Consider the following 54,559-nt stretch of genomic DNA (forward strand, 5'->3'; position numbering starts at 1 on the left):
GCGCGGGGTCGAGCAGACCTCGGTCATCCGGCCGGGGCGGATCTGGCGGAAGGACATCGAGGGTGCGACGCGCATCATCGAAAGCAACTTCCGCAACCTTTCGCTCGACCGCATTCTCTTGCCGATGAAGGTCAGCAGCATGGCGCGGCGCGAGAAGCCCGACGCGCTGTTCGCCTGGATGCCGCGCGCCAGCCGTCTGATGCCCAACTACAAGGGCTGCATCAAGATCTCGCGTCTCGGCGACTATCCGCTACGGCTCGACTACTTCCGCAACACCGATTGCCTCGTCTGCAACACGCCGGGCATCGCCGAGCATGTGCGCAAGATCGGCTGGAAGCGCGACGTTGAGGTGATTTCCAACTTCACCGGAACCGAGCGGGTCGCTCCGATCAGCCGCGCAACGCTCGACACGCCTGAAAACGTGCCTGTCGTCATGTCGATGGGGCGCTTCGTACCACGCAAGGGCTTCCACACCCTGATCCAGGCGATCGCCAAGGTGCCGGACGCCTATCTCTGGCTGGTGGGCGACGGCGAAGAGCGGGCAAACCTGGAAAAGCTCGCCGCCGACCTCGGCGTGTCGAAGCGCGTGCGCTTTGCCGGTTGGCAGAAGGACACGCGGCCTTTCCTTGCCGCTTCGGATATCTTCGTCATGGCATCGAGCCATGAGCCGCTCGGCAACGTTATCCTCGAATCCTGGGCGCAAGGCACGCCTGTCGTGTCCAGCCGGTCGGAAGGACCGCAATGGTTCATGCGCGACGGCGAAAACGGCTTGATGGTCGATATCGGTGACGCTGACGGCTTTGCCCAGGCGATCGACCGCATCGCAGGCGATCCCTCGCTGGGCGAACGTCTTGCCGAACGCGGCCATGAGACGCTGATGAACCAGTTCTCGAAGCAGGCGATTACCGACGCCTATCTGAAGCTCTTCGCTTCGAAGCGCTAAGAGAGTTTAGTGCGAGGCTGCCACGCGGTGGCAGCCTGTCAGGGACGCATCAGGCGTTCATAGACGGCGTTGATCGCGCGGGCCTCGCCCTCGATCGCAAAAGATGCGCGGGTTAGGCCTAGACCGTTGGCGCCAGCCAAGGCCCGGCGGTGATCATCGTCCATGAAGCCGGCAGTCGCCTCGACCATCCCCTGCAGATCGTTGGCGGCGATCACCGTTCCGGTTTCCTGCTCGCCGACCACGACCAGTTCCGAAAATGCGCCGACATCGGTTGCGATGACAGGAACGCCCGTTGCCATCGCTTCGAGCGGCGTCAGCCCGAAACCTTCCCAGCGCTGCGGCGCAACGAAAAGGTCGAGCCCACGATACCAGTCCGGAATGTTGGTATGTTCACCAACGAAACGGATGCGGTCGGTAAGCCCGGCCTTTGCGACCCGCTCTTTCAACTCGTTCTCGAATGCGACATGCGGGCCGGTCGCGCGTCCGGCGACGATGGCGCTCCAGCCGGGCCGGCAGGGCAAAAGCGCAATCATGCTGTCGACGAAGAGATCGGTGCCCTTCTGCTTACGCACCCGCCCGAAGCAGCCGACATATTTTTGCGCTGGATCCAGCCCGAGCGCGGCCTTGGCCGCACTTGTGTCGGTCGGTGGCTGGAAGCGCTTGGTGTCGATGCCGTGAAGGATGACCGTGTTCGGCACCTGCAGATAGGCGGAGGTCTTACCGCTCGTCGCGATCACGGCGTCCATGCGCGAAATCAGGAACTTGCTCCAGCCGGTGTGGCGGCGCTGCGAAGCGGAGGTGAAAACGATCTTCAGCTTCATGCCAAGCAGGTCGCGCAGCACGATCGCCGGCAGCATCTCGACATTGCGGCGCGCATGCCAGACCCGGCAGGGCCGGCCGTCCGGTGCACTCCACAGACGCAGAAGGTCGCGGAAGCGGATCGAGGGCAGGGTGTCAGGCAGGCCCGGACCAAGCACGGCGATCTTTTCGCCGAGCGCGCGCTGGATCGGAATCAACTGGATGATGGTAGACGTCACGCCCGAGAGACGGCGCTTGAAATTGGGAGCGATGACCTCGACGTTCCGGATATCGGCCACGAAAGCGCACTCCTTGCGCGAGCTATGATCGTCTTTGGGAGAAAGAGAAAAGGGGCGAAGGAAGACTTCGCCCCTGTTTGGGGCTGATCAGCCCCAGTTGACGGCGAGAATCTCGTAGGCCTTGGAGCCGCCGGGGGCGTTCACTTCGATGGAATCGCCGACTTCCTTGCCGATCAGCGCGCGGGCGATCGGCGACGAGATCGAGATGCGGCCGGCCTTCACGTCGGCTTCCTGGTCGCCAACGATCTGGTAGGTCTTTTCCTCTTCGGTGTCTTCGTCGACGAGCTTCACCTTGGCGCCGAACTTGATCTTGGAGCCGGACATCTTCGAGAGATCAATGACTTCCGCGCGGGCGATCAGGTCTTCGAGCTCGGTAATGCGGCCTTCGTTGTGGCTCTGCGCTTCCTTGGCAGCGTGGTACTCGGCATTTTCCGACAGGTCGCCATGTGCACGGGCTTCGGCAATCGCCTCGATGATTCGCGGTCGTTCTTCCTGCTGGCGCCAGCGCAGCTCCTCCTGCAGGTTGACGAATCCGCCCTGGGTCATCGGCACTTTTTCGACCATTTCAATGTCCTTCATCAAGCACGAGGCGCCGCCCTTAGGGCGGCGCCAACGCAAAAGAAAACGGTCTCCGGCGCGCAAACGCCGGAACCGTCCGAAACTTCGAACCTTCGTTATAGCAGAAACGGAAGAGCGAAAGCCAGATATTTCGCCGTCGTCCACCGAACGCCGAAATGCGCTTGCAACTTGCGGAGGAAGCGCGGGGCTGGCAAGCTCCGGAGAAAGCGCTTTACCTCAACCGTGGTTGAGGTCGTAACACGGTGTTCCTGAAAGATGACGAGGGAACTTTAGGCATGCTTCTGGCGAAGGACGATACCAAGGCAAGCGAAAGCGACACTGTGCCTGACGAGGACGGCCGCTGGAGCGAGTTGTTGCGGCCTGATTATCTGGCAACGACAGTGGCCCTCTGCCTCGGGGTCGCGCTCTTCGCCTTCAACGAGTTTTTCGTCGCGACGGCATTGCCGACGGCCGTCGAAGAAATCGGTGGCGCCACCATACTCTCCTGGGCCGTCACGCTTTATCTCGTCTTTGCCATTCTCGGCGGGGCGTGCGCCGCCACGCTCAAGGCACGGTTCGGCGCACGCACCACGCTGATTACGGCCGCGCTGATCTTTGTCGTCGGCACGATCATCGCGACCGCTGCCGGTAGTATGCCGCAGGTTCTTGCCGGTCGCGTGTTCCAGGGATTCGGCGAAGGAATCATCGCGGCGATCTGTTACGCGCTGATCCCTGAGCTCTTCCCGCCGCGCTTGGTCCCGAAGGTTTTCGGGGCCGAGGCGATCGTCTGGGCCACGGCCGCCTTCGGCGGCCCGCTCGTATCCGGATTCCTGACGGAGTACTGGTCGTGGCGGGCTGCCTTCGCCGTCAACATTCCCGCAACCGTCATCTTCGTCGCCCTTGTCCTGATCATTGTGCCGCCACGGAACGCGCCATCGATCGAGAAGGCTGGTCCTATCCCGCTTCTGCGCTTGGCCGTCGTCGGTACTGGTATCTTGCTGATATCGCTATCAAACACAGCGAACAGCTTTCCCTTGATGGCGGCAGCGCTCGCAACGGCGCTGACGATCCTGTGGGCGGCCGTCGCGACCGACCGGCGCGCAGAGCATTCTATCTTGCCCGCAGGGGCCTTTGCACTCACGAAGCCCCTTGGCACCGGACTATGGGTCGTGCTCCTTATGCCGCTCGCTCAGGCATCCGGATCCGTTTACCTCATCTACGGCCTGCAACATGTCTGGAACTTCAGCCCCACAGCCGCAGGCTTCTCCGCAGCGCTGATGGCGATCTCCTGGAGCACGGCCGCTATTCTCGTCGCAAGCCTTCGCTCGCATGACCTGCGCGTTAAGCTCATCCCGGTGGGGCCGGCACTCCTCAGCCTTGGGCTTGCAGGCCTGATGATCGCCTTCGCGATCGACGAGTTCCGGCTTGTCTTCCCGAGCCAGATCGCAGTCGGGACCGGCTTCGGCCTATCCTGGGGAACGCTCAGCCAGTTGATGATGGACGTCTCGCCGCGTGGCGAGCGGGACAAGACCTCGGCATTTCTGCCGACATTGCAATCGGCCGGCTATGCGATCGGCGCCGCGATCTGTGGACTGACTGCAAACCTTCGCGGCTTCGATGAAAATGCCGACATCGCGACCATGCATGGCGCTCTGTTCACCGTCTTCGTCGTCGCCTGCGTGATCTCGACGGCGTCGCTCTATCTTGGCCTCAGAACCGTGCGGCTCGCAGCCAAGAGCCCGCAGCGCGGTCGAGGCGGAAGCACGGTCGAGGTGTTTGCGGCGGACTAGATCACTCAGGCGGCAGCGCGGAGCGACGCGCCGACATGGCGGCGGGCGAGCAGCGCCCGCTGTTCGATGCCCCGGCCGATGGAAGGCACGATCGTTGCCAGCAGCTTGCGGTTGCTGGAGAGGACCTGGACCTTCAGCGAACCATAGTCGGCATCGCGGCCGATCTTGTCTGCGATGCGCTGGCCGTAATAGAGGGCCGATCCCTCGTCGAAATGGCTGATACCGTCTTCGTCGACGAAGTGCTCGTCGCCCCACAGCAAATCAAAGAAATAGAGTTGCACGATCTTGCCCCATATCGCGCCCGCCGGCGAAGCCGCCGATCTCTCTGTGCGCAGGGTCATAGAAACATGTGCTGGGGGAATGCAGGCTGAACCGGTCGTTCATGCGGCGTTCAGCGGCGAGCGGGCTGTTGAAGCGCAACAGTGCTCGGGCATGGCGGCGGCGCGCGAAGGTTTCGCGCGCCGCTCTCGTTCTTAGGCCTTGAAGTAGCTCTGCAGCGGGCGCACTTCGAGGCTGCCGGCCTTCAGAGCCTTGATGGCATGGGCAGCTGCTTCCGCACCCGACATGGTCGTGTAGTAGGGCACCTTCTGCATCAGCGTTGCGCGACGCAGCGACTTGGAGTCCGAGATCGCCTTGTTGCTGTCGGTGGTGTTGAAGACGAGCTGGACGTGACGGTTGCGGATCGCGTCCTCAACATGCGGACGGCCTTCCTGGACCTTGTTGATCTTGGTGGCGGCAATGCCATGTTCACCGAGGAAGCGGGCCGTACCGCCCGTCGCCATCACCTTGAAGCCGATATCGACGAGGATGCGGATCGCCGGCAGCACGCGGGTCTTGTCCTCGTCGCGCACCGAAACGAAGACCGTTCCATCGCGCGGCAGGTCGACGCCGGCGCCGAGCTGCGACTTGGCGAAGGCCAGCGCATAGTCGGTGTCGAGGCCGATGACTTCGCCGGTCGAGCGCATCTCCGGGCCGAGCAGGGTGTCGACGCCGGGGAAGCGCGCAAACGGGAAGACCGCTTCCTTGACTGCGATGTGCTTGAGGTTGCGCGGATCCGGCTTCTCGCCATAGGCGGCGATCGCGACATCGAGTGCCTCGCCGGTCATGACGCGGGCGGCGATCTTGGCGATCGGCGCGCCGATGGTCTTGGCGACGAAGGGCACGGTGCGCGAGGCGCGCGGGTTCACTTCAAGCACGTAGATGGTGCCGTCCTTGATCGCGAACTGCACATTCATCAGGCCGCCGACATTGAGCGCCTTGGCAAGGGCTGCCGTCTGGCGCTCGAGTTCGTCGACCATGTCCTTGTCGAGCGTGTGAACCGGCAGCGAGCAGGCGCTGTCGCCGGAGTGGATGCCGGCTTCCTCGATGTGCTCCATGATGCCCGAGACGAACACGTCCTTGCCGTCGCAAAGGCAGTCGACGTCGACTTCCGTTGCGTTCGTCAGGTAGCTGTCAAACAGCAGCGGGTTCTTGCCGAGCAGGGTATTGATCTGACCGGTCTTGTCGTTCGGGTAGCGCTGCTTGATGTCCTCGGGAACGAGGCCCGGAACCGTGTCGAGCAGGTAGCTCTGCAGCATGCTTTCCGAATGGATGATCTGCATGGCGCGGCCGCCGAGAACGTATGACGGGCGCACGACCAGCGGGAAGCCGATCTCGGCAGCGACGAGGCGAGCCTGCTCGACCGAGTAGGCGATGCCGTTGTTCGGCTGGTTGAGGTCGAGCTTCATCAGGAGCTTCTGGAAGCGGTCGCGGTCTTCGGCAAGGTCGATCGCGTCAGGCGCGGTGCCAAGGATCGGGATGCCGTTCTTTTCGAGTGCTTCGGCGAGCTTCAGCGGCGTCTGGCCACCGAACTGGACGATGACGCCGACGAGTTCGCCCTTTTCCTGCTCGGCGCGCATGATCTCGATCACGTCTTCGGCCGTCAGCGGCTCGAAGTAGAGGCGATCGGAGGTGTCGTAGTCGGTCGAAACCGTCTCCGGGTTGCAGTTGATCATGATCGCTTCATAGCCGGCATCCTTTAGCGCGAAGGCGGCGTGGCAGCAGCAATAGTCGAACTCGATGCCCTGGCCGATGCGGTTGGGACCGCCGCCGAGGATGACGACCTTCTTGCGGTCGGAAACCTCGGCTTCCGAGCGAGCGGCACCGACGAAGGGGGTCTCGTAGGTGGAGTACATGTAGGCGGTCGGCGAGGCGAATTCGGCAGCGCAGGTGTCGATGCGCTTGTAGACCGGGCGGACGTTAAGCGCATTGCGCAGTTCCGCCACTTCCTTCGGGCGCTTGCCACCGAGCGTTGCCAGGCGGGCATCGGAGAAGCCCATGGCCTTCAGCATGCGCAGGTTTTCGGCATCGACAGGCAGGCCATGCTCGCGGATGCGCGCTTCCATGTCGACGATCGCCTTGAACTGGGCGATGAACCACGGATCGATCTTGCTCGCCTCGTGGACTTCCTCTTCGCTCATGCCGAAACGCAGCGCCTGGGCAACCATGCGCAGGCGGTCCGGGGTCGGCGTGCCGATCGCGGCACGAATGGCGTTACGGCCATCGCCGTTCTCGTCCATGTCGGGGATTTCGATTTCGTCGAGGCCGGTAAGGCCGGTCTCGAGGCCACGCAGCGCCTTCTGCAGCGATTCGGCAAAGGTGCGGCCGATCGCCATGACTTCGCCGACCGACTTCATCGCGGTGGTCAGAACCGGCGATGCGCCCGGGAACTTCTCAAAGGCAAAGCGCGGGATCTTGGTGACGACGTAGTCGATCGACGGTTCGAACGAGGCCGGGGTCGCGCCGCCGGTGATGTCGTTGTCCAGTTCGTCGAGCGTGTAGCCGATCGCGAGCTTCGCGGCGATCTTGGCGATCGGGAAGCCGGTCGCCTTGGAGGCGAGCGCCGAGGAGCGCGAAACGCGCGGGTTCATCTCGATGACGACGAGACGGCCGTCCTTCGGGTTGACGGCGAACTGGACGTTCGAGCCGCCGGTCTCAACGCCGATCTCGCGCAGAACCGCGATCGAGGCGTTGCGCATGATCTGGTATTCTTTGTCGGTCAGCGTCAGCGCCGGGGCAACGGTGATCGAATCACCGGTGTGCACGCCCATCGGGTCGATGTTTTCGATCGAGCAGATGATGATGCAGTTGTCCGCGGTGTCGCGGACCACTTCCATCTCGTATTCCTTCCAGCCGAGCACCGATTCTTCGATCAGCACTTCGGTGGTCGGCGACGCATCGAGGCCGCTGCCGACGATGTCGAAGAATTCCGTGCGGTTATAGGCAATGCCGCCGCCGGTTCCGCCGAGCGTAAACGACGGACGGATGATCGCGGGCAGGCCGACATCATCGAGCGCCTGCGCGGCAATCGCCATCGCATGGTTCATGTAGCGCTGCTTGCGGTCGCCTTCGCCAAGGTTCCACTGGTTCTCGAGGTCATCAAGCGCCTTGTCGAGTTCGGCGCCGGAAAGCCGGCTCTTCAGTTCGGCGCGCTCGGCCTCGTGCGTCTTGCGGTCATGGTCCTTGATGTCGGTGGCATTCGCCAGCCGCGACTTCGGCGTTTCCAGGCCGATCTTCGCCATGGCTTCGCGGAAGAGGGCGCGGTCTTCGGCCTTGTCGATGGCATCCGGCTTGGCGCCGATCATCTCGACATTGTAGCGGTCGAGAACGCCCATGCGGCGCAGCGACAGCGCCGTGTTGAGCGCGGTCTGGCCACCCATGGTCGGCAGCAGCGCGTCCGGGCGCTCCTTGGCGATGATCTTGGCGACGACTTCAGGGGTGATCGGCTCGACATAGGTTGCGTCGGCAAGGCCCGGATCGGTCATGATCGTTGCCGGGTTGGAGTTGACGAGGATGACGCGGTAGCCTTCCTCCTTCAGCGCCTTACAGGCCTGGGTGCCGGAATAGTCGAATTCGCAAGCCTGACCGATGACGATCGGCCCCGCGCCGATGATAAGAATGGACTTGATATCTTGGCGCTTCGGCATGGTCGATCATCCGTTTCTAGCTGCGCGAAAACCGGCCGAGGTGGGAGGTCACCGGCCGGGCACGCATTGATGGGTCTTTTCAGGCTAGAAGCGGCTTATAGGCAAATGTTTCTGCAAGCGAAACCCCGAAAATTCCGGAATCGACAGGAACCAGCCATATTTGCGCACCTCTGGCCATGCAGCGCGCTCTGCGCGCGGCGAAACAGTGCTGCGAATGTCAGGCGCGGCCGGGGATGACGAGAACCTTGACCTCTCCGGCGGCCGGCGGATGCGCAACGACGTCGGCCGCTTCGCCGAGTGTTACCCGCCGCGAAATCAACTTGTCGATCTCGATGGCGCCCGAGGCGACAAGGTCTGCCGCACGGCGGTGGACGAAGGGGTTGATGAAGGATCCGAGAACCCGCAGTTCGCGAAAGAGAATGTCGAACGGTTCGATTTCCACGGTGTCGCCCTTCGGCATGACGCCGAGAATCACGACGGTTCCACCGGCCCTGGCAAGCCGTGTCGACTGCCTGACGGTTTCGGCAACGCCGGCGCACTCGATGACGACATCGACCCCGCCGGGGACGAGCCCGGTGTCGCCGGCGATCTGTTCGACGATATTGGCAGAGGAAGGATCGACCGTCGCCGTCGCGCCGACCCCTTCGGCAAGGCGGCGCTTGGTCGCCTGCCTTGTCGACAGGATAACCGTTGTCGCGCCCGCGAGACGGACGAGCTGCACCACCAACAGGCCGATCACGCCGCCACCGAGAACGACGACCGAGGAACCGGCGCGTATGCCCGCCATATCCACGCCATGCAGGCAGCAGGCGAGCGGCTCGCAGAAGGCGCCATGCACGGGATCGAGGCTCAGTGGTATTTCATGTGCTTGCTTGCGCGGCATCACCACGTATTCGGCAAAACCACCGTCGCGATGAATGCCGATCGCCCGGAGATTGCGGCAGAGATTGATGCGCCCGGCACTGCATTGCGGACAGGTGCCACAGGCGATGTTGGGATCGCCGGTGATTCTCGCGCCGATTGCGACATCGGAAACGCTGCTGCCTACCGCCTCGACGATGCCTGAAAATTCGTGGCCGAGCGTGACTGGCGGGCTGGAGGGGAATTCGCCGTGCAGCAGATGCCTGTCCGTACCGCAGATGCCGCAGGCCTCGACGCGTACCAGCAGATCGTCAGGGCCGGGCGAGGGCTTTGGCACTTCTGCGACCCGCAACCGACCGATGCCTTCGAGCCGCAATGCCTTCATGACCGTGCCTCCTCGCCTTTGCAAGATTGCGAATAGGACCGGCAAAGCGGGTTTGCGTCAAGGCGGTCGCGGTTGCTCAAAGCGGGCGGCTGATGAGTCCAGCTGCCCGCTTGCCGTCAGCGCTTTCGCGATCTGCCCGTCGCGGCAGAAAGATTGGTGAGATCGCGAACTTACGGGTCGCGATTGCGTTTTACAACGACGTTAGGGCCGTCTTATAAAAGAGCAAACCGACAACGCCTTTCAGAGGCCGGGAGGACAGATCATGGAATGGAAGGGCCGCCGCCAATCCGATAATATCGAAGACCAGCGCGGCGCGAGCCACGGCGGCGGAAATCCGTTCGGGCGCGGTGGCGGCTTTCGCATGCCGACCGGCGGCGGTGGCATGCGGCGCGCCGGCGGCGGCATGAGCTTCGGCACGATCATCTTCCTCGTCGTGCTCTACTTCATCCTCAAGGCCATGGGCATCGACATGCTGCAGGTGCTGGAAGGCGGCGGTGGCCAGGTGCAGATGCCGGGCTTCGAGCAGAGCGACGGCTCGCCAGCGCCGCAGGGCACGGCTCAGGAAGAGGAAATGAAGCAGTTCATGGCGACGGTGCTTGCCGAGACCGAAGACACCTGGAACGGCATCTTCCAGGCGAACGGCCAGCAGTATGAGGAGCCGAAGATGGTGCTCTTCCGTGGTCAGGTGCGTTCTGCCTGCGGCTTTGCCTCGGCCGCCTCCGGGCCGTTCTATTGCCCCGGCGACCGCAAGGTCTATCTCGACATGAGCTTCTTCGATGAACTCGCGCAGAAGTTCGATGCGGCCGGTGATTTCGCCCAGGCCTATGTGGTCGCGCATGAAGTCGGCCACCATGTTCAGAACCTGATCGGCGTTCTGCCGAAGTTCAACCAGATGCGCCAGTCGATGAGCGAGACCGAAGCCAACCAGATGTCGGTGCGGGTCGAGCTGCAGGCGGATTGCTTCGCCGGCGTCTGGGGCAAGTACACCCAGCAGAAGGGCCTGCTCGAACAGGGCGACCTTGAAGAGGCACTGAATGCCGCCACGCAGATCGGCGACGACACGCTGCAAAAGCGCATGCAGGGCTATGTCGTTCCCGAAAGCTTCAACCACGGCACGTCCGAACAGCGTATGCGCTGGTTCAAGCGCGGCTTCGACAGCGGCAAGATGACGGCCTGCGATACGTTCTCGGGCGCAGTCTGATTTCTTTCTACCGGAATCAGCGAAAGGGCCGGCTCGACAGCCGGCCCTTTCGTTTGTGGCTTAGCGCTCGCTGTCCATGTGGGCGAGCTGGGCCTCCGGATAGCGCCCCCCGGCTGCCGCATTCTTCGGGACCGCCTGTTCGATCACCGCCAGATCGTCTGCACTGAGATGGACGTCGCGCGAAGCAAGCGCCTCCGCCAGTCGATCGCGCCGCCGCGCGCCGACGAGCGGTATGATGTCCTTGCCCTTGGCCGCGACCCAGGCGATCGCGATCTGCGCGACTGATACGCCCTTGCCGTCGGCGATCTGTCTCAAAGCATCGACGAGGGCGAGGTTCCGGTCGATATTGCCTTCCTGAAACCGCGGGCTCATGGCGCGGAAGTCGCCCTTGGCGGCAGCACCTTTCTGCCAGTGGCCGCTGATCAGCCCGCGTGAAAGCACGCCGTAGGCGGTGATGCCGATGGCGAGTTCGCGGCAGGTCGGCAGGATCTCCTCCTCGATGCCGCGCGAAATCAGCGAATACTCGATCTGCAGATCGACGATCGGATGCACGGCCGCCGCACGCCGGATGGTCTCGGACCCAACTTCCGAGAGGCCGATGTGCCTGACGTAACCGGCCTTCACCAGATCGGCGATTGCGCCAATGGTGTCCTCGATCGGCACATCCGGGTCGAGGCGGGCAGGGCGGTAGACGTCGATATGGTCGACGCCGAGCCGCTGCAGTGTGTAGGCGAGAAAGTTGCGAACAGCCTTGGGGCGGCAATCGTAGCCGGACCAGTTGCCGGCGGCATCGCGCAACGCGCCGAACTTCACGCTCAGCAGCGCCTTGTCGCGCTTGCCACCTTTCAGCGCCTCGCCGATCAGCATCTCGTTGTGACCCATGCCGTAGAAATCGCCGGTGTCGAGCAGCGTGATGCCGGCCTCCAGCGCGGCGTGGATCGTGGCGATGCTTTCGGCTCGGTCCGCGGGGCCGTACATGCCGGACATGCCCATGCAGCCGAGGCCCAGCGCCGAAACCGAGGGACCGGTCTTTCCGAGTGAAACGTAATCCATCTTCGTTCTCCTTCGACAAGGCCGAAAAACAGCCGGCCGCTTGTCCTGTGTCCTGTTTACTTCGTTCCGCGCCGTGCGATAATTCGATCTCAACCGAACGACTTGTACGAAATTCCGCACAATGAACGATTTGCCGCTTGCCGACCTCGATGCCTTCACTGCTGTTGCCGCAGCCCGCAGCTTCCGCGCGGCTGCGAAGAAGCGTGGGGTTTCCGCGTCGGCGCTGAGCGAGGCGCTCCGGCGCCTTGAAGCGAAGCTGCAGGTGCGCTTGCTCAACCGCACGACCCGCAGCGTGACCCTGACGGAGGCGGGCACGCGGTTGCTCGACCGGTTGACGCCGGCGCTCGGCGAGATCGCCGGCGCGCTCGATCAGGTCAACGAGATGCGTGACAGTCCGGCGGGAACGCTGAAACTGAACGTTCCGACCATCGTCGCCCGCGAAATACTACCACCGATCATCGGCCGATTCTTGCGCGAGCACCCTGCAATTTCGCTGGAGGTGACGGCGGAGGACGGGTTCGTCGATGTCCTCGCCGCAGGGTTCGACGCCGGCGTCCGCTACGAGGAACGCGTCGAGCGTGACATGATCGCCATCCCGATCGGGCCGAGCCGCCAGCGTTACGTTACGGGCGCGGCACCGGACTATCTCGCCAGGCGCGGTGTGCCAGCCCATCCGCACGACCTGCTTGAACACGCCTGCATTCGCCACCGCTTCGCCAGCGGCTTCTCGCTTCCCTGGGAATTCGGCGAGGGCGAGGCGGCGCTGACGATCGCGCCGCCGGCCGTCGTCACCGCCAATACGATCGATCTCGAACTCGGGGCGGCCATCGATGGTCTTGGCGTGATCCGGACCTTCGAGGAGTTCATCGCGCCTGCGGTTGCCGCAGGGCGCCTGGTGCCGATCCTTGAGGCGTGGACGACGAGCTTCTCCGGCCCGCTTCTCTATTATGCAAGCCGCAAGCACATGCCGGCGCCGTTGCGCGCCTTCGTCGACTTTCTGAAGCGCGAACAGCGGCGGGACCATCGCTGAGGCGCAGGCTGTACGCTGCCTGACTTATCAACCATTGCGATAGTCCCATCAGATAATTTGAGACGTTCACGGATTGTTTCGTGCGAAATGATCCGTTACACCTAAATTGGTAGCGTTGTTCACGTTCTGTCTCTTTTCCCGGGGCAGGCCGCCGGGGAGGGATCGCATGCGCGACGAGAAATTTGTGCGACGCGGCCTGTTCCTCGTCTTCCTCATCCTGTTTCTCGATATCATCGGCATCGCGATCATCGTGCCAGTGCTGCCGGCCTATCTCGAAGAATTGACGGGCGCCAATGTCAGCGAGGCGGCGATCGACGGCGGATGGCTGCTGCTCGTCTATGCGGCCATGCAGTTTCTCTTCGCGCCGCTGATCGGCAATCTCAGCGACCGCTTCGGCCGCCGCCCGGTGCTGCTCGCATCGGTCTTCACCTTCGCGCTCGACAATCTCATCTGCGCGCTCGCCACCAGCTACTGGATGCTGTTCATCGGCCGCGTGCTCGCGGGCATCAGCGGCGCGAGCTTCGGCACGGCGTCGGCCTACATTGCCGATATCAGCCATGACGGGAACCGCGCCAAGAATTTCGGGCTGATCGGCATCGCCTTCGGCACCGGTTTCGCGCTCGGGCCGGTACTTGGCGGTCTGCTCGGCGAACTCGGTCCGCGGATCCCGTTCTACGGCGCGGCGGCGCTCTCCTTCGTCAACTTCATCCTTGGCATATTCCTGCTGCCGGAGACGCTCGACAGCGCCAACCGCCGCTGGTTCGAGTGGAAGCGTGCAAACCCGCTCGGCGCTCTCAAGCAGATGCGCAATTATCCCGGCATCGGCTGGGTAGGGCTGGTGTTCTTCCTCTTCTGGCTCGCCCACTCCGTTTATCCGGCCGTCTGGTCCTTCGTTTCCAGCTACCGCTACGGCTGGAGCGAGGGGCAGATCGGATTTTCGCTCGGGATCTTCGGCATCGGCGGCGCCTTCGTCATGGCCGTCATCCTGCCGCGCGTCGTGCCGCGGCTTGGCGAGTGGCGCACGGCCATGCTCGGCCTGACCTTCACCACGCTCGGAGCCATCGGCTATGCCGGCGCCTGGCAGGGGTGGATGATCTATGCGGTGATCATCGCCACCGCACTCGAAAGCCTTGCCGATCCGCCGCTGCGCAGCATCGCCGCGGCCCACGTGCCACCGTCGGCGCAAGGGGAGCTTCAGGGCGCGCTGACCAGCATCGGCAGCATCACCACGATCATCGGCCCGCTGATCTTCACCCAGGCCTTCGGCTATTTCACCAGCCCTGCCGCGCCCGTCGCCTTTGCCGGCGCGCCCTATGCACTCGCCAGTTGCTTCCTCGTCGGCGCGCTTGTCGTGTTCTTCCTGAAGATACCGAGAAGCAGGGCGGTTGGACCGCAAGGCGCGGAGAACGTCGAGCCGGCCGACGCCGCTGCGCCGGAAGAGCCAGAGGCGATGGAGCGGCCGCGACTGCACGGAAATTGATCAATTTCCGTGATCTATCGATGAAAGTTTGAGCAACCTCGCCCTTGCGGCTGGCTCTTTGCCCGACGGTATTCTATTTCCGGATTCCTCCCCCCGATCTTCGGTTGCGGCCCGGGGCCGTATTGACTGCCAGGAATCTGCCATGCTGACCGCGAATGCGAGCCCGATATCGTTGACGACCGACAATTCCTGGCGGACGCACTATCGCGCGAGCTTCTATCTGGGCGTGCCGTTCATCGGTGCGCAGCTGGCGCAGCTCGCCATCAACACGACGGACGTCCTGATGGTCGGCAAGCTCGGCGCCACCGAGCTCGCGGCCATCATCCTGGCGACCCAGATGTATTTCACCGTCTATGTTTTCGGTAACGGATTTGCCAATGCGGTGGTGCCGATGGCGGCACAGGCCGTCGGTCGCGGCGACAAGGTTTCGGTGCGCCGCTCGGTGCGCATGGGCATGTGGGTGGTGATGCTCTACGGCCTTTTGACCGCGCCCATCCTCTGGATGGCCGAGCCGATCCTGCTGTTTGCCGGGCAGCAGCCCAAGGTCGCAGCGCTTGCGGGAGAATATGTCCGCATCGCGCAATGGGCAATCTTCCCCGGCCTCATCTTCATGGTGCTGAGGGCGTTCCTGAGTGGCCTGGAGAGGGCAGGGATCATTCTCTACGTCACGCTGGCGACGCTCGTGCTCAATGCCGCGCTCTGCTACGTGCTGATCTTCGGCCACTTCGGCTTCCCGCAACTCGGCATCTTCGGTGCGGCGGTTGCGGCGCTTGGCGTCGCCGTGCTCGGCGCGGCGCTGACGATCGGCTATATCAAGAGCAAGCCGGAGCTCAACCAGTACGAACTCTTCGTCCGCTTCTGGCGGCCCGACTGGGTTGCTTTCCGTGAAGTCGTTTTTCTCGGAATTCCGATTTCGCTGACGATTCTTGCCGAGGTCAGTCTCTTCACCGTCGCCTCGCTGCTGATGGGCACGATCGGTACGGTCGAACTTGCGGCGCACGGCATCGCGCTGCAATTCGCCTCGATCGCCTTCATGATCCCGTTGGGGCTGGCGCAGGCGGCCACGGTGCGCGTGGGTCTTTCCTATGGCCGCGGTGACCTCCTGGGCGTCAGGCGCGCGGCGATCGCTTCGCTGGTGCTCGGCGCTGGCTTTGCCATGGTCGGCAGCGCCATCTTCGCATTCTTCCCGAGCCAGCTGGCCGCCCTTTATCTCGACACGGCCCGCCCTGATGCGGCAGCCGTGCTTGCCTTCGCAGCGCCGCTCATCGTGATCGCCGGCGCATTCCAGCTCGTCGACGGCATGCAGGCGATTGCCGCCGGCATGTTGCGCGGGCTGAAGGATACCAAGGTGCCGATGCTGTTGGCCTTGATTTCCTATTGGCCGATCGGCTTCGTCTGCGCCTGGGCCTTCGCTTTCCTGTTCAATTTCGGCGGGATCGGCGTCTGGTTCGGATTCGTGCTCGGCCTTGCCGCAGCTGCGGTGCTGCTGAACTGGCGCTTTTTCCGGATGCTGGGCACGTTGGAGGCCAAGGCCGCCGCCAGGCAGGTGGCAGAGTAACAAGGCGAACGCGGGGCTGCTGAACGCAAAGAAAAAGCCGGACGGGCAGGGGATGCCGTCCGGCTTACAATGGCGGTCGCCTCAGGGGAAGGGAACGACGGCCGCTTACTACCACGCTTCGTTTACGAAGCTTTGGAACCGCTAGACGTTGAAGCCATCGAGCCGTTCCGAACCCTGGCGATCGCGCTGGAGGTCGCGTATCGTCCGGGCAAAGTCGATCAAGAATACGAGACTGGTGACCGCTGCCGCGATCATGAACAGGGTGGCCATAGTGCCCTCCATCAACGGAAGATCTTCTGGGTCGCGTAGCGCTCGCGCCGGTCACGGGACTCGTTGCGCAGTCCATGTATCGTCGCAAAGATCATCGCGAAAAACATCGCCATCGAAAACAGAGCAAGTCCCATAGCCGTAATCCTTTCGCATCCTAAACGGCGGTACGTTCAAAAAAGTTCCGTTGTTACTGGCGCTACACTTAACGTCTTTGGTGTGAAGCACCGTTGAACATGGCATTCATCTAGCATTCATTCCTTCTGGCCCGATGTTTCCCAGGGAACAGGGCCAAGCGCCGTACAACTCTTGCGATCCGTCGCCGTCCGTGACAAAAGGCTTCACCAAACGGAAACAGGTGCGATGACCACGGCATTTTATCCCGGCTCCTTCGATCCGATGACGAACGGGCATCTCGACGTGCTCGTGCAGGCGCTGAACGTGGCGGCGAAAGTCATCGTCGCAATCGGTATCCATCCGGGCAAGGCGCCGCTGTTTTCCTTCGACGAACGCGCCGAACTCATCCGCCGCTCGCTCCAGGAATTTCTGCCGGACAGGGCAGGCGACATCGACGTCGTCTCCTTCGACAATCTGGTCGTCGATGCGGCGCGGGAGCGCGGCGCGAAGCTTTTGGTGCGCGGCCTTCGCGACGGCACCGACCTCGACTACGAGATGCAGATGGCCGGGATGAACCGGCAGATGGCGCCGGATATCCAGACCTTGTTCTTGCCCGCAGGCACGGCATCACGGCCCATTACGGCCACATTGGTCCGCCAGATCGCGGCCATGGGCGGCGACGTCAGTGCCTTCGTGCCCAAGTCCGTTTACGAAGCACTGCAGGCCAAACGCCGCCCCTGACGGGCGGCCCCAATTCACCACGCAGGGAGAAATCATGAAAATCCTCCACCTCGCTTTCGCCGGCGCCATCGCGCTTGCTTCCTTTACGGGAACGGCGTTTGCACAATCGGCAGACAACTTCCTGACGATCACGCTCAAGGACGGCCCGGTCGTCGTCGAGCTGCGCCCCGACATCGCACCGAAGCATGTCGAGCAGATCAAGGCGCTGGCCGCCGCCGGTGAATACGACAATGTCGCGTTCCACCGCGTGATCAAGGGCTTCATGGCCCAGACCGGCGACGTGCAGTATGGCGACATGGAAAACGGCTACCAGCCGCAGGCTGCCGGTACCGGCGGTTCGTCGCGCCCGGATATTCCGGCCGAGTTCTCGGACGTTCCGTTCGAGCGCGGCACGGTCGGCATGGCCCGCTCGCAGGACCCGAACAGCGCCAATTCGCAGTTCTTCATCATGTTCGCCCCGGGCGACTTCCTCAACGGCCAGTACACGGTCGTCGGCAAGGTCGTCTCCGGCATGGAGAACGTCGACAAGATCAAGCTCGGCGACGACGCCAACAACGGCTCCGTCACCGATCCCGACCGCATGATCAGCGTCAAGGTCGGCAAGTAAAATCAACAGAAGGAGAAAACCCATGGCCGAGATCAAGGATCCGGAAAACACGATCATCCTGGAGACCACCAAGGGCCAGGTCATCATCGAGCTTCTGCCTGATGTCGCTCCGGGGCACGTCGCCCGCATCAAGGAACTGGCCCGCGAAGGCGCCTACGACGGCGTGGTGTTCCACCGCGTGATCGAGGACTTCATGGCTCAGACCGGCGACGTCCAGTACGGCAAGACCGGCGGCGAGCATTTCAACCCGGCTCGCGCCGGCATGGGCGGCTCCTCCAAGCCGGACCTGAAGGCCGAATTCTCGAACGTCAGCCACGTTCGCGGCACGTGCTCCATGGCCCGCAGCCAGATGCCGAACTCGGCCAACTCGCAGTTCTTTATCTGCTTCACCGATGCACCATGGCTCAACAAGCAGTACTCCGTTTGGGGCCAGGTCATCGAAGGCATGGAGACGATCGACAAGATCAAGCGCGGCGAGCCGGTGCGTGATCCCGATTCGATCGTGACGATGCGGGTTGCCGCAGACGCCTGATTTGCGCTAATGCACGAACCCGCCCCGGTCGCCAACTGCGCCGGGGCGGGTTTTTCTTTGTCTGAAGATAGCGATGCGCGTAGACCTATTCGACTTCGACCTCCCGGAAACCTCGATTGCGCTTCGGCCCGCAAGCCCGCGCGACAGCGCCCGCATGCTCGTGGTGCGTCCCGATAGCGCCGACGTTCTGGCGGACAAGGGCGTGCTCGACCTGCCGTCGTTCCTGAGGGAAGGCGACGCGCTCGTCTTCAACGACACCAAGGTGATCCCGGCCCAGCTCGAAGGCATCCGCCGGCGCGGCGAAGAGATCGCGACGCAGGTCTCGCTGACGCTGCATATGCGGGTCGCACCCGATCGCTGGAAGGCTTTCGCCCGCCCGGCCCGGCGCCTCAAGGTCGGCGACCGCATTGCCTTCGGCCACGGTGGCTCGAGCTGCTTTCTCGGAACGCTCGACGCGACCGTCGAGGAGAAGGGCGATGCCGGCGAAGTGACGCTGCGCTTCGATCTCTCCGGTCCCTCGCTCGACGAAGCGATCATGGCGGTCGGCCACATTCCCTTGCCGCCCTACATCGCCTCCAAGCGCGCCGAGGATGCCCAGGACCGCGCCGACTACCAGACCATGTATGCCCGCGAGGAGGGCGCCGTTGCGGCGCCGACCGCCGGTCTGCATTTCACCGACCGCCTGTTCGCTAAGCTCGACGAGGCCGGCATCGAACGGCATTTCGTGACGCTGCATGTGGGCGCGGGCACGTTCCTGCCGGTCAAGGCGGATGATACCGACAACCACGTGATGCACCAGGAGATCGGCCACGTCGATGCGCGCACGGCCGAAAAGCTCAATGCCGTCAAGGCGAGGGGCGGGCGCATTGTCTGTGTCGGCACGACCTCGCTGCGGCTGATCGAAAGCGCCACCTCGGAAGACGGCACTGTCCAGTCCTGGTCCGGTCCGACGGGGATCTTCATCACGCCCGGCTACCGCTTCCGCGCGGTTGACATGTTGATGACCAATTTCCACCTGCCGAAATCGACGCTGTTCATGCTGGTTTCGGCCTTCAGTGGTCTGGACACGATGCGCGCGGCCTACACGCATGCGATCGAAACCGGCTACCGCTTCTATTCCTATGGCGACGCCAGCCTGCTTTTCCGGAAAGACTAGATGACCGAGACCTTCCAGTTCAAGCTTCTCAAGACCGACGGCAAGGCCCGTCGCGGCGAAGTGTCCATGCCGCGCGGCACGATCCGCACCCCGGCCTTCATGCCTGTTGGTACCGTCGGTACGGTCAAGGCGATGTATCTCGACCAGGTTAAGGATCTCGGCGCCGACATCATTCTCGGCAACACCTACCATCTGATGCTGCGTCCAGGCGCGGAGCGCGTCGCGCGGCTTGGCGGTCTGCATGGGCTGATCCGCTGGCAGGGCCCGATCCTGACCGATAGCGGCGGCTTCCAGGTCATGTCGCTTGCCGGCCTTCGCAAGCTCGACGAGCAGGGCGTCACCTTCAAGAGTCACGTCGATGGCGCGCTCTTCCACATGTCGCCGGAGCGCTCGATCGAGATCCAGGGCTTGCTCGACAGCGATATCCAGATGCAGCTCGACGAATGCGTGGCGCTGCCCGCCGAGCCAAAGGAAATCGAGCGCGCGATGGAAATGTCGCTGCGCTGGGCCGAGCGCTGCAAGGTTGCCTTCGGCGACCAGCCGGGCAAGGCGATGTTCGGCATCGTGCAGGGCGGCGATATCCCGAAGCTGCGCGAGCGTTCGGCCGAAGCCCTGAAGGGCCTCGACCTCAAGGGCTATGCGGTTGGCGGGCTCGCCGTCGGCGAACCGCAGGAGGTGATGCTGCGCATGCTCGACATTACCTGCCCGATCATGCCGGTGGACAAGCCCCGCTACCTGATGGGCGTCGGTACGCCTGACGACATCCTGCGCTCGGTCGGTGAGGGCATCGACATGTTCGACTGCGTGATGCCGACCCGCTCGGGACGTCATGGTCTCGCTTTCACGCGCCACGGCCGCATCAACCTGCGCAACGCGCGCCACGCCGAAGACATGCGTCCGCTCGACGAGCAGTCCTCGTGCCCGGCAACGCGCGACTATTCGCGTGCCTATCTGCACCATCTCATCCGTTCGAATGAATCGCTCGGCGGCATGCTGCTCAGCTGGAACAATCTGGCCTACTATCAGGAACTGATGGCCGGCATCCGCCTGGCGATCGACGAAGGCCGCTTCGCCGACTTCATGGCCGAAACCCAGGAAACCTGGCGGCGAGGGGACCTTCCCCCCGTCTGATGGCCGCCTGCGGACGGTGCCTCAGATCGCTGGTCCCGACGCCGACTGCAAAATCATCACGCCGTTGATCTTGTAGCTGCCATCCGGCTGCTTCACGAGTTCGTAGACGGCTGTCCAATCCTTGCCGTCGGGTGCCGAGATCAGAACTTCCTGCAGCACCTGGTCGCCAATCACCTTCGATCGGCCGAACGCGAAGTTGCCAGGCCGATAGACGGGCTGGTAGCCGCGCTTCACCATCTCGAAGAAGCTTGCCTTGTCGGGAAATTTGCCGCGGACCGCGGGTGAGGTGAAGGAGTAGGCGGTTTCCGCATCATCCTGCAGAAAGGCTGCGATCTGTTCCCTTATGATTGTCCGCGCCGTATCGACGGGTTCGTCCGCGCGAGCCGCGGTCACGGCTGCCAGTTGCGCCATCATGCTGAGGGTGATTGCAAAGCTCCTGAACATCGCCGATCTCCATAGCTGCAATGGAAGACCTTAGGACAGTCACGGCTTTTGGAAACAGGAGCGCTGGTTGCCGCTTCGAATAACGCATCCGATTGGTTTGCATAAAGCATTTTAAATCAGCATTTTATTGCTACATATGAAAGTCTTGTATCAGGCATCATAAGTTAGTGATGTCTGCAAAATGGCTTGCATAGTGCCGGCGGCGGCGAGGCGCCCGTTGCCAATGTGCAAACGAGCGGAGCGCCAACCGCCGGTGAAGTCGACCTAGCTGAAGGTCGCCGCCAGCCATTCCTGCCATTTCGGCTCGCTGTCTTTCGCACGCGCCTTGGCATCGTCTCCATAGTGATAGAGCGCGATGCTGGCGTTTGTGCCATCACCGGTCGAATAGGTCCCGATGAGCGCGACGCCAGCGCCGGGTTCCTTCAGGCGCAGCAGCAGATAGCGTTGCTTGGTGTCCTGCTGCACCCGTTCGACGATGCCGGCAAGGCGTTCGGGCTTTGGTGGCGTGCTGCGCTCTTCGCCGACATTGGCGCCGAGAAGCCCCAGTGCTTCGGTCAGGCGTGCCCAGACCGTGGCCTCCGGTTTCCCGCTGGAAGCCATTGCGAAGCTGCTGAACGCCGTCTCGCCGGCGAAATGCGCGAGATAGATCTTCAGGATCTCGAAGAACGCCGGCCATCCGCCCTCGAAGCCTTCCAGCTGGTCGTCCCAGTCGTCGCTCGATGTGAACAACGAATGCACCATGCGCAGCACGCAGCGATCGCCGGAGCGCGCCGTGACGGTGATTTCGGTTGCGACCGGCGGCGCGCCTTCGCTCCACTCGCGCTCCACATAGGCAAAGCGGGCAGGTGGCTCCCAATGCGTCACCTCGCCGGTCGAGGCGCCGTTCGGACCGAAGTCGAAGGCGATCCTGCCTCCGACGCGCTCATCGATTTCCGTCTTGGTGAACCAGGCATTGTTGCCGCTGCCGGTTGCGATCGCCTGCCAGACCTTTTCGGGTGAGCCGGGCACGATCAGTTCCATTTCAACCCAGCGCTTTCCGCTGCCATCCTTCTTGATAGGCATGGGATATCCTTTCAGGAGTTGGTGTCGTCGGGGCCGCCGTTGGCTGCGCCGTCGTCGCTTGGCGCAGGGTAGGAGGCGATGATGAGCCGGTGCGGCCGGGCTCCCGGCGCGCTTTCATCGTGGTAGCGCGCAGCAAGCGTGCTCACCGCCTGGGCGAGATCGGCGGTAAAGGCGGCGCGCTCCGCGGGCGAGCGAAAATTGATGACGGTGTCGATCGACAGCGTCGCCAGCCGTTTGTCCTGCGCCCGGGCACTGCGCAGCAGCCCGCCGACCTCGCGGACCATGCGGGCCGCCAAAGCGACCAGATAGCTCGCAGACAGGCGATCGTTGCTGCGCCCGGGATCGGCGGCAATCGGCCCCAGCGCCGCCGGCGAAACCACATAGGATGTAGCGGTTGCGACCATCAGGCGCTCGGTGAGCCCGCCCCAGCGGCGTTCCTCAGCCGGCTCGATCAGCTTGTGTTCCTCCAGCGCACGCAGGTGGTAGTTGACCTTCTGGCGCGTCAGACCCACGCGGCCCGCCAGTGCTGCTGCCGAGGCGGGAGCCGAGAGCTCCGCCAGCAATCGGGCCTTGATCGGCTCCAGGGCAAGCGCGGCAGCGGTCGGTGCATCTATGACGTCGAGATCGAGCATGCTGTCATGATCGCCTTGACAATTTTTTTTGTCAAGGCGATCAAGACAGCTAATGCGGGTAGGTGGTGCGCTGAGTGCCCGCGTAACATGCACGATTTCAGCTATGCAGAGCCTTCCAACCATTCAGGCTCACTTCAATGGAGCCAGTCATGCGGACGACACTTCGCCCGGCAACCAAAGCCGATCACGATCGCCTCGAAGAGGTGCAACGCCTTGCTTCGCTGGCAACCGGCGATCACCACAAGGAACTTCTCGACAATCCTGATGTCTTCGGGGTCGCCGAGGAACACCTCCCGAATTCGCTGGTTGCCGAAGCGAACGGTGAGGTCATCGGCTTCTGTACTGTGCTGCCCATATCCAGCGAATCTGCAGAGTTGGACGCTATTTTTGTCGATCCGAGTGCATGGCGACGCGGCATCGGCAAGCTCCTGCTGGCGGAAGCGGAGCAGCGCGCGTCCAGTGCGGGCGCGCTCAAGATGTGGGTGACATCCGGCGTCTATGCGACTTCCTTCTATCGGTCCTCGGGGTTCCAATCCGCCGGGATGGAGATAACCGACTTTGGTCCGGCGGAACGCTTGGTCAAGGAACTGAAACGAGCTGAGCCGGGGTAGGTTGCCCGGTTGAGCGTCTCCACGCGATGCACCGCCACTATTGCCGACCGCTTGGCAGCTCGTCGTTTTTCCCTGAATGTCGCCACCCAAGGTGGTGGGAGACAAACGTATCGATGGGAGCGTGCCGATGAATGCCGGAACGATCGAGGTTTACCGTCCACGTGATGTTTCCATCCTGGGCGATTGGGACATCGGCGGTCTCAAGCTCAAAGCCTATGGCCTTGTAGCCGTTGGCAGGCACATCGATGATGCGATGGTGGTGCTCGCTCAGTCATTCGTCCGACAGGACGTGATTCCGCGCGTGGCGGCTGAGGGCGACAGCAATGGCCTCGGCTTTGTCATCATCCATCCCGGCAGCCTCGGTATCTCCATCTCTGCGCACTGGTGGATACAGGGCTCGGTCCTGTGTCAGCACAATTATCGCAAGCTCTATTCGGCTTCTGAGCCAATGGATGCGGCACGGAGACCGGTCATTGCCTGTGTTTGGGAATTGGCGCTGATCAACGCCGAGCAGGAAGCTTGGCGAAAGACGATGATGAAAGACAAACCCGACCCATCGGCCTACATGGAAGAGCGTGCCGCTTTCGAGGCGGCCTGAGAGACAGGGACGTGACGCAAGTGATGAGGGCGCGCTTTGGGCAAACGCTGGGAGCAAATCTCACTTGGAAATGGAATCCGCCCAGCTACATACAAAGATCGCATAAGATAGATTATGGAACTAACGTATGTGCCGGAAAGCATGGATGGCGGCGGAACATTGCCTTGGCGAGCTTGACCCAGCCTTTCGAGCCTGCTTAGCGTTCCCGAACCGAACACCTCATTTTCAGGGCCAGATGCGATGAGCGAATTGCGCGTTCTTTCAGATGCTTTCATTCCGGAACTGCCAAACCGCTACAAAGGCAAAGTTCGCGAAAATTACGACCTGCCCGATGGCAACCGCATCATTATCGCGACTGACCGCCTCAGCGCCTTCGACGTCATCCTGACGTCGATCCCGAACAAGGGTCACGTGCTGACCCAGACGGCGCGCTACTGGTTTGAGGAAACGGCCGACATCTGCCCGAACCATGTGGTCAGCTATCCGGACCCGAACGTCGTTATCGGCAAGCGGCTCGACATTCTGCCGGTCGAGGTCGTCGTGCGCGGCTATCTCGCCGGAACCACCAGCACCTCGATCCTGACCAAGTACCGCAACGGCGAGCGCGAGATGTACGGCATCACCTTGCCGGACGGCATGCGCGACAACGAGAAACTGCCCCAGGCGATCATCACGCCCACCAGCAAGGCGTTCGACGGCGGCCACGACGAGCCGCTTTCGGCCGAAGCGATCCTCGAGCAAGGACTGCTGACGAAGGAACAGCTCGATACAGTCTGGCAATATGCGCTGGCTCTATTCGCTCGCGGCCAGCAGCGCGCCGCCGAGCGCGGCCTGATCCTCGTCGACACCAAGTACGAGTTTGGAACCGACGAAAACGGCACGATCATTCTCGCCGACGAGATCCATACACCCGACAGCAGCCGCTACTGGATCGCCGACAGCTACCAGCAGAGCTTCGAACACGGCGAACGACCCAGGAGTTTCGACAAGGATTTCGTGCGCGCCTGGGTCACTGCGCGCTGCGACCCCTACAAGGATGCGATCCCGGAAATTCCTGTCGATCTGATCGAGCAGACCTCGGCGGTCTACATCGAAGCCTTCGAGAAGATCACCGGCCAGCGCTTCGTTCCGGATCTTTCGGGCGCGACGGTGCTGGAGCGAATCCGCGCCAACTTGACGCCGTATTTTTCGAAATAAATCAGTATATTATATATTTATTTTAATCTGATTTAGGCGTTGAGCGTAGGATCATCGACATCGAATTCGAGCCGCATCAGGTCGTATGCTGGCTCGATATGATCAGGCGTTTCGCCTTGCACCGTGTCGTAATCGAGCGGCACGTGCATGTGCGTCAGCACCGCCCGCTTCGGCTTCAGGCGTTCGATCCAGCCGAGCGATTGCACCAGCGACAGGTGGCTCGGGTGGAACTTGTACTGCAGCGTGTCGATCACCAGCAGATCAAGGCCGCCGAGCTTGGCGACGGTTTCTGCGGGAAAATCGCTGACGTCGCTGCAATAGGCAAAATCGCCGATGCGGAATCCCAGAGAGTGAATATTGCCGTGAAACTGCATCAACGGCCGGAATGCGATCGGCCCGCCGGCGCCTGATATCACCACCGGCGGCAGGTCATCAGGAATGATGTGCGGCTGGACGATTGGCGGATAGCCGCTGCCTGGCGGCGATTCCAGGCAATAGCCAAAGCCCTCACGAATGCGGCCCATCGTATAGGCGTCGGCCCAGATCGGCACCCGCCTCCGGTTTTCGATGACGTAACCGCGCAGGTCGTCGATCCCATGCAGATGGTCGGCATGGGCATGGGTATAAATCACCGCATCGATGTGGCGCACATTCGTTGCGACCATCTGCGCGCGAAAATCCGGTCCGGTGTCGATGACGACGCTCGTCCTGCCGCCGTCGGGCGCGATCTGCTCGACGAGCAAGGCCGCGCGCATGCGCCGGTTTTTCGGGTTTTCAGGATCGCAGGCGCCCCAGTCACCGGTGATACGCGGCACGCCTGGTGACGAGCCGCAGCCGAGAATGGTGAAGGCGCGCCGGAACGCCACGTCAGAGCCTCGGCATCTTGGAGAAGACGCGGAAAGCATTCTCCGTGGTGATCCTTGCAATCTCCTCAGTGGTCACGCCAATCGTCTCGGCAAGCACGGCTGCCGTATGGGCGACGTAAGCCGGCTCGTTACGCTTGCCGCGGAACGGTTTCGGCGCGAGATACGGCGCGTCGGTCTCGACGATCATCCGGTCATGCGGCACGGTCTTGGCGATCTCGCGCAGTTCCTCGGATTTCGGGAAGGTCAGAATGCCCGAGAACGACACGTAGCCGCCGAGTTCCACGCCGATACGGGCAAGCTCCGGACCGGAAGAGAAGCAGTGCAGAAGGAAAGGGAAGGCCCCCTTCCCGGTTTCGTCGGTCAGGATCGCCGCCATGTCGTCATCGGCCGAGCGGCTGTGAATGACGAGCGGCAGCCCGGTCTCACGGGCGGCCGCTATGTGACGCCGCAGGCCTTTGATCTGGGCCTCACGCGGTGCGTTGTCATAAAAATAGTCGAGACCCGCCTCGCCGATCGCCACCACCTTCGGATGGGCCGAAAGCCTGACGAGATCCTCGGTTGTGATATCCAGCTCCTCGTCCGCATTGTGCGGATGGGTGCCGACGGAACAGAAGACGTTCGGATAGGCTTCAGCAATCGCGAGGATCGTCTCGAACCGCTTCACGCGGGTCGAGATCGTGATCATCTGCTCGACACCGGCCTCGTGCGCCCGCGCGACGATGGCATCACGCTCCGCTTCGAAGTCGGGGAAGTCCAGATGGCAATGGGTATCGATCAGCATGCTCAAAATGCCTTACTGCGCTTCCGGTGCCACGTAGCGCGGGAAGACCGGCTTCGGCGCCTCGAGCGGCGTGCCCGAGACGAGGCGTCCCGCCTCGCCGAGTGCCGCGAAGTCGCGCTTGTCGGCAGGGGCGGCCACCAGATCGAGCAGCTTTGCCGAGGATTCCGGCATGAACGGCTGCAGCAGGATGGCGATCTGGCGCACGACTTCGGCCGTCACGTAAAGCACGGTGCCCATGCGGGCCGGGTCGGTCTTCTTCAGCGCCCAAGGCTCCTGGCCGGCGAAATAGCGGTCCGTCTCGGAAACGACGGCAATGATCGCCGCCAGAGCCCGGTGGATCATCTGCTTGCCCATTTCGTCGCGCGTGATGTCGTGCAGCGCGTCGGCGGCGGCCAGCATCGCCTTGTCCTCGTCGGTCAGGGGACCGCAGACCGGAACCTGCCCGTCGCAGTTCTTGACGATCATAGACAGCGAACGGCTCGCCAGGTTGCCGATGCCGTTGGCGAGGTCGGAGTTGATGCGGGTCGCGATCCCCTCCTCGCTGTAGCTGCCGTCCTGGCCGAAGGAGACTTCGCGCAGGAAGAAGTAGCGGATCTGGTCGAGACCGAAATGCTCGACGAGGTTGAAAGGATCGACGACGTTGCCGAGCGACTTCGACATCTTCTCGCCCTTGTTGAGCAGGAAGCCATGAGCGAAGACGCGCTTGGGCAGCGGCAGGCCTGCCGACATCAGGAACGCCGGCCAATAGACCGCGTGGAAGCGGATGATGTCCTTGCCGATGACGTGGATGTTCGCCGGCCAGAACTTGGCGCGCGGACCCTCCGGATCGTCGAGATAACCGGTGGCGGTGATGTAGTTCGTCAGCGCGTCGACCCAGACATACATGACGTGCGCCGGATCGTTCGGCACCTTGATGCCCCAGTCGAAGGTGGTGCGCGAAACCGAGAGATCCTTGAGGCCCGATTTCACGAAGGAAATCACTTCGTTGCGGCGCTCTGCCGGACCGATGAAGTCCGGGTTCTCTTCGTAATGCTTCAGCAGCTTGTCTTGGTATTCCGACAGCTTGAAGAAGTAGCTCTGCTCTTCGACCCACTCGACCGGCGTTCCCTGCGGCCCGTAGCGCACGCCGTCGGCGCGCAGCTCGGTCTCGTTCTCCTGGTAGTAGGCTTCGTCGCGCACCGAATACCAGCCAGCGTAAGAGTCCTTATAGAGGTCGCCCGCCTCGCCCATGCGGATCCAGATGTCCTGCGACGCCTTGTGGTGGCGCTCCTCGGTCGTGCGGATGAAATCGTCGTTGGACGCGTTCAGGGCAACCGCCATCTTCTGGAACTCCGCCGAGTTACGGTCGGCAAGCTCCTGCGGCGTCACGCCTTCCTTGCGCGCCGTCTGCTGCATCTTCTGCCCGTGCTCGTCCGTGCCGGTCAGGAAGAAAACCTCACGTCCGTCGAGGCGCTGGTAGCGCGCCATGGCATCCGTCGCGATCAGTTCATAGGCATGGCCGATATGCGGCTTGCCGTTCGGGTAGGAAATCGCTGTCGTGATGTAGAAGGGGGACGTGTCTCTCATAGGCGGATTCGATCTATCTCGGATTAAGCTACGCACGCTCTTAGCGCATACGCTGCTAGGAAGAAACATGCGATCAATCAAAAGCCCCGCCGGAACAACCGCTGACACCGCCCTCCTCCTTGCGCGCTTCGCGTGCAGGGCTTAGAACAAAACGGAAACAACTTAGGAGGGGATGAGTCGTGCTGGATCAACTTGGCAGCCAATTTGAAGCCGCGTCGGCCGGCTATGCCGCCGCGCACGGGATCGAGCGTGATCCCGACTGGTTCATCTTGAAGATGCAGGAGGAAATGGGTGAACTGACCCAGGCGTGGAACAAGCTCAGCGGCCGCGGCCGGTCCCAGGGGAAATCGCCGGACGATCTCCGGACACAGATGGCCGACGAGACCGCCGACCTTCTCGGGCATGTGCTGCTCTTCGCGCAGCATCACAAGCTCGACCTTCACGCGGCAATCGCACGCAAATGGCGTTTTCAGCCGGCGCTATAGCGCCGCTTTCATATCGTCGAGCAAAGACAGGATGGTCTGCTTCCGGTCGAGATTGTAAGCATCGCTGACGGTCAGCCGCTCGGTCACGGTGGCTGACAGCCGGGCGAAGCGCTCGGCGCGCATGATATCGCCGGAAACGGCCGCCTCGCGCGCCTCGCGCATGATCCGGTCGCTGGCAAGGGCCTGGAAGAAATCGAAGATCGTTTCGCTGTCCTTGCCGGCGAGGGCATCGGCGAGCTTGTGCATGTCTTTCCGGACAGCCGGTCCCTGCCCCGCAAGGATGCCCTCGAAGGTCGCGGCGATTTCAAGGCCGCCATAATTGATCAGCTTCAGCGCCTCGGCGACGCTGCCGCTGGCGGCAGCGATGATCCGCCCGGCATTCTCGCCCTCAAGATCGAAGCCGAGATGCGCCAATGCCTGGCCGAGCGGTGCTGCGTCGAGCGGCTTCAACCGCAGCGGCAGGCAGCGCGAGCGGATCGTCGGAAGCAGTTTCCCGGGTGCATGCGTCAGCACCAGGAACAGCGAGCGGCGCGGCGGTTCCTCAAGGATCTTCAGAATGGCGTTGGCCGCATTGCGATTGAGATCGTCGGCCGGATCGATGATGACGATGCGCCAATTGCCCGTGCCGGAGGTCTGGCTGAAGAACTTGCCGGCGCGCCGAACCTCGTCGACGGTGATTGCCCCCTTCGCCCTGCCCGTCTTTTCATCGATCGGGCGGGCCAGGTGCAGGAGATTGTGCGAGGCGCCGGAGGCGAGCTGCCTGCCGATCGCCGAGCTCGGGTCCGGGTCGGCGAGCGCTTCGGGCGCATCGGCTGGCTCGGGGTGTTTCAGGATGTGGTAGGCAAAGCGGAAGGCAAGCGTCGCCTTGCCGATCCCTTCCGGCCCTTCGATCAGGATCGCGTGGTGCCCCTTGCCGGAGCGGTAGCTCTGCGTCAGGAAGGCTTCCGCCTGCTCATGGCCGAACAGGCGATTGTTCTCCGCGGGTGCAATGGCACCATCAAGGACGCCGGCTCTTTCGCTCATGACACGACTTCCTCAGCGGACGTATCCGTGCCGTCGCCGTGCGGCAGAAGCGCTTCGACAAGCGAAAGCACCTCGGCGGCGATTGCCTCGACCGGTTGCGTCGCGTCCACCACCCGGCACCGTTCGGAATCGCGGCTGGCAATGTCGAGAAAGGCGTCGCGCCGCTTCTCGTGGGTCTCCAGCTGTTCCTTTTCGAAGCGATCTGGGTTGTCGTCGCCGGCGCGGCGTTGCGCCCGTTCGAGGCCGACACTGGCGGGCAGGTCGAAGATCACCGTGCGGTCCGGCACGACACCGTTGATTGCCACGCGCTCGAGGCTCTCGACGAAGCTTTGTTCGAGATTGCCGGTAATTCCCTGATAGACACGCGAGGAATCCATGAAGCGGTCGCAAAGCACGATCGTGCCCTTGTCGAGCGACGGCCGGATGACCTCTTCGACATGGTCGCTGCGGGCTGCGGCAAAGAGAATCGCCTCCATCCTGACCCCGAAGGATTCCGCAGCCCCCGAAAGCAGCACGTGACGCACAGCCTCGGCGCCGGGAGAGCCCCCGGGCTCGCGCGTCGTCAGCACCTCGTAGCCGCGGGCGCGCAAGGAATCAGCCAGTAGGCGGACCTGCGTCGACTTGCCGGCACCTTCCCCACCTTCGAATGTAACGAACAGACCTTTTTTCAGCGACACCATGCTTTCCCGTATCGGCATGCGATTTGGCCCTGTTTAGCCGATTGGTTCTCCGGGCGAAACCGTCAGGTGACGATTTGGCAGATGCATTGCTGCGCCGGCATTGCGCCCATGGTCTAAAGCCAGAAGAAAAGCAGCTCCTGCAGGGCGTCGACCGCGCGGCTCGTCAGGGTTCCCTGCCCCACCGCGCCGGCCGTCTTGACCGGGACTTCGCGCAACAGCTTCTCGCCGTTCCACAGTTTGACGACGCCGACTTCCGTGCCGGCCGACACCGGCGCTCGCAGGGGCCACTTGTAGACGATGCGCGCCGTCAGCCGCTCGGGATTGTTGACCGGCAGCAGAACGTCCACCGGACCGCCGGCCACCAGCGTGACGTGGGATGCATCGCCGCCATAGACGGCCGCCTCGCCGATCGCCTCTCCATCGGCGAAGATGCGCTTCTTCTCGAAGGCGGTGATCGCCCAGTCGAGAACCTTGCGGCTCTCTTCGATGCGCTCCTTGTCGGTTTCAAGGCCGCCCATCGCAAGGTAGACACGGCGGTCGCCGCGCTGCAGCGATGCGGCGAGCGAAAAGCCGAACCCCTCGGCAAAGCCCGTCGCCAGGCCATCCACACCGATGTTGGCCGAAATCAGCGGGTTCTTGTTGCGTTGGAGGATCTTGTTCCATTCGAATTCCGGCTGCGCATAGAGCCGGTAGAGATCGGGATGCGCCTCGTGCAGATGGCGGACGAGCGACACCAGTTCGCTCATCGTGATCTTGTTGCCGGGATCGGGCAGCCCGGTCGCGTTGCGGAAGGTCGCAACCGGCATGCCGAGTTCGCGTGCGCGCGCCGTCATGCGTTCGGCGAACGCGCCTTCGCTGCCGGTCATGCCCTCGGCGAGAATGATGCAGGCATCGTTGGCAAGCTGAACGGCTACGCCCTGCAGCAGATCGGCGACCCGGATGCGCGATTTCAGCGCGGCAAACATCGTGGAAGTGCCGGCTGGTGCGCCGCCGGTCCGCCAGGCATGCTCCGATACGTCGTAGAGGGTCTCGGGCGAGATCTCGCCCTTGCCAAGCGCCTCGGCGACGACTTCCATGGTCATCAGCTTTGCAAGCGAAGCGGGCGGGATTGGGTCGTTTTCGGCACGCGAGAAAAGCACCGTGCCGGTTTCGGCATCGACCAGCAGGATCTGTTTTGCCTTGGTGTCGAAGGCGGGGGCCGGCGTTTGCGCGAATGCGGCGCCGGCAAACAACGCAAGGCCCAGGAATGCGGCCGAAAGCATCTTCATGCGCATGGGAAACTCCGGTTTCCCCTTGGGCATAGCAGCGTGGTCATTTTGGCACAACGCCGAGAACTGTTAACGGGCCGAACCGTTGGTTTTCTGGCGCTTGGCGTAGTCGACGATGACTTGCGGCGTCAGCTGCTTCTTGTCGACCATGACCGCTTCGAAGGGCGATTCGGCGTCGCTGACGCGAACTTCGTAATAGGCCGCCGCATAGGCCATGTTGCCGTTGGGCATCGGAATGTACTCCGGCCGCTCCCGCGGGATCGGGCCGATTTCCGGCAGCATGACGAATTCGTTGAACGACGCCGGCTGCTGGGCAAACTGCGGCACAGGTGCGGCCATCGCCGTCACCGGCTCGCTGACGTCGAGCGACGCCTTGGCCGGAACGCTGATCGTGCCGAGGCTTTGCTTGCGGAACGGCTCGTTCGACGCAACCATTACGCCGGTTGCGATCTGGCCTTCCGGCATGATGCTCGGGCCGCGCTGGCCCTTCTCGACATAGGACGCCATCAGGTAAGGCATGTCGTTGCCTTCGAGCGGCGCGCGGCCGACATATTGCACCTTCACCTGCGCGCTGCCCTTGCGCTTGATGTCGAGCAGGTCTGCCGTCTTCGAGGAAACGTCGATGATGCGGCCGTATTCGTAGGGGCCGCGATCGTTGACGCGCACGATGACCGAGGTGCCGTTTTCCATGTTGGTGACGCGGGCGTAGCTCGGCAGCGGAAAGGTCGGATGGGCGGCCGAAAGATGCGCCTTGTCGTAGACTTCGCCATTGGCGGTCAGGCGCCCGTGGAAGGCCGAGCCGTACCAGGATGCCATGCCCGTCTTGTTATAGCCGAAGTCTTCCTTGGGCTGGTACCACTTGCCCTTGACCTGGTAGGCCTTGCCAACCTGAAAGCGTCCGCCGCCCTTCGGGATGTTGTTGCCGGTGGCAACGCGGGGGCTCGCCTTCACGCCATAGACGGATTCAGGAAAGTACTCCTTGCTCCGCGCAGTCTTCTTGACGTTCGACGTGGAGCCGCAGGCGGTGAGCGCTACGCACAGCGCCGGAATAGCCGCAAGGCGCAATCCCTTGACCAGAAGTGCCGCATTTTTACTGGAGGTCATCTGTCCCACAACATCGATCGATAAAGCCGTACTCGAAACCTTCCGCTTACCCCCAGCGGAAATCTCGGCGTCCCGAAACGGAACAGGTGTGTATTCATGACATCATCAAGGCGAAAATGCGAACTCATCCACAGGCTGGCGCCGCATTTCGCTTGTTATGGTTTATGGCCGGTTAACGCGATCCCTGCCCGCGCCGGCTCTTCGAAGCGCTCGAGAAAATCTTTCAGCGATGCATGTTAATTCTTGCAAAGCGCCAAGGCTTCGCGCAATAACGCCGTGCCCAGCGCGCCGTCGAGCGTTGCTTCAGGCAAGGACAGGTGGCCGAGTGGTTTAAGGCTCTGGTCTTGAAATGTAGAATGTGAGCGCCCCTAAGCGCTTTAATTCAAAGGCAAAACCCGGTTTCGACTAGTGGATTTTGCGCCCATTTTGCGCCCAAACCTTTTAAGCGGGCGCAAAGTGCTGGATGGGTGGCCGAGTGGTTTAAGGCAACGGTCTTGAAAACCGTCGTGCGGGGAACCGTACCGTGGGTTCGAATCCCACCCCATCCGCCATGATTTGCCCACTTATCCGCGTGTGGTAACTTGTTACCGCTATGCGCAAAGAACCCTGCCTCACCGAACAATTCGCTTCGATGCTTGAAGCATTGCGAGTCGACCACGGCATGACGCCTTCCCAGATTGCACGGGAAACCGGCGTGAGCCGTCAAACCCTCTGGCGATTGGAGAACGGCGAAAGCCGCCGGCCGAGCTATGAGACCGGGATGGCGATTGAGCGGGCCTATCGAGCGAGGCGGAAATGAAGTGGTTTCGACGGCCAAAGCCGCTCATCACCAAAGACGATGAGAAGCCCGCCCCGGTGCCGCGATATGAGCGGGCGGCGCGGCCTGATGACCGCCTTGCCTCGCGCGACTATCTCGATGACAAGCTTTGGTATCAGCTTTTCCGGCGAGACCTACAGTGAGCCCCGCGGGCACCGTTGAACGGCTCATGCGCGCTGGGTTGGCGGTGGCGACCATCGAACGGAAATGTGGCTTTGGCCGTGGCAAGCTCGCCGGCCTCGTCGGCGGCATCACCAACACGAATTTGACGGTCGAGGAACGCCACCGGCTTTAAAGCTTCGCGGCCAGCCATCTTCCCTCGGCCGCGATGGCCTCGCCGCACCACGAGCGATGCCCGCCGAGGTATGGGCGATGAAAGCCATTATCCACCGATTCAGGCCGAAACCGAATGGGTCGCCACCGGAACTCGAAACCATCGGGGCCGAGCCGCCACGCGGGCCAAAGCCGCTCGGCGGGGGCGATGCCAAGGAACTTGTCGGCGCGCAGGAAAGGCCACGGCGGAAATGAGCGCCGTAGTGACCGCGCTTTTCTTCATGCCTACTGCCGCTTTTCCACTGATGCAATTAGAGAACGGATTACCCCCCGCTTGCTTTTCGATTGTTCGCGCAGAACTGTTCCTGAATAGCCATGCTGACAAGTCCGGCGGCACTTTGGTGACGCGTTCCGGGATTTCTCTCCAAGTAAGCGACCACGATGTCTGCGACCTGCCCTTTCGTTACTCGCTCCGGCATTTGGCAGTCCACGCGATTATAAAGAAACCAGTTGATTTCCAGCATGTCACTGATTGCCACGACATAGCCCAGACAACGGCCAGCATCGAAGAAATTCTCTGTTCTGAGTGACCGGCAAGCGCTCAGGACATCGTTGCCAGTTTCGAATCCGGCAAGTGCAGGTGCCGGAATGGTGGCAGAGAAGGCGAACAATGTCGCCGCAGCAAGTTTCCTCATATGTTTTTCCACGGTGATGACTCCCCCGCATAGCTTGCACTATTTCTGTTGCGGAAGCGTTTCAGAAAGAGGTTTATGGCAATCGTCTACAACGTAGTGTTGTTGAGTGGGAGAGAGAGTGCCAATGTCCTGGGAAAGTTGGGGACCTGCGATAATTTCGAGTGGGGTCGTGACGATAGCGGGTTTGGCGGGCGGCTACTTCTTAAAAGCGTTCGTCGAAAAAGGCGTCCAACACGGCTTTGACCGCCAGATAGAGCAGTTGAAATCAGAAATTCGGTCGAAAGAAGAGGACATCAAGTCTCTTCGGGCTGGGGCACTAGCTAACATGGCGGCTCACCATGAGGAACTAGACCGCCGGCGAATAACAGCGGCCGAAAACCTCTGGGCCGCGACGGTTTTTGAGCGACGTTTCGAGATGATCACGTCGTTTATGGCCATTCTGAACATCTCGGCGCTCGAAAAAGCGTTCGAGTCTCAAGAAGCCGAAATGAAGCTCTTTATGGAGACGGTTTGGCAGGCATCGGCCATCGATAAACTGCTCCAAGAGCAACGCCCCTTAGCCGACTCCGAGAGGTTGTTCGTGCCGCCGAGGGCGTGGATGGCCTATGAAGCGCTGAGAACAATCGGCAGTCGGGCAGTCGCCTTAGCGGGAATACTCAGGGCTGGTATGGGGACAGACGTACTGAAGAAGAGCGATGAATCAAACGCACTAATAAAAAGCGTCCTGCCTCATCAATCTGGGTACCTAGAGAACCACCCCGACGCCGGGCCTTACTATTTGAAGAAAGAATTGGAGGAGGTCATATTCGTGGAACTGACCACCGCGTTCTCATCATCGGAAAACTATCGAAAGGCCGTTGAGGATGCTTCAAGTATCTTGAAGCACGTTTCCGAAAAGTCTGCCGTAGATTTGCCCATCGCAGTGCCGGCAGAATTTAGAAGGGATCCACCCAGCATTCTGCCTTGAAATCGAGCGAGTCCTGTCGCCGGGGCGGCCTCGCCAGAGCCAACCGCCCCGGCCCCTCAATCGCGACTTGGCGAGCTTGCCGGCGCGATGGGTCTGAACCTGCGATAGGCGCGGAAATGGAGCTTGCCGGCCGCCGCGTCGATATCGATTGACAGGTCGTCGGGCTGCATGTCGCGGGCGATGGCGACGAGTTCACCAAGGGCGTTCGCCACCCCCTCGGCCTCAATCGGCGGGCCGGAAATCTCCCGCTCAACCAATTCCCCGCCTTCACGCCGCACGGTAACGATGTTGCTCATGTCATTGAACCTTGATGGCGTGAAGGCCGTAGAAACTGAGAAGCTTGGCGACCATTTCGGCCTCGGTGAATTGCTCGGAATAGACGGTCCTGCCGTCGTCGGTCGCCGTGGCCTTGAAGCCCGAGCCATCCGGCAGGATGATGTAGACCGACATGCGGCCCTTGCGAGCCGGTGCGATAGGGTGCGGGTCGTCGGTCAACACTTCCATATCGACATAGCCCTGTGCTTTCATGGCTGTTCCCCTTTTCGCTTCAACTCGGCAATTTCGGCGTGCAGGTTCCTGATTTCGATATTCAGTTTCCCGATGATGCTGTTGACCGCCTTGGCGGCGGCTTGCGTGGCGAGCGTGTCGACCACAGCGTCAACTTCGTTGAAGTGCCTGCGAATATCGGCGGAAAGCTCGGCTTTGAAGCCGTCCACGTCGGCCTTGATGGCGTCCCGGTTCTTGGCAAACCGCTTGTTGATGGCGTCGGCGGCTTCCTCGCCGAAAGCGTCGAAGGCCTGCTGTATCGTGGTGTAGACCTCTTTGCGTTGCGCCTTGACGCGCTGGCCCATGATGGCGAGCAATCGGCCCTCAAGCGCCTTTTCCGTCTCGGCCTTTTTCTGCCCGGCCTTCCACGCCCGCCATTCATCATAGGTGCGATAAACGCCGTCCTCGCACTGCGTCCGGGCGCTTCCGGGGCCGCTGTCGGGCGCGCTCGGGGTTGGCTCGACAATCTCAAGCTCGGCATCGGATTGGCGGGCGGCGAGCCGTGCCAGTGTCTCGTGAGCGCGGTGGCGTTGTTCCGGGGTGATAGCCATGGCGCTCACCACGAAATCGCATCGACATAGGCGACCGAGGTCGGCTTGTTCGCCCACGTCACCGGCAAGACGGCCTTGAGGGATGCCGCGTTCGTCTGCCAAAGGCTTCTCGTCGGCGAGCCGAACGTTACCGGCGTCCCCGGCGTCGATATCGGGCCAACTGTGTCTTGCGTCTGCTCGACCATCCGCAAGCCGGTGATGGTGGCAAGGTCGCGGATGAAATCGTTTCTGGCATCGGTATAGGCGGCGATGAAACGGCGCTTGGCTTTGGATTTTCGAATGATGCGCCACGGCTGGTCGGGTGCCCATGCGCATTCGAAATTGCCGCCGACGAATGAGAAGTGCGCCACGAGGCCGAAAGGCATGGGAACGGCTCGGCGATAGTCAATTTCTGACAGGTTCATTGGGGTTTCTTTCGAACAAGCGAAAGGGTTCCCGGCCCGCATAGGCCGTGGCCGGGTTGCCTATGCAGCGAGTTTCTTGGGTTTATGCGGCGGTGCCCCGAAGCATGGCGAGAACGCGGTCTTTCTCGCTATCAGGGATGCGGTCGGCGTTGCCGAAGCTGACCGTCTTAAGCTCGCCGTTCCTGACCGCCGCTTGGACGCGACGAAAGGACATTCCGGTCTCCTCGGCGAACTGGTTTAGTGAAAGACCGGGGCCGCGTGGCCGGCGCTGTCGGTTCTTGTCATTCATTGTCGACTCCCTGTCGCGTTAGTAAGTGACAAGTTGAATTATGCCAAAAGTCCATCAATAAGCGCAACAGTTGACGGAATGGCATTGTAACAAAAACCAGTGTCATGTAATGCTTAACGATGCAAATCACTGACAATGCGGGGTCAATCAATGCAACTGGCAACAATTCTGAAATGGACCGGAAGAGCTTTCCCCACGGCTACAGCGGAAGAGAAAATATTGTGCAGCGACAATAGCTTGTCGCGCGGCCATCAACGGTACGCCCGAGCGCTCAAGACGACTGGCAACGGTCGGGAAAAAAAAGTGACCGGCGCAAGCGGAATTTGGCGCAATTTCGCATCCATCCGGCAGGATGACGAAACGCAAGTCATGGAGTTCGTTCGCCGTTGGGGAGACCCTTTCGGCGAACTGGCGCCGGGGAAACCCTCACATTCGGACGGATGGGACGTTATCGCGCTGCACCTCGGGCAGGTTGCCGGCTTTTGGAGCGATGCCGACGAGAACGGCGTGAGCCATTTTCATAATCGCGACGTCAGCCACCGAGTCACCATCATGCAGGACATTCGCCGGTCTCGCCCGTTCGCGGGGGATATCGGCATGGCGGTCGAGGTTTCCGACCAAGGCAAGATTTCCATCAACGCGGTCGCCCGCTCCCTCGCCGGCTTCATGCTCGCCTCGGCGCTCGCCCATCTCGATACGGGCCAGAACATGCGCCAGTGCGAGTTTTGCGCCGATTGGTTCGCAATCGGCCGCCGCGATAGCCGCTTTTGCTCGCCTTCATGTCGAGCCATGCACGCAACGAAAACGAAGGGACATTGAAATGGCAAGTGTTCGCAGACAAACGACGCCCACGGGCTCGGTCTTCTATCAGGCTGTTTGGAACATCACCGGCATAGACGGCAAGCGGAAGCGCTTCACCAAGAGCTTTGACAAGGAACGTGACGCCAAGGGGCACGCGGCCAAGATGGAGCTTGAGCAAGAGCGGCGCGGCATCAATGACGGCGGCAAAAAGACATTCGAGACATTCGCCAACGAAACGCTTGCGCATTGGCGGCTCAAGGGCGAACACGCGGAAACGACGCTTGACGGATACGGGTTTTCCCTCGCCCGCCTATGCCGCTACATCGGCCATCTACAGCTTTCCAAGATTACCGCAATCCACATTGACGAGGCATTCGCTAAGCTCAAGGCGGAAGGCGGCATTCGCTATTCCAAGAGCAAGAAAGACGGCGAGCAACGCAAGGCGGTGCCGTTGTCCGGGCGCACGCTGTTGCATACCCATCGCGCGGGGCAACTCGTCATGAAGCGGGCCGTCGCCGGCAAGCTCATTTCGGAAAACCCATTCACCCAACTTGCCGCGCCAAAAGTCGGCCGGAAGAAAATCAAGGTGATGACGGAAGCGGAAGCGCTCAAGGTCTACAAGCTCGCGGAGGTGGCAAGCGTCAAGCAACCCGGCCTCGACTTGATTGTGGCGCTGTTGCTCACATGCGGCATGCGCCGTTCGGAAGTCCTCGGCCTTGCGTTCGACGCCGTGGACCTTGATGCATGCACCATTTCGATATTTCGAACCGTCGTGCAGACCGCCAAAGGCGAGCCGGTGTTTCGCGACCATCGCACCAAATCGGAATCGTCCGAACGAGTTATTTCGTTCCCGGCCGAGCTTGCGCCGGCCATCCGGCGGCACAAGGCGTTTATCAGTCAACTAGCGCTTGAATGGGGCAAGGGCTATCAGCGTGAGCCGCTGTTGATGTTCCCCTATTTCGGCGGCACGGCTTTACCGCCGGGAATGCTGACAACGAGGTTGCGCCAGCTTCATCGACAAGCCGGAGTTTCGGGTGTTGCACCAACCCATGGTTTCCGCCACGGGATGGCCTCGCAGATGGTGGCGAGCGGCGACGACGTTCGCACGGTGGCCGACCGCCTCGGCCACGGCACGGTCGCTTTCACACTGTCCACCTATGTTCATTCTGTTGAAGGCAAGGACCGCAAGGCGGCGGAAAAATTGGGGCAACACTTCCTTTCCAAGGGCTGAAATTTTGCGCCCATTTTGCGCCCAAACGATTGAAAGACGGCTCAATGAGGCACATCGAATATATGTGACAAGCATGCAATAACACTGCTTAATCATAGGGATAGGCACTATTTCGCAGCGATAGAAAGCGCTTGTTATAGGCGAGCCCTCAACTTGAAAACCAGCGTACGGGAAACCGTACCGTGGGTTCGAATCCCACCCTGTCCGCCACTCTCTTTTCTGCCACCCACTAGTTGTCGAACCGACGAGATGGGACTAATTTACGCAGCGTAATGACGGTGCCAAGTCCTTTGGGGAGCGGGATCGACATGCGCGTTAAAGATGTAATGACGACGTCGGTCGTCAAGCTGTCCCCTGACAACAGCGTCAGGCAGGCAGCCCGGATCATGCTCGACAATCATGTAAGCGGCCTTCCCGTGGTCGACGGTGATGGAGCCCTGGTGGGCGTCATCAGCGAAGGCGATCTCATTCGCCGGAGCGAGCTTGGCGGCGGCATTCCGGTCGCCGACCCGAGCGGGGCCGCGGACGAGCGGGCGAGCGCCTATGTGCGCCGGTCCTCCTGGAGGGTCGGTGACGCCATGACGGCCAATCCCGTGACCATCGACGAGGACGCCTCCGTCGCGCGGGTCGCGGCGGTGATGCAGGAGCGCGGGATCAAGCGCATACCGGTTCTGCGGAACGGCCTTGTCGTCGGTATCGTCAGCCGCGCCGACCTGCTGCAGGCGATCTTGTCCGCAAAGCAGGACGAGACGGCGGCAGGCGATGAAGCCATCCGGCGCAGCATCCTGGTGCGCATCGGCGAAAACACCGGCCTTGAGGGCCTGGATATCAAGGTTGCCGTCACCGACGGCATCGTGCACCTCTGGGGCAATGTGGAGACTGCCGATTGCCGCAAGGCGGCGCGCATTCTGGCTGAGAACGTGCGTGGTGTCCGCGGCGTGGTCGAACACTACGCCGAGCCCTATCCGCAATAACATGTGCGTCGAGACCGCCGCGGCCTGAGTTCGCGGCGCTGCAAGCGTGTTCCTGCTGCTGTCGTTCAAACTTCAAGCGTTCCGCCGCCTGCCCGCCGCAGAAAAACAGCAACGACCGTAGCGAATTCTGCGATGGCTTGCGCGACGGCAAGCCGGAGGGAATTTCAGCATATGTCCTTTTGACCGGGAGGCTCAGATGGTTTCGCCTGAAACAGCATCGATGAAAGAGACGGCATCCGGAAAATCAGCAGCACCGTTGTCATCAGACGAACTCCGCCTGATGGACGCCTATTGGCGCGCTTCGAACTACCTGTCGGTCGGGCAGATCTATCTGCTCGACAATCCGCTTCTGCGCGAGCCGCTGAAGCGCGAGCACATCAAGCCGCGTCTGCTCGGCCATTGGGGCACATCGCCGGGCCTCAACATGCTCTATGTTCACCTCAACAGGGTGATCAAGCGCGACGACCTCGACATGATCTACATCATCGGCCCCGGCCATGGCGGGCCGTCTCTGGTGGCGCATGCCTACCTGGAGGGCACTTACACGGAGTTTTACCCGAACATCGCCGAAGACGCCGAAGGCATGCAGCGACTGTTCAAGCAGTTCAGCTTTCCTGGCGGCATCCCGAGCCATGTGGCGCCGGAAACGCCCGGCAGCATCCATGAAGGCGGCGAACTCGGCTATGCGCTCAGCCACGCCTATGGCGCCGCCTTCGACAATCCCAATCTGGTCGTTGCCTGCATCGTCGGCGATGGCGAGGCGGAGACCGGTCCGCTTGCGACCGGCTGGCAGAGCAACAAGTTCCTCAACCCTGCCCGCGATGGCTGCGTGCTGCCGATCCTGCATCTGAACGGCTACAAGATCGCCAATCCCTGCTTCCTCGCCCGCATCCCGCACGACGAACTGAAGAAGTTCTTCGAGGGCATGGGCTACAAACCCTATTTCGTCGAAGGACATGATCCGGCAAAGGTTCACCAGCAACTGGCGGACGTGCTCGATACGGCGATGGCCGAAATCCGGCAGATCTGGGACGATGCCCGCATCAGGGGCAATCTGAAGCGCCCGGCCTGGCCGATGATCATCTTCCGCACGCCCAAGGGCTGGACCTGCCCGCCGGAAATCGACGGCAAGAAATGCGAGGACTACTGGCGCTCGCACCAGGTGCCGATGGGCGAGATGGACAAGCCCGAGCACATCCGCGTGCTCGAACAATGGATGAAGAGCTACCGTCCGGAAGAGCTCTTCAGCGACGAGGGCCGGCTGAAGCCGGAGATTGCGGCGCTCGCGCCATCGGGACATCGCCGGATGAGCGACAACCCGCATGCAAACGGCGGCCTCCTCTTGCGCGACCTGAAGATGCCGGCATTCCGGGACTATGCCGTCGACGTTCCGAGCCCGGGAGCAACGACCGTGGAAGCGGCGCGCGTGATGGGCAAGTTCCTGCGCGACGTGATGAAGAACAACATGGATGCGAAGAACTTCCGTCTGTTCAGCCCGGACGAAAACAATTCCAACCGCTGGCAGGATGTGCTCGAGGTTACCGACCGCTGCTACATGGCCGAGATCTATCCGGAGGACGATCACCTCTCGCCCGACGGGCGGATCATGGAGGTCTTGAGCGAGCACCAGTGCCAGGGCTGGCTCGAAGGCTACCTGCTGACCGGCCGCCACGGCTTCTTCTCCTGCTACGAAGCCTTCATCCACATCATCGATTCCATGTTCAACCAGCACGCCAAATGGCTGAAGGTCTGCAACGAGATCCCCTGGCGCCGGCCGGTCGCATCGCTCAACTACTTCCTGAGTTCTCATGTCTGGCGTCAGGACCACAACGGGTTTAGCCATCAGGACCCGGGCTTCATCGACCACGTCGTCAACAAGAAGGCGGAGGTCGTCCGCGTCTACCTGCCGCCGGATGCCAACACGTTGCTGTCAGTCACCGATCATTGCCTGCGCAGCCGCAACTACATCAACGTCGTCGTCGCCGGCAAACAGCCGGGGCCGCAGTGGCTGACGATGGAGCAGGCCGTGCGCCATTGCAGCATGGGTGTGAGCATCTGGGATTGGGCGAGCAACGACGCCAACAGCGAGCCGGATGTGGTCATGGCCTGCTGCGGCGACATTCCGACCCTGGAAACGCTTGCTGCCGTCCAGCTGCTGCGCGAGCACCTGCCGGAGGTCAAGGTCCGGGTCGTCAACGTCGTCAACCTGATGAAGCTGCAGCCGGCGGAAGAACATCCGCACGGCCTTTCGGACCGCGACTTCGACGGCATCTTCACCAGGGACAAGCCGATCATCTTTGCCTTCCACGGCTACCCCTGGCTGATCCATCGCCTCACCTACCGCCGCACCAACCACGGCAACCTGCATGTGCGCGGCTACAAGGAAGAAGGCACGACGACGACACCGTTCGACATGGTGGTGCTGAACGAGCTCGATCGTTTCCATCTGGCCGGCGACGTCATCGACCGCCTGCCGCATCTCGGCGCGCGGGCGGCCTATTTCAAGCAGGCGATCCAGGCCAAGCTGATCGAGCACCGCGAATACATCGAGAAACATGGCGACGACATGCCCTCGATCAGCGGCTGGAAATGGGGCGTCAAGGGGGCGCAGCCTGCCAAGGCCGGGACATCGACCGAAGGGGATAACGTCTAGGCTTGCGCGTGGGCCGGGCTGACATCACCCTGCCCGGCTCGTCTGGGCTTGCGAGCCGCTCCGCAAGGAGCGTCTCGCGCATGTGACACGAACCTTCATCGTCATTGCGGCTGGCTGCCATGTCGGAATTGCTGTCGACAGATCCCGAACTGAACCGCATGCCGACCGAGCAGGATCTTGCCCGGTTGCAGTTCACGACGCTGCTCTACTATCTCCACTGCACCAACCCGGACAACGGCCTGGTTCGTGACAAGACGCAGGAAGACGCACCCGCAAGCATCGCCGCAGTCGGCATGGCGCTCGCGACGATCCCAGTGCTGGTCGAGCGCGGTATCGTCATCCGCAAGTTCGCCGCCAAGATCGCGCGTCGACGGCTGCAGTTCCTCTTTGAATGCCCGCAAGGGCCGGAACCCGACGCTTCCGGCTACAAGGGTTTCTTCTATCACTTCCTCGACATCGAGACCGGCCGGCGGGTGTGGGAGTGCGAGCTGTCGACGATCGATTCCGCCTTCCTCTTTGCCGGCGCATTGACGGTCGCCGCCTATTTCGACGGCGACAGCGCCGAGGAAGCCGAGGTTCGCCGGCTGGCCAACGCGCTCTATGAACGGGCCGACTGGAACTGGGCCTGCGACCACGGACTGACGCTGACCCATGGCTGGCGGCCGGAAAACGGCTTCATCCCCTACCGCTGGCGCGGTTACGACGAAGGGTTGCTGCTCTACATCCTCGGCCTCGGCTCGCCGACCCATCCACTGCCACCGGAAGCCTACACCGCCTACACCGCAAGCTACGACTGGCGGAACCTTTACGGGCGCGAACTGCTCTATTCGGGACCGCTCTTCACCCACCAGCTCTCGCACATGTGGATTGACTTCCGCGGCATCCGCGACGAGTTCATGCGCGAGCACAACAGCGACTATTTCCAGAACAGCCGCCATGCCACCTTCGTCCAGCAGGAATATGCCATCCGCAACCCGCTGAATTTCGTCGGTTACGGCGAACATTGCTGGGGCTTCACCGCAAGCGATGGTCCGGGCTGGACAAAGGGCATGGTGAACGGCGTCGAGCGGGAGTTCTTCGACTACATCGCCCGCGGCGCACCCTTTGGTCCGGATGACGGCACCGTGTCGCCCTGGGCGGTGGTCGCCTCACTGCCCTTCGCGCCGGAGATCGTCATTCCGACGGTCTGGAACTGCGCCCGCATGAACCTCGGCATGACCAAGCTCTACGGCTTCAAGCCCTCCTTCAACAGAAGCTTTCCGATGGAGGGAACCGAATCCGGCTGGTGGGTCAGCCCCTACCACTTCGGCATCGACCAGGGCCCCGTGGTGCTGATGATCGAGAACTACAGGACCGGCCTGCTCTGGAACATCATGCGCCGCTGCGAGCCGCTGGTGGTGGGCCTGAGGCGGGCGGGCTTTTCCGGCGGCTGGCTCTGACGGCCAAAGCAACAAAGGTAATCTGATGGACAGCCAGCCAGTGCCGATCAGAACAACCGCACTTCGCTTCGCACGGGCTGTCCGAATCTTCCTGACCTCCGAAGTTGGCGGCCGCGCCCGGTTGATGTTCTTCGGGCTCATGTTGCTGCTCTTCGGCCTGAACGGCCTCAACGTCGTCAACAACTATGTCGGCCGCAATTTCATGACGGCGATCGCCGAGCGCCAGATGAACGAATTCATCCGGCAAGCCGTCTTCTATGTCTGCGTCTTTGCCGTGCTGACCGTCGTCGGCGTCATTGCACGCTTCGTGGAGGAACGGCTGGCTTTGCTCTGGCGCGAATTCCTGACCCGCCGCGCCGTCGACATCTATCTGGAAGACGAGGCCTACTACCGGCTCGAGGTCTCAGGCACGCTGAGCCATCCGGACCAGCGGATTTCCGAGGACATCCAGGCCTTTACGGTCACCACGCTCTCCTACATCATCATGCTGTTCAGCAGCACGCTGACGGTGGTGACGTTCTCGGGCGTGCTCTGGTCCATCAGTCCGCTGCTGTTTGCCGTTGCCGTGCTCTATGCCGCCTGCGGCTCATACATGACGATCGTGCTGGGGCGCCCGCTGATCGGCCTGAACTATGAGCGGCTCGACAAGGAGGCAAGCTTCAGGTCGAGCCTCATGCATCTGCGCGAAAACGCCGAAGCGGTGATGGTGACCGGCGTCGAGGGGCAGCAGAAGACGCGGCTGCTGCATCGTCTCGATGACTTGGTCGGCAACATTCGCATCATCACTGCCGTCAACCGGAACCTCGCCTATTTCACCAGCGGCTACAACTGGATGATCCAGATCATCCCGGACTTGATCATCGCGCCGGCCTTCATGCGCGGTGAAATCGAATTCGGGGTCATCACCCAGTCCGGCGCGGCCTTTGCCATGCTTGGCGGCGCCTTCTCGCTGATCGTCCGGCAGTTCAACTCGATCTCGAACTTCGCTGCCGTCGTTTCGCGGCTCAGCGCCTTGCTCGAGGCGATCGAACGGAGCCGAAAACACAGCGTGTCCGGCGTCGAACTGGCCAAACGGGACGGAAATCTGGTCTTCGACCATGTCACGCTGGGACCGTCGGGCCACACGGTGCTTCGCGATCTGTCGCTGTCGATCCCAATGGGAACGCCGGTGCTGATCTCTGGTCCGCATGCCACTGCGGGTGCTGCGCTCTTCCGCGCAACTGCGGGGATTCCAACCGCCGGCGCCGGGCGGATCGAGCGGCCGGACGACCTGATGTTTCTGCCGCAGCGGCCCTATCTGCCGCCGGGTACGCTTCGGCAGTATCTGGTGCCATCAGAAAATCCTGACGGGTTCTCCGACCGCCAGGTGCTGGAAGTCTTGCGCAGCCTCGGTCTCGACGAGCTCGCCGACGGCGCCGACGGGCTGGAGCAGGAGCAGGATCGGGAGATGTCCCTGGGCGACCAGCAACTCCTGGCGGTCGCCAAGGTGCTTCTCTCCAGGCCGCGCTATGTCTTTCTCGACCGGATCGAGGCTACGCTTGGACGCGAGACCTTCCGCAACACGCTGAGGCTTCTCTGTGAGCGTTCCATCACATGCATCAACAACGGCGAGGAAGGCGATACGCGCGACCTCTACCGTGCCCTGCTGGATTGCCGGGAGGATGGTAGCTGGACGTGGACCGACGAGCGGACTTGACCCAGGCCGATGTCACCGAATGCGGCGCCCTTGTTAAGGGCGCCATCTGACGGACGCGCGCTCAGGGGGGCGGTACCCCAAATGATCGATTGGAACGATCGAACTTACCGCGGCGCAACGATGCCCTGGTAGTAGTCTCCGTCGCCGCCGACGACGCGTGGCGGGCCACCGGCGGTTTGTGAACAGGCGGCCAGCGTGGTGAGCGTGAGCAGCAATACGATCGTTCTCATGAAGTCGGTCCCCTTCTGGCCTGCGTTCCGGCTATGTCCTTGAGACTTGAGAGAATCTGCGGCGGAGCCGGTTAGAAAACAAGTACTAAAATGGTGGTATAACAAAATGTATGATCGTTGAAGATGCAATCTGCATCGACCGCCGCCCGCCATGGGGCGACAATCCGGACACGGTCAACAATGGATGAATGGGCCGCTAGATCGGATGCTGCCGGTTCGTCTGTTCGCGCTCTCTCCAGTATTGCAGCCGAAGTCGCGGCGCCATGATCCAGGCGATGAACGGCGTGATCAGGAAACAGCTGACGACCACGACCGGGATCGCATATTTGGCGTTGGCCGTGAGGGCCGGCACCGAAAGAACGATGAGGATCCCGATGGCGAACAGGATGGCGTTGACCATCAGGCCGACCATGATCGCGAGTTGCAGGCGGACGGACATTTCGACCTCCCGAAGCTTCGGGGCGTACTGCCCCTTAAGCGCTCATTTGCGCGACCGATTGTAGCAGACCGCTCCCTTTCGCGAAATGGTGGAGTCGCGCGGCGTCTTCGCCCCTGTCGCGGGCGCAAATCTGCTCTATGCTCTTAGGCGAGCGATTGAAGACGCATGCGCCGGCCCGGCAAGGCACGGCAAACGCGGTCGATCCCCGCTCGCCCAAAGGAGATCGCATGACGAGCCCATACGAAACGCTCGGTGTCAGCCGCGACGCGACGCAAAAGGACATCCAGAGCGCCTATCGCAAGCTTGCCAAGAAGCTGCACCCGGATCTCAACCCGGGAGACAAGGGCGCGGAGGACCGCTTCAAGGCGGTTTCAGCGGCCTATGCCGTGCTTGGCGACGAGGACAAACGCGGAAAATACGATCGCGGAGAGATCGACGAAACCGGAGCGGAAACGCCGCCCCGGCACTATTACCGCGATTATGCCCAATCCGGCGATACGGGGGCACGCTACGAAAGTGCGCATGGCTTTTCGGATTTTGCCGAAGCCGACGATATCTTCTCGAGCTTCTTTTCGCGGCGTGCGGGCGGACAGCAGCCGCGACAGCGCGGTCGCGATACCCATTTCTCGATGGAGATCGCATTTCTCGACGCGGCGAACGGCACCAAGACCCAGATCACCCTGCCCGGCGGCGGACCGGCGCTCGACCTGACCATTCCGCCCGGCACGCGCGACGGCCAGACGCTGAGGCTGCGCGGCAAGGGCGAGCCGGGTCGCGACGGCGCACCGGCCGGCGACGCACTGATCGACATTCGCGTCCGCCCGCATCCGCTCTTTGCCACCGATGGTGACGACGTGCGCTACGAGGTGCCGATATCGCTGAGCGAGGCGGTGCTCGGCGGCAAGATCCGCGTTCCGACGATCGATGGTGCCGTCAACGTGTCGATTAATCCGCACACCAACAGCGGCAAGACGCTGCGGCTGAAGGGCAAGGGACTGCACAAGCCGGGCGGCGGCCATGGCGATGCCTATGTCAGCCTGAAGATCGTGCTGCCGCAGGCCCCGGACCCGGCGCTTTCCGCCTTCGTCGAAGGCTGGGCAGCCGGCAAGACGGAAGATCCGCGCAAGGGCATGGGAGGATGACCTATGAACGACCGTGAATTCTGCGAACATCTGGATATCGAGGTCAAGGTTTTGCGCATCTGGGTCGAGCAGCGCTGGCTGATGCCCCAGGAGGCCGATGCCGGCTGGCTGTTCGAGGATGCCGACCTTGCGCGCGCGCGGCTGATCCAGGATCTGACGGGCCCCATGGGCGTCAATGACGACGGCGTCGACGTGGCCATGCGGCTGCTCGACCAGGTCCACAGCCTGCGTGGCCGCCTGACCGTGTTGATGAACGCCATTCGCTCCCAGGAGCCGTCGGTTCAAAAGCTCATCCTGTCGCGCGCCGAAGAGGACTAGGCGACGGCCGGCTCGTTCAGCAGCCCGATCGTTTCGGCGACAAACAGGGTATCGACGAACTCCGTCAGATCGACGATCCGATCGTCGCGGAACGTGAACTTGTCGATGATTTCGGTTCGCTCGCGGGTCTGCGACGGGATGAAGCGAACAAAGCCGGCGCGGTGGACGACGACGGTATCACCATCGGCATAGCAGCCGACCATCTCCATCTCGCTCAGGTCCCAATTGTTGACGAGCGTCGCGAAACTGTCGCGCACCGTTTCCGGTGTGTTGACGGCAAGCGCCATCGTGCCGAGCCTGCCGCTTCCGACGATGCGGAAGCTGAAGTCCGGATCGAGTTGCGCCATCATCGTGTCGAGGTCGTTGACATTGCGGGCGAGATAAAGGGCCCGCACCCTGAATTCCAGCATGCTTCGCTCGGTCATCACAACCTCCCCGTTTCTATTAGAACGAGTGTGTTTTAACTTTAGCGATCGCGCAAGTATTAGTGATGTGCCGGCTCGCTCCGCACGGGTCGCGGCGACCATCGTTAGAGTTTTCCTAAAATGCAACCACCAGTTTTTACCCGCCTTCAGGTGAAACTGAGCGACAAGAGTGGATTGCTAATGGGAACGCAGGAAAGACGTGACTCAGATCGTCACAGTATCCGCAACGACGGCGGCCTATGCGGCGGAAGCGCTGAAGCCGTCCGCACGCGTGCGTGGCGACGGTCCGACCGACGAAGCGATCACGTTGCTCTCGGCGCGTCGCACCGAAGAGCCCAAGCTGACGCCGGTCTCGATCCCCAAGACCAAAGGCGCCCTGCCCCTCTCTTTCATGCTGGCCACGGCCGACGGCCGTCTGCCGGAGCGCTCGGAAGCTGAGGCCCTGCGCCGCTATCTCGAATTCATGCGCGACGACGACGGTGGTTCCGAGAAGCAGGAAAACGAAGGCCGGCAGGATGAACCCGCCGGCCAGGAGGATGAGAGCGACGCCGCTTGAGCGGCATCGCGATTTCTCGGATCAATGATGCTTCTGGCCGCCGGCTGCCTCGCCGCCCTTGGCCGAGCCGACCGGGAATGTCGCATCGACCTTGCCGGCCTTTTCGAAGACGAGCGTGACGGGGACCGTTTCGCCTTCCTTGAAGGGCGTCTTCACGTCCATGAACATCAGGTGCAGGCCGCCGGCCTTGAGCTCGACCGTTTCGCCGGCCGGCAATGCCACGCCGTCGTCCAGCTTGCGCATCCGCATCACGTCGTTTTCCATCTTCATCTCATGGATCTCGACCCGTGCGGCCGCGGGGCTCTCGACAGCAACGAGCCGGTCTTCACCTGCCCCACCGTTCTTGATCGTCAGGAAACCGCCACCGACCTTGGCGCCGGGCAGCATCGCCTTCACCGAGCCGCCGGTGATATCGAGATCGCCGAGCTTGGCCGAGCCGCCGGCTGCAGCCATATGCCCGCCATGGCCGGCATGCGGATCGGCGGCATCGGCCATCGTTACCGTGACGGTCGGCGCCGGGCTTTTCATGTCATGCGCATTTTGGCCCTCGGCCGCCACCTGGTCCCAGACGACCTTGCCTTCGGTGCCGCAAAGCTGCGTGGTCGGGAAGGCAAGCACCGTCTCCTTGTCGAAGCCCGAGACTTTGCCGCGCACGACGAAGGTGTCGTAATATTCGTCGGGAAGATTGCCGCCCTTCCAGCGGATCTCCAGCGGGCCGGATGTGACCTTCTTGCCGTGATTGTCGTAGGTCTTCTGGTAGTCGCCCTTGATGATCTCGATCTCCCAGCCGGGCTTCGGCTGCGGCTGGGCGAAGACGAAGCCTTCCGGCAGCTTGATCTGCACTTCCGTCGTCGGCTTGCCGTCGCAGCCATGGGGAACCTGCAGCACCGCCTTGAAGGTGCTCTCCACCGGCGCCGTGTCCTTCTCGAAGGTGGCGTGGGCGTGGGCGATGCCGCTTGCGGCAAGGGTAAGGCCGAGCGAAAGCGAAGCGATCCTGGTCTTTGTCATGTCGTAATCTCCTGACCACGCGCCGGGCTTTGCCCGATGTCCGGTGGTCCAAACCGCTTGAACGCGGCAAATTGTATTGGGATGCGAGAGGAGAATTACGAGCGCGCTGGAGGCCCGCGCGAAGGCGGCAGCAGCCGCAGATGCTGATGGGGTGCCGCGTTTACAGCGGCGATCGGAGAAACCTGCCACGCGCCCGTTTCGGCGCGAAGGCTCTCGGTTGGCGGAGCCGGCAGCAGAATGGAGCCCGAAAGGCGGCAGGCCTCGCAGATCGGGGCCATAGCCTGGCCCTTGCCGCTTTCATGGTCGACGCCATCCATGCCGAAGCAGATTTCGCCGATCGTTCCGTCAGGCAGCTGATAGGCGGAAATTTCAGCCGGGCTCAGTGTCTTGGCGCTGAGCGGCTTGTGGGCGAAGGTCAGGAAAACGAGCGCAAAGACGGCGATCAGCCGCACTGCTATCCCGAATTTTCCGTCGCGCCCTGTCATGGTTATCCCCGGTATCTGTCTTGGGTTATCCTCAACCGGAGAAGAATGCAAAGGCAGAATTGCCGCACCCGGCTCGGCTGCGTCTTTTGGTCGTGCGACAAAAATGTGTTTCAGCGCGACACCGCCCCCTTGCCAACATCCCGCCTTCGCCGTTATCTGGAGACGATCTTGTTGGGAGAAGCCGGCTCAAACCGGTGCCGAAGGAGCAACCGCCCCGGAAACTCTCAGGCCAAAGGACCAGCAAGGTGCCGGTAGGACTCTGGAGAGAAGCGTTTTCACGCTCGCCGAAGGGATAACAATCTCAGGCAAAGGGACAGAGGGGGCTCGAATCGACGGCGATTGACGCCGGAAGTGTGAGCCGGCGCGGGAGCGCCAGACCTGGAGGCCGGATTTGGAAAACAATCCTCATTTGAAACAGACGCCGCTGCATGCGCTGCACCTTTCCCTTGGCGCGCGCATGGTGCCCTTTGCCGGTTACGACATGCCGGTGCAGTACCCCGATGGCGTGATGAAGGAGCACCAGCACACCCGTGTTGCCGCCGGCCTTTTCGATGTCTCGCACATGGGCCAAGTGATCGTCCGGCCGAAGTCCGGCAAGGTCGAGGACGCAGCGCTTGCGCTTGAAAAGCTGGTGCCGGTGGACGTTCTCGGCCTTGGCGAGGGTCGGCAGCGCTATGCGATCTTCACCAATGCCGAAGGCGGCATCCTCGACGACCTGATGATCGCCAATCGTGGTGATCACCTGTTCCTCGTCGTCAACGCCGCCTGCAAGGATCAGGATTTCGAGCATCTGAAAAAGGGACTTGCCGACACCTGCGAGGTCGCCATGCTCGATGACCGCGCGCTGATCGCGCTGCAGGGGCCGCATGCCGAAGCCGTGCTCGGCGAACTCTGGGCCGATGTTTCGGGCATGCGCTTCATGGATGTCGCCGAGGCCGACCTGCACGATGTCACCTGCATCATTTCGCGCTCGGGCTATACCGGCGAGGACGGTTTCGAGATTTCCATTCCCGCAGCCTCCGCCGTCGATGTGACACAACGGCTGCTGGAACATCCCGATGTCAAGCCGATCGGTCTTGGCGCGCGCGATTCGCTGCGTCTGGAGGCGGGCCTTTGTCTCTATGGCAACGACATCGACACCACGACCACGCCGGTCGAGGGCGCCATCGAATGGGCGATGCAGAAGGCGCGCCGCGCCGGCGGTGCCCGTGAAGGCGGCTTCCCCGGTGCCGACCGCATCCTCGCCCAGCTCGCCGACGGCGCCTCGCGCCGCCGTGTCGGTCTGAAGCCCGAGGGACGCGCGCCGGTTCGCGGCGGCGCCAATCTCTTTGCCGATGCCGAGGGCAAGACCCCGGTCGGTCAGGTGACCTCGGGTGGTTTCGGCCCCTCCGTCGATGGCCCTGTGGCCATGGGCTATGTCGAATCCGGCCACACGAACGTCGGCACCACCCTATTTGCGGAAGTGCGCGGCAAGTACCTGCCCCTGGCGGTCGCTGCCCTTCCCTTCGTCAAACAAACCTACAAACGCTGATCAGGAGAGAGCGATAATGTTGAAGTTCACCGACGAACACGAGTGGCTGAAGGTCGAAGCTGGCGTTGCAACGGTCGGCATCACCGAGCACGCAGCCGGCCAGCTTGGCGACCTGGTCTTCGTGGAATTGCCGGAAACCGGCTCCACTTTCGCCAAGGGCGACACGGCGGCAACGGTCGAGTCCGTCAAGGCGGCGTCCGACGTCTATTGTCCACTTGACGGCGAAATCGTCGAAGTCAACCAGGCGATCGTCGACGACCCGTCGCTGGTCAACAGCGACCCGCAGGGCGCCGCCTGGTTCTTCAAGCTCAAGCTCGCCGATCCGAACGCAGCCGACGCCCTTCTCGACGAAGCGGCCTACAAGGAGCTCGTCGCCTGATGAGCATGCCCAAGGATTTCACCTTTACGGACTACAAGCCGTATGACTTTGCCAACCGGCGTCATATCGGCCCGTCTCCGGCCGAAATGGACGAGATGCTGAAGGTCGTCGGTTACCCGACGCTCGATGCGCTGATCGACGACACCGTGCCGCCGTCGATCCGGCAGAAGACGCCGCTTGCCTGGGGCGCGCCGATGACCGAGCGCGAGGCGCTCGACAAGATGCGCGAAACGGCCAACCGCAACCAGAAGCTCGTGTCGCTGATCGGCCAGGGCTACTACGGCACGATCACGCCGCCGGTTATCCAGCGCAACATCCTGGAAAACCCGGCCTGGTACACGGCCTACACGCCTTACCAGCCGGAAATCAGCCAGGGCCGCCTCGAGGCGCTGCTCAACTACCAGACCATGGTCTGCGACCTGACCGGCCTCGACGTTGCCAACGCGTCGCTTCTCGATGAAGCGACGGCAGCCGCTGAAGCGATGGCCATGGCCGAGCGCGTCTCGAAGTCGAAGGCCAAGTCCTTCTTCGTCGACGAAAACTGCCACCCGCAGACGATCGCGCTTCTGAAGACCCGCGCCGAGCCGCTCGGCTGGCAGATCGTCATCGGCAATCCCTTCACCGATCTCGATCCGGTCGACGTCTTCGGAGCGATCTTCCAGTATCCGGGCACCTACGGCCAGGTGAACGATTTCACCGGTCTGATCGCGCGTCTGCACCAGACCGGTGCGATCGCGACGGTTGCCGCCGATCCGCTAGCGCTGGCGCTTTTGAAGTCGCCTGGCGAAATGGGCGCCGATATCGCCATCGGCTGCACCCAGCGCTTCGGCGTTCCGGTCGGCTATGGTGGTCCGCATGCGGCCTATATGGCCGTCAAGGACGCGCACAAGCGTTCGATGCCCGGCCGTCTGGTCGGCGTTTCGGTCGATGCCCGCGGCAACCGCGCCTATCGCCTGTCGCTGCAGACCCGCGAACAGCACATCCGCCGCGAAAAGGCGACGTCGAACATCTGCACCGCGCAGGTTCTACTCGCCGTCATGGCCTCGATGTACGCCGTCTTCCATGGCCCGAAGGGCATCAAGGCGATCGCCCAGAGCGTTCACCAGAAGACCGTTCGTCTCGCCATGGGCCTCGAAAAGCTCGGCTACACCGTTGAGCCGGATGTCTTCTTCGACACGATCACCGTCGAAGTCGGCAAGCTGCAGGGCATCATCCTCAAGACCGCGGTCGCCGAGGAAGTGAACCTGCGCAAGATCGGCGAAACCAAGATCGGCATCAGCCTCGACGAGCGCTCGCGCCCCGTGACGCTCGAAGCCGTCTGGCGCGCCTTCGGTGGCGACTTCAAGGTGGAAGAGTTCGAGCCGGGTTACCGTCTGCCGGAGGCGCTGCTGCGCACCAGCGAGTACCTGACGCACCCGATCTTCCACATGAACCGTGCCGAAAGCGAGATGACGCGCTACATCCGCCGGCTGTCCGACCGCGACCTCGCGCTCGACCGGGCGATGATCCCGCTCGGCTCCTGCACGATGAAGCTGAATGCGACGGCGGAAATGCTGCCGATCACCTGGCCGGAATTTGCGGAGATCCATCCGTTCGTGCCGAAGGATCAGGCGGCTGGTTACCAGCACATGATCGAGGACCTGTCGGAAAAGCTCTGCGCGGTCACCGGCTATGATGCGATCTCGATGCAGCCGAACTCCGGTGCTCAAGGTGAATATGCCGGTCTCCTGACGATCCGTGCCTATCACCTCGCTCAGGGCAACGCCCATCGCGACGTCTGCCTGATCCCGACCTCGGCACACGGCACCAATCCTGCCTCGGCCCAGATGGCCGGCATGAAGGTGGTCGTCATCAAGGTGAGCGACAACGGCGACATCGACATGGATGATTTCCGTGCGAAAGCCGAGCAGTACGCCGAAAA

At 62.2% G+C, this 54,559-nt stretch carries 59 protein-coding genes, 1 tRNA gene and 1 riboswitch (2 of these 61 cut by a window edge); of the genes, 31 read left to right on the forward strand and 29 right to left on the reverse strand.

Annotated features, from left to right (window positions below; genetic code table 11):
• Positions 1 to 943 carry the 3' portion of a glycosyltransferase gene (locus ACIQUG_RS03305; protein WP_402317346.1) on the forward strand. The gene continues 80 nt to the left of window position 1, outside the view, so only the last 943 of its 1,023 coding nucleotides appear in the window; its start codon lies off the left edge, out of view; its stop codon occupies positions 941 to 943.
• Positions 944 to 981: 38 nt separating this feature from the next.
• Here ACIQUG_RS03305 and ACIQUG_RS03310 read toward each other — a convergent pair whose 3' ends face one another.
• Together ACIQUG_RS03310 and greA are read right to left on the reverse strand one after the other, a co-directional pair.
• A complete protein-coding gene (locus tag ACIQUG_RS03310) occupies positions 982 to 2,040 on the reverse strand; it encodes a glycosyltransferase family 4 protein (protein ID WP_402317349.1) in 1,059 nt (352 codons plus the stop codon).
• Between the two features lie 87 nt (positions 2,041 to 2,127).
• Entirely contained in the window at positions 2,128 to 2,604 is a 477-nt protein-coding gene (greA, locus tag ACIQUG_RS03315) for a transcription elongation factor GreA (RefSeq protein WP_034791305.1), read from the reverse strand.
• Positions 2,605 to 2,894: 290 nt separating this feature from the next.
• Between greA and ACIQUG_RS03320 the strand changes: the two genes are divergently transcribed.
• On the forward strand, positions 2,895 to 4,388 hold the full coding sequence (locus ACIQUG_RS03320) for an MFS transporter (protein ID WP_402317353.1): 1,494 nt from the start codon (positions 2,895 to 2,897) through the stop codon (positions 4,386 to 4,388).
• 5 nt (positions 4,389 to 4,393) lie between these two features.
• On the opposite strand, the gene ACIQUG_RS03325 is transcribed toward ACIQUG_RS03320, so the two are convergent.
• From ACIQUG_RS03325 to ACIQUG_RS03335, 3 genes are all read right to left on the reverse strand, one after another.
• Positions 4,394 to 4,729 (reverse strand): hypothetical protein, encoded by a 336-nt coding sequence (locus tag ACIQUG_RS03325; RefSeq protein WP_402317356.1) that lies wholly within the window; start codon positions 4,727 to 4,729, stop codon positions 4,394 to 4,396.
• A 132-nt stretch (positions 4,730 to 4,861) separates the two neighbouring features.
• A complete protein-coding gene (gene carB / locus ACIQUG_RS03330) occupies positions 4,862 to 8,353 on the reverse strand; it encodes a carbamoyl-phosphate synthase large subunit (RefSeq protein WP_043614319.1) in 3,492 nt (1,163 codons plus the stop codon).
• A gap of 217 nt (positions 8,354 to 8,570) precedes the next feature.
• A complete protein-coding gene (locus ACIQUG_RS03335) occupies positions 8,571 to 9,599 on the reverse strand; it encodes a zinc-dependent alcohol dehydrogenase family protein (RefSeq protein ID WP_402317359.1) in 1,029 nt (342 codons plus the stop codon).
• A gap of 262 nt (positions 9,600 to 9,861) precedes the next feature.
• Between ACIQUG_RS03335 and ACIQUG_RS03340 the strand changes: the two genes are divergently transcribed.
• A complete protein-coding gene (locus ACIQUG_RS03340) occupies positions 9,862 to 10,800 on the forward strand; it encodes a neutral zinc metallopeptidase (RefSeq protein WP_402317362.1) in 939 nt (312 codons plus the stop codon).
• 60 nt (positions 10,801 to 10,860) lie between these two features.
• On the opposite strand, the gene ACIQUG_RS03345 is transcribed toward ACIQUG_RS03340, so the two are convergent.
• Positions 10,861 to 11,853: an aldo/keto reductase gene (locus ACIQUG_RS03345; RefSeq protein ID WP_402317364.1), complete on the reverse strand. Its 993-nt coding sequence runs from the start codon at positions 11,851 to 11,853 to the stop codon at positions 10,861 to 10,863.
• Between the two features lie 121 nt (positions 11,854 to 11,974).
• On the opposite strand from ACIQUG_RS03345, the gene ACIQUG_RS03350 reads away from it, so the two are divergent.
• The 3 genes from ACIQUG_RS03350 to ACIQUG_RS03360 all read left to right on the forward strand — a co-directional run bounded on the left by ACIQUG_RS03350 (position 11,975) and on the right by ACIQUG_RS03360 (position 15,921).
• Complete coding sequence (locus tag ACIQUG_RS03350; protein WP_402317367.1) at positions 11,975 to 12,883, forward strand: LysR substrate-binding domain-containing protein; 909 nt, start codon at positions 11,975 to 11,977, stop codon at positions 12,881 to 12,883.
• Between the two features lie 166 nt (positions 12,884 to 13,049).
• The gene (locus tag ACIQUG_RS03355; protein WP_402317370.1) at positions 13,050 to 14,363 is read left to right on the forward strand and encodes a TCR/Tet family MFS transporter; all 1,314 of its coding nucleotides are present in this window, start codon (positions 13,050 to 13,052) and stop codon (positions 14,361 to 14,363) included.
• A 142-nt stretch (positions 14,364 to 14,505) separates the two neighbouring features.
• Positions 14,506 to 15,921, forward strand: coding sequence for an MATE family efflux transporter (locus ACIQUG_RS03360; RefSeq protein ID WP_402317373.1), 1,416 nt, complete (start codon positions 14,506 to 14,508; stop codon positions 15,919 to 15,921).
• Positions 15,922 to 16,062: 141 nt separating this feature from the next.
• Here ACIQUG_RS03360 and ACIQUG_RS03365 read toward each other — a convergent pair whose 3' ends face one another.
• A complete protein-coding gene (locus ACIQUG_RS03365; RefSeq protein ID WP_256364279.1) occupies positions 16,063 to 16,191 on the reverse strand; it encodes a hypothetical protein in 129 nt (42 codons plus the stop codon).
• An 11-nt stretch (positions 16,192 to 16,202) separates the two neighbouring features.
• Positions 16,203 to 16,325 (reverse strand): hypothetical protein, encoded by a 123-nt coding sequence (locus ACIQUG_RS03370; protein WP_255380879.1) that lies wholly within the window; start codon positions 16,323 to 16,325, stop codon positions 16,203 to 16,205.
• A 226-nt stretch (positions 16,326 to 16,551) separates the two neighbouring features.
• Between ACIQUG_RS03370 and coaD the strand changes: the two genes are divergently transcribed.
• The 5 genes from coaD (at position 16,552) to tgt (ending at position 20,472) form a co-directional block, all read left to right on the forward strand.
• Positions 16,552 to 17,046: a pantetheine-phosphate adenylyltransferase gene (gene coaD / locus ACIQUG_RS03375; RefSeq protein WP_043614335.1), complete on the forward strand. Its 495-nt coding sequence runs from the start codon at positions 16,552 to 16,554 to the stop codon at positions 17,044 to 17,046.
• Positions 17,047 to 17,080: 34 nt separating this feature from the next.
• On the forward strand, positions 17,081 to 17,653 hold the full coding sequence (locus tag ACIQUG_RS03380; RefSeq protein WP_043614338.1) for a peptidylprolyl isomerase: 573 nt from the start codon (positions 17,081 to 17,083) through the stop codon (positions 17,651 to 17,653).
• A gap of 22 nt (positions 17,654 to 17,675) precedes the next feature.
• Positions 17,676 to 18,185 (forward strand): peptidylprolyl isomerase, encoded by a 510-nt coding sequence (locus ACIQUG_RS03385; protein ID WP_043614341.1) that lies wholly within the window; start codon positions 17,676 to 17,678, stop codon positions 18,183 to 18,185.
• 73 nt (positions 18,186 to 18,258) lie between these two features.
• Positions 18,259 to 19,341 (forward strand): tRNA preQ1(34) S-adenosylmethionine ribosyltransferase-isomerase QueA, encoded by a 1,083-nt coding sequence (gene queA, locus ACIQUG_RS03390; RefSeq protein WP_402317379.1) that lies wholly within the window; start codon positions 18,259 to 18,261, stop codon positions 19,339 to 19,341.
• Positions 19,342 to 20,472 carry a tRNA guanosine(34) transglycosylase Tgt gene (gene tgt / locus ACIQUG_RS03395; RefSeq protein ID WP_043614346.1) on the forward strand — a complete coding sequence of 377 codons (1,131 nt, stop codon included), beginning with the start codon at positions 19,342 to 19,344 and terminating at the stop codon, positions 20,470 to 20,472.
• Positions 20,473 to 20,493: 21 nt separating this feature from the next.
• On the opposite strand, the gene ACIQUG_RS03400 is transcribed toward tgt, so the two are convergent.
• From ACIQUG_RS03400 to ACIQUG_RS03410, 3 genes are all read right to left on the reverse strand, one after another.
• Entirely contained in the window at positions 20,494 to 20,916 is a 423-nt protein-coding gene (locus tag ACIQUG_RS03400) for a DUF4864 domain-containing protein (RefSeq protein ID WP_402317383.1), read from the reverse strand.
• Between the two features lie 264 nt (positions 20,917 to 21,180).
• Entirely contained in the window at positions 21,181 to 21,978 is a 798-nt protein-coding gene (locus tag ACIQUG_RS03405) for an SRPBCC domain-containing protein (RefSeq protein ID WP_402317386.1), read from the reverse strand.
• Between the two features lie 11 nt (positions 21,979 to 21,989).
• A complete protein-coding gene (locus ACIQUG_RS03410) occupies positions 21,990 to 22,610 on the reverse strand; it encodes a helix-turn-helix domain-containing protein (RefSeq protein ID WP_402317388.1) in 621 nt (206 codons plus the stop codon).
• A gap of 149 nt (positions 22,611 to 22,759) precedes the next feature.
• Between ACIQUG_RS03410 and ACIQUG_RS03415 the strand changes: the two genes are divergently transcribed.
• From ACIQUG_RS03415 to ACIQUG_RS03425, 3 genes are all read left to right on the forward strand, one after another.
• On the forward strand, positions 22,760 to 23,221 hold the full coding sequence (locus ACIQUG_RS03415; RefSeq protein WP_402317391.1) for a GNAT family N-acetyltransferase: 462 nt from the start codon (positions 22,760 to 22,762) through the stop codon (positions 23,219 to 23,221).
• 127 nt (positions 23,222 to 23,348) lie between these two features.
• Entirely contained in the window at positions 23,349 to 23,819 is a 471-nt protein-coding gene (locus ACIQUG_RS03420; RefSeq protein WP_402317394.1) for a hypothetical protein, read from the forward strand.
• Between the two features lie 249 nt (positions 23,820 to 24,068).
• Complete coding sequence (locus tag ACIQUG_RS03425) at positions 24,069 to 25,016, forward strand: phosphoribosylaminoimidazolesuccinocarboxamide synthase (RefSeq protein ID WP_402320553.1); 948 nt, start codon at positions 24,069 to 24,071, stop codon at positions 25,014 to 25,016.
• A 32-nt stretch (positions 25,017 to 25,048) separates the two neighbouring features.
• Here the strand turns inward: ACIQUG_RS03425 and ACIQUG_RS03430 are convergent, their stop codons facing one another.
• From ACIQUG_RS03430 to metG, 3 genes are read right to left on the reverse strand one after another with little or no spacing between them, the layout of a single operon-like run.
• Complete coding sequence (locus ACIQUG_RS03430) at positions 25,049 to 25,882, reverse strand: MBL fold metallo-hydrolase (protein ID WP_402317397.1); 834 nt, start codon at positions 25,880 to 25,882, stop codon at positions 25,049 to 25,051.
• A gap of 1 nt (position 25,883) precedes the next feature.
• Positions 25,884 to 26,663: a TatD family hydrolase gene (locus tag ACIQUG_RS03435; protein ID WP_402317400.1), complete on the reverse strand. Its 780-nt coding sequence runs from the start codon at positions 26,661 to 26,663 to the stop codon at positions 25,884 to 25,886.
• A gap of 12 nt (positions 26,664 to 26,675) precedes the next feature.
• A complete protein-coding gene (gene metG, locus ACIQUG_RS03440) occupies positions 26,676 to 28,229 on the reverse strand; it encodes a methionine--tRNA ligase (protein WP_402317403.1) in 1,554 nt (517 codons plus the stop codon).
• Positions 28,230 to 28,408: 179 nt separating this feature from the next.
• Between metG and ACIQUG_RS03445 the strand changes: the two genes are divergently transcribed.
• Positions 28,409 to 28,714 carry a pyrophosphatase gene (locus tag ACIQUG_RS03445; protein WP_402317405.1) on the forward strand — a complete coding sequence of 102 codons (306 nt, stop codon included), beginning with the start codon at positions 28,409 to 28,411 and terminating at the stop codon, positions 28,712 to 28,714.
• Here the strand turns inward: ACIQUG_RS03445 and ACIQUG_RS03450 are convergent.
• From ACIQUG_RS03450 to ACIQUG_RS03465, 4 genes are all read right to left on the reverse strand, one after another.
• On the reverse strand, positions 28,709 to 29,737 hold the full coding sequence (locus tag ACIQUG_RS03450; protein WP_402317408.1) for a DNA polymerase III subunit delta': 1,029 nt from the start codon (positions 29,735 to 29,737) through the stop codon (positions 28,709 to 28,711). The genes ACIQUG_RS03445 and ACIQUG_RS03450 overlap by 6 nt on opposite strands.
• Complete coding sequence (gene tmk, locus ACIQUG_RS03455) at positions 29,734 to 30,417, reverse strand: dTMP kinase (RefSeq protein ID WP_402320556.1); 684 nt, start codon at positions 30,415 to 30,417, stop codon at positions 29,734 to 29,736. The genes ACIQUG_RS03450 and tmk overlap by 4 nt, the downstream gene beginning before the upstream one ends.
• Positions 30,418 to 30,530: 113 nt before the next feature.
• Positions 30,531 to 31,691: a D-alanyl-D-alanine carboxypeptidase family protein gene (locus ACIQUG_RS03460; RefSeq protein WP_402317411.1), complete on the reverse strand. Its 1,161-nt coding sequence runs from the start codon at positions 31,689 to 31,691 to the stop codon at positions 30,531 to 30,533.
• A 63-nt stretch (positions 31,692 to 31,754) separates the two neighbouring features.
• A complete protein-coding gene (locus ACIQUG_RS03465; RefSeq protein WP_402317413.1) occupies positions 31,755 to 32,789 on the reverse strand; it encodes a septal ring lytic transglycosylase RlpA family protein in 1,035 nt (344 codons plus the stop codon).
• Positions 32,790 to 33,250: 461 nt separating this feature from the next.
• Between ACIQUG_RS03465 and ACIQUG_RS03470 the strand changes: the two genes are divergently transcribed.
• From ACIQUG_RS03470 to ACIQUG_RS03480, 3 genes are all read left to right on the forward strand, one after another.
• A tRNA-Ser gene (locus ACIQUG_RS03470) sits at positions 33,251 to 33,340 on the forward strand.
• A gap of 80 nt (positions 33,341 to 33,420) precedes the next feature.
• Positions 33,421 to 33,588 (forward strand): helix-turn-helix transcriptional regulator, encoded by a 168-nt coding sequence (locus ACIQUG_RS03475; RefSeq protein ID WP_402320559.1) that lies wholly within the window; start codon positions 33,421 to 33,423, stop codon positions 33,586 to 33,588.
• A 187-nt stretch (positions 33,589 to 33,775) separates the two neighbouring features.
• The gene (locus tag ACIQUG_RS03480; protein ID WP_402317416.1) at positions 33,776 to 33,901 is read left to right on the forward strand and encodes a hypothetical protein; all 126 of its coding nucleotides are present in this window, start codon (positions 33,776 to 33,778) and stop codon (positions 33,899 to 33,901) included.
• Positions 33,902 to 34,202: 301 nt separating this feature from the next.
• Here ACIQUG_RS03480 and ACIQUG_RS03485 read toward each other — a convergent pair whose 3' ends face one another.
• A complete protein-coding gene (locus ACIQUG_RS03485; protein WP_402317418.1) occupies positions 34,203 to 34,586 on the reverse strand; it encodes a Rap1a/Tai family immunity protein in 384 nt (127 codons plus the stop codon).
• Between the two features lie 112 nt (positions 34,587 to 34,698).
• On the opposite strand from ACIQUG_RS03485, the gene ACIQUG_RS03490 reads away from it, so the two are divergent.
• Entirely contained in the window at positions 34,699 to 35,541 is an 843-nt protein-coding gene (locus ACIQUG_RS03490) for a hypothetical protein (RefSeq protein ID WP_402317421.1), read from the forward strand.
• A 56-nt stretch (positions 35,542 to 35,597) separates the two neighbouring features.
• On the opposite strand, the gene ACIQUG_RS03495 is transcribed toward ACIQUG_RS03490, so the two are convergent.
• From ACIQUG_RS03495 to ACIQUG_RS03515, 5 genes are read right to left on the reverse strand one after another with little or no spacing between them, the layout of a single operon-like run.
• Positions 35,598 to 35,837: a hypothetical protein gene (locus ACIQUG_RS03495; RefSeq protein WP_402317423.1), complete on the reverse strand. Its 240-nt coding sequence runs from the start codon at positions 35,835 to 35,837 to the stop codon at positions 35,598 to 35,600.
• A gap of 1 nt (position 35,838) precedes the next feature.
• A complete protein-coding gene (locus ACIQUG_RS03500; protein ID WP_402317426.1) occupies positions 35,839 to 36,069 on the reverse strand; it encodes a hypothetical protein in 231 nt (76 codons plus the stop codon).
• A complete protein-coding gene (locus tag ACIQUG_RS03505) occupies positions 36,066 to 36,740 on the reverse strand; it encodes a hypothetical protein (protein WP_402317429.1) in 675 nt (224 codons plus the stop codon). The genes ACIQUG_RS03500 and ACIQUG_RS03505 overlap by 4 nt, the downstream gene beginning before the upstream one ends.
• On the reverse strand, positions 36,644 to 37,084 hold the full coding sequence (locus ACIQUG_RS03510) for a hypothetical protein (RefSeq protein WP_402317431.1): 441 nt from the start codon (positions 37,082 to 37,084) through the stop codon (positions 36,644 to 36,646). Before ACIQUG_RS03510 ends, ACIQUG_RS03505 begins: the two co-directional genes overlap by 97 nt.
• 40 nt (positions 37,085 to 37,124) lie before the next feature.
• Positions 37,125 to 37,256, reverse strand: coding sequence for a hypothetical protein (locus tag ACIQUG_RS03515; RefSeq protein ID WP_402317434.1), 132 nt, complete (start codon positions 37,254 to 37,256; stop codon positions 37,125 to 37,127).
• Positions 37,257 to 37,481: 225 nt separating this feature from the next.
• Between ACIQUG_RS03515 and ACIQUG_RS03520 the strand changes: the two genes are divergently transcribed.
• The 6 genes from ACIQUG_RS03520 to ACIQUG_RS03545 all read left to right on the forward strand — a co-directional run bounded on the left by ACIQUG_RS03520 (position 37,482) and on the right by ACIQUG_RS03545 (position 46,125).
• Positions 37,482 to 38,150: a hypothetical protein gene (locus ACIQUG_RS03520; RefSeq protein WP_402317436.1), complete on the forward strand. Its 669-nt coding sequence runs from the start codon at positions 37,482 to 37,484 to the stop codon at positions 38,148 to 38,150.
• Position 38,151: 1 nt separating this feature from the next.
• A complete protein-coding gene (locus ACIQUG_RS03525; protein WP_402317439.1) occupies positions 38,152 to 39,363 on the forward strand; it encodes a tyrosine-type recombinase/integrase in 1,212 nt (403 codons plus the stop codon).
• A gap of 308 nt (positions 39,364 to 39,671) precedes the next feature.
• A complete protein-coding gene (locus tag ACIQUG_RS03530) occupies positions 39,672 to 40,337 on the forward strand; it encodes a CBS domain-containing protein (RefSeq protein ID WP_402317441.1) in 666 nt (221 codons plus the stop codon).
• A 196-nt stretch (positions 40,338 to 40,533) separates the two neighbouring features.
• A complete protein-coding gene (locus ACIQUG_RS03535; protein ID WP_402317444.1) occupies positions 40,534 to 42,990 on the forward strand; it encodes a phosphoketolase in 2,457 nt (818 codons plus the stop codon).
• Between the two features lie 119 nt (positions 42,991 to 43,109).
• Positions 43,110 to 44,429: a glucoamylase family protein gene (locus ACIQUG_RS03540; RefSeq protein ID WP_402317446.1), complete on the forward strand. Its 1,320-nt coding sequence runs from the start codon at positions 43,110 to 43,112 to the stop codon at positions 44,427 to 44,429.
• Between the two features lie 25 nt (positions 44,430 to 44,454).
• Positions 44,455 to 46,125, forward strand: a complete 1,671-nt coding sequence (locus ACIQUG_RS03545; protein WP_402317449.1) for an ABC transporter ATP-binding protein/permease — start codon at positions 44,455 to 44,457, stop codon at positions 46,123 to 46,125.
• A 104-nt stretch (positions 46,126 to 46,229) separates the two neighbouring features.
• Here the strand turns inward: ACIQUG_RS03545 and ACIQUG_RS03550 are convergent, their stop codons facing one another.
• On the reverse strand, positions 46,230 to 46,355 hold the full coding sequence (locus ACIQUG_RS03550) for a hypothetical protein (RefSeq protein WP_327511907.1): 126 nt from the start codon (positions 46,353 to 46,355) through the stop codon (positions 46,230 to 46,232).
• A gap of 196 nt (positions 46,356 to 46,551) precedes the next feature.
• The gene (locus ACIQUG_RS03555) at positions 46,552 to 46,794 is read right to left on the reverse strand and encodes a hypothetical protein (protein WP_043614390.1); all 243 of its coding nucleotides are present in this window, start codon (positions 46,792 to 46,794) and stop codon (positions 46,552 to 46,554) included.
• A gap of 227 nt (positions 46,795 to 47,021) precedes the next feature.
• Here ACIQUG_RS03555 and ACIQUG_RS03560 point away from each other — a divergent pair, with 227 nt between their 5' ends.
• Positions 47,022 to 47,936, forward strand: coding sequence for a DnaJ C-terminal domain-containing protein (locus tag ACIQUG_RS03560; protein ID WP_402317453.1), 915 nt, complete (start codon positions 47,022 to 47,024; stop codon positions 47,934 to 47,936).
• A gap of 3 nt (positions 47,937 to 47,939) precedes the next feature.
• Positions 47,940 to 48,254, forward strand: coding sequence for a chaperone modulator CbpM (locus ACIQUG_RS03565; RefSeq protein ID WP_402317455.1), 315 nt, complete (start codon positions 47,940 to 47,942; stop codon positions 48,252 to 48,254).
• Here ACIQUG_RS03565 and ACIQUG_RS03570 read toward each other — a convergent pair.
• Positions 48,251 to 48,679 (reverse strand): nuclear transport factor 2 family protein, encoded by a 429-nt coding sequence (locus tag ACIQUG_RS03570; RefSeq protein ID WP_402317458.1) that lies wholly within the window; start codon positions 48,677 to 48,679, stop codon positions 48,251 to 48,253. The two genes, ACIQUG_RS03565 and ACIQUG_RS03570, sit on opposite strands and share 4 nt — an antisense overlap.
• Positions 48,680 to 48,878: 199 nt before the next feature.
• Between ACIQUG_RS03570 and ACIQUG_RS03575 the strand changes: the two genes are divergently transcribed.
• On the forward strand, positions 48,879 to 49,235 hold the full coding sequence (locus ACIQUG_RS03575) for a hypothetical protein (RefSeq protein ID WP_043614400.1): 357 nt from the start codon (positions 48,879 to 48,881) through the stop codon (positions 49,233 to 49,235).
• A gap of 21 nt (positions 49,236 to 49,256) precedes the next feature.
• On the opposite strand, the gene ACIQUG_RS03580 is transcribed toward ACIQUG_RS03575, so the two are convergent.
• On the reverse strand, positions 49,257 to 50,243 hold the full coding sequence (locus ACIQUG_RS03580) for a DUF1775 domain-containing protein (protein ID WP_402317461.1): 987 nt from the start codon (positions 50,241 to 50,243) through the stop codon (positions 49,257 to 49,259).
• A gap of 95 nt (positions 50,244 to 50,338) precedes the next feature.
• Positions 50,339 to 50,728, reverse strand: a complete 390-nt coding sequence (locus ACIQUG_RS03585) for a hypothetical protein (RefSeq protein WP_402317464.1) — start codon at positions 50,726 to 50,728, stop codon at positions 50,339 to 50,341.
• Between the two features lie 162 nt (positions 50,729 to 50,890).
• Positions 50,891 to 50,978: riboswitch (glycine riboswitch) on the forward strand.
• A 141-nt stretch (positions 50,979 to 51,119) separates the two neighbouring features.
• Here ACIQUG_RS03585 and gcvT point away from each other — a divergent pair.
• The 3 genes in view from gcvT to gcvP are tightly spaced (at most 16 nt apart) and all read left to right on the forward strand, a layout consistent with a single transcriptional unit that may run on beyond the window.
• Positions 51,120 to 52,259, forward strand: a complete 1,140-nt coding sequence (gene gcvT / locus ACIQUG_RS03590; protein ID WP_402317467.1) for a glycine cleavage system aminomethyltransferase GcvT — start codon at positions 51,120 to 51,122, stop codon at positions 52,257 to 52,259.
• A 16-nt stretch (positions 52,260 to 52,275) separates the two neighbouring features.
• The gene (gene gcvH, locus ACIQUG_RS03595; protein ID WP_025427112.1) at positions 52,276 to 52,638 is read left to right on the forward strand and encodes a glycine cleavage system protein GcvH; all 363 of its coding nucleotides are present in this window, start codon (positions 52,276 to 52,278) and stop codon (positions 52,636 to 52,638) included.
• Positions 52,638 to 54,559, forward strand: the 5' portion of a protein-coding gene (gene gcvP / locus ACIQUG_RS03600; protein WP_402317471.1) for an aminomethyl-transferring glycine dehydrogenase. The gene runs 943 nt beyond the window's last position; 1,922 of the gene's 2,865 nt are visible here — the first part of the coding sequence; it begins with the start codon at positions 52,638 to 52,640; the stop codon falls past the right edge of the window. The genes gcvH and gcvP overlap by 1 nt, the downstream gene beginning before the upstream one ends.

This window comes from Ensifer sp. NPDC090286 (assembly GCF_044769565.1).
Lineage (GTDB): Bacteria > Pseudomonadota > Alphaproteobacteria > Rhizobiales > Rhizobiaceae > Ensifer.

Bases quoted from the DNA above. Each gene is read 5' to 3' on its own strand.
- greA (WP_034791305.1), bottom strand. From the start codon at position 2,604: ATGGTCGAAAAAGTGCCGATGACCCAGGGCGGATTCGTCAACCTGCAG.
- ACIQUG_RS03320 (WP_402317353.1), top strand. From the start codon at position 2,895: ATGCTTCTGGCGAAGGACGATACCAAGGCAAGCGAAAGCGACACTGTG.
- ACIQUG_RS03325 (WP_402317356.1), bottom strand. From the start codon at position 4,729: ATGACCCTGCGCACAGAGAGATCGGCGGCTTCGCCGGCGGGCGCGATA.
- carB (WP_043614319.1), bottom strand. From the start codon at position 8,353: ATGCCGAAGCGCCAAGATATCAAGTCCATTCTTATCATCGGCGCGGGG.
- ACIQUG_RS03335 (WP_402317359.1), bottom strand. From the start codon at position 9,599: ATGAAGGCATTGCGGCTCGAAGGCATCGGTCGGTTGCGGGTCGCAGAA.
- ACIQUG_RS03340 (WP_402317362.1), top strand. From the start codon at position 9,862: ATGGAATGGAAGGGCCGCCGCCAATCCGATAATATCGAAGACCAGCGC.
- ACIQUG_RS03345 (WP_402317364.1), bottom strand. From the start codon at position 11,853: ATGGATTACGTTTCACTCGGAAAGACCGGTCCCTCGGTTTCGGCGCTG.
- ACIQUG_RS03350 (WP_402317367.1), top strand. From the start codon at position 11,975: ATGAACGATTTGCCGCTTGCCGACCTCGATGCCTTCACTGCTGTTGCC.
- ACIQUG_RS03355 (WP_402317370.1), top strand. From the start codon at position 13,050: ATGCGCGACGAGAAATTTGTGCGACGCGGCCTGTTCCTCGTCTTCCTC.
- ACIQUG_RS03360 (WP_402317373.1), top strand. From the start codon at position 14,506: ATGCTGACCGCGAATGCGAGCCCGATATCGTTGACGACCGACAATTCC.
- ACIQUG_RS03365 (WP_256364279.1), bottom strand. From the start codon at position 16,191: ATGGCCACCCTGTTCATGATCGCGGCAGCGGTCACCAGTCTCGTATTC.
- ACIQUG_RS03370 (WP_255380879.1), bottom strand. From the start codon at position 16,325: ATGGGACTTGCTCTGTTTTCGATGGCGATGTTTTTCGCGATGATCTTT.
- coaD (WP_043614335.1), top strand. From the start codon at position 16,552: ATGACCACGGCATTTTATCCCGGCTCCTTCGATCCGATGACGAACGGG.
- ACIQUG_RS03380 (WP_043614338.1), top strand. From the start codon at position 17,081: ATGAAAATCCTCCACCTCGCTTTCGCCGGCGCCATCGCGCTTGCTTCC.
- ACIQUG_RS03385 (WP_043614341.1), top strand. From the start codon at position 17,676: ATGGCCGAGATCAAGGATCCGGAAAACACGATCATCCTGGAGACCACC.
- queA (WP_402317379.1), top strand. From the start codon at position 18,259: ATGCGCGTAGACCTATTCGACTTCGACCTCCCGGAAACCTCGATTGCG.
- tgt (WP_043614346.1), top strand. From the start codon at position 19,342: ATGACCGAGACCTTCCAGTTCAAGCTTCTCAAGACCGACGGCAAGGCC.
- ACIQUG_RS03400 (WP_402317383.1), bottom strand. From the start codon at position 20,916: ATGTTCAGGAGCTTTGCAATCACCCTCAGCATGATGGCGCAACTGGCA.
- ACIQUG_RS03405 (WP_402317386.1), bottom strand. From the start codon at position 21,978: ATGCCTATCAAGAAGGATGGCAGCGGAAAGCGCTGGGTTGAAATGGAA.
- ACIQUG_RS03410 (WP_402317388.1), bottom strand. From the start codon at position 22,610: ATGCTCGATCTCGACGTCATAGATGCACCGACCGCTGCCGCGCTTGCC.
- ACIQUG_RS03415 (WP_402317391.1), top strand. From the start codon at position 22,760: ATGCGGACGACACTTCGCCCGGCAACCAAAGCCGATCACGATCGCCTC.
- ACIQUG_RS03420 (WP_402317394.1), top strand. From the start codon at position 23,349: ATGAATGCCGGAACGATCGAGGTTTACCGTCCACGTGATGTTTCCATC.
- ACIQUG_RS03435 (WP_402317400.1), bottom strand. From the start codon at position 26,663: ATGCTGATCGATACCCATTGCCATCTGGACTTCCCCGACTTCGAAGCG.
- metG (WP_402317403.1), bottom strand. From the start codon at position 28,229: ATGAGAGACACGTCCCCCTTCTACATCACGACAGCGATTTCCTACCCG.
- ACIQUG_RS03450 (WP_402317408.1), bottom strand. From the start codon at position 29,737: ATGAGCGAAAGAGCCGGCGTCCTTGATGGTGCCATTGCACCCGCGGAG.
- tmk (WP_402320556.1), bottom strand. From the start codon at position 30,417: ATGGTGTCGCTGAAAAAAGGTCTGTTCGTTACATTCGAAGGTGGGGAA.
- ACIQUG_RS03460 (WP_402317411.1), bottom strand. From the start codon at position 31,691: ATGCGCATGAAGATGCTTTCGGCCGCATTCCTGGGCCTTGCGTTGTTT.
- ACIQUG_RS03465 (WP_402317413.1), bottom strand. From the start codon at position 32,789: ATGACCTCCAGTAAAAATGCGGCACTTCTGGTCAAGGGATTGCGCCTT.
- ACIQUG_RS03475 (WP_402320559.1), top strand. From the start codon at position 33,421: ATGCTTGAAGCATTGCGAGTCGACCACGGCATGACGCCTTCCCAGATT.
- ACIQUG_RS03480 (WP_402317416.1), top strand. From the start codon at position 33,776: ATGCGCGCTGGGTTGGCGGTGGCGACCATCGAACGGAAATGTGGCTTT.
- ACIQUG_RS03490 (WP_402317421.1), top strand. From the start codon at position 34,699: ATGTCCTGGGAAAGTTGGGGACCTGCGATAATTTCGAGTGGGGTCGTG.
- ACIQUG_RS03495 (WP_402317423.1), bottom strand. From the start codon at position 35,837: ATGAGCAACATCGTTACCGTGCGGCGTGAAGGCGGGGAATTGGTTGAG.
- ACIQUG_RS03500 (WP_402317426.1), bottom strand. From the start codon at position 36,069: ATGAAAGCACAGGGCTATGTCGATATGGAAGTGTTGACCGACGACCCG.
- ACIQUG_RS03510 (WP_402317431.1), bottom strand. From the start codon at position 37,084: ATGCGGGCCGGGAACCCTTTCGCTTGTTCGAAAGAAACCCCAATGAAC.
- ACIQUG_RS03515 (WP_402317434.1), bottom strand. From the start codon at position 37,256: ATGTCCTTTCGTCGCGTCCAAGCGGCGGTCAGGAACGGCGAGCTTAAG.
- ACIQUG_RS03520 (WP_402317436.1), top strand. From the start codon at position 37,482: ATGCAACTGGCAACAATTCTGAAATGGACCGGAAGAGCTTTCCCCACG.
- ACIQUG_RS03525 (WP_402317439.1), top strand. From the start codon at position 38,152: ATGGCAAGTGTTCGCAGACAAACGACGCCCACGGGCTCGGTCTTCTAT.
- ACIQUG_RS03530 (WP_402317441.1), top strand. From the start codon at position 39,672: ATGCGCGTTAAAGATGTAATGACGACGTCGGTCGTCAAGCTGTCCCCT.
- ACIQUG_RS03535 (WP_402317444.1), top strand. From the start codon at position 40,534: ATGGTTTCGCCTGAAACAGCATCGATGAAAGAGACGGCATCCGGAAAA.
- ACIQUG_RS03540 (WP_402317446.1), top strand. From the start codon at position 43,110: ATGTCGGAATTGCTGTCGACAGATCCCGAACTGAACCGCATGCCGACC.
- ACIQUG_RS03545 (WP_402317449.1), top strand. From the start codon at position 44,455: ATGGACAGCCAGCCAGTGCCGATCAGAACAACCGCACTTCGCTTCGCA.
- ACIQUG_RS03550 (WP_327511907.1), bottom strand. From the start codon at position 46,355: ATGAGAACGATCGTATTGCTGCTCACGCTCACCACGCTGGCCGCCTGT.
- ACIQUG_RS03555 (WP_043614390.1), bottom strand. From the start codon at position 46,794: ATGTCCGTCCGCCTGCAACTCGCGATCATGGTCGGCCTGATGGTCAAC.
- ACIQUG_RS03560 (WP_402317453.1), top strand. From the start codon at position 47,022: ATGACGAGCCCATACGAAACGCTCGGTGTCAGCCGCGACGCGACGCAA.
- ACIQUG_RS03565 (WP_402317455.1), top strand. From the start codon at position 47,940: ATGAACGACCGTGAATTCTGCGAACATCTGGATATCGAGGTCAAGGTT.
- ACIQUG_RS03570 (WP_402317458.1), bottom strand. From the start codon at position 48,679: ATGACCGAGCGAAGCATGCTGGAATTCAGGGTGCGGGCCCTTTATCTC.
- ACIQUG_RS03580 (WP_402317461.1), bottom strand. From the start codon at position 50,243: ATGACAAAGACCAGGATCGCTTCGCTTTCGCTCGGCCTTACCCTTGCC.
- ACIQUG_RS03585 (WP_402317464.1), bottom strand. From the start codon at position 50,728: ATGACAGGGCGCGACGGAAAATTCGGGATAGCAGTGCGGCTGATCGCC.
- gcvH (WP_025427112.1), top strand. From the start codon at position 52,276: ATGTTGAAGTTCACCGACGAACACGAGTGGCTGAAGGTCGAAGCTGGC.